The sequence below is a fragment of the Shewanella canadensis genome (assembly GCF_003966225.1).
GTDB lineage: Bacteria > Pseudomonadota > Gammaproteobacteria > Enterobacterales > Shewanellaceae > Shewanella > Shewanella canadensis.
Map to the genome: position 1 here is coordinate 57,672 of NZ_RXNU01000004.1, position 57,671 is coordinate 115,342.

Here is a 57,671-nt window from a genome sequence, read left to right on the forward strand (position 1 = left end):
ATGACGTTCAACAGAGACCAAGGTTGCGTCGATTAGCTGCTGTTGTCTGACGGCTTTCATTGGCGGGCGCGGCATAAAAGGTTAAATCCTGAGTGCTATTATTATTAGTATTTTTGTTAGTTCATTTGTTAATTGAACGTTCAATTAATAACAACTCTAATGGTTAGAGCTGTAACTATCAACCTTTATTCGGGATTGCGACTTGTGTCACAGATTTATTTCGCTGATTTATGTTTGGATGGTTTTTGTGACAAGTAACTGTTTTTTAATGAACAAAATGCATGGTTTAATCTTGTTTAAATTAGTTGGATTCGAGCAAAATAAATTTTCGTCAAAAATTAGTTTTAACCGTAATCTTTAATCTGGCGTGAACCGGAACGTGGAGATCTTCCCTATAACGATTGGTATTATATCTTTAAACTCGAAGTCTCGTTTCCCCTCTGGAGATTGCTGGTATGTCGGGAGTAAAGCTGCGCATACTTTACCTCTTCAAGTATCGAGGAATTTGCTAGCTGGAGCTTCTGCTCAAACGAACTGATTTGTTCTCTTTTTATTACAAGTTTGAGGACCTATCACACTCATTGGTTGATTCATCTCGTATATTAGTTATCTAGTAATCTTTAGTCAGCTTTAGTTTACTCGTTACTTGCATCGGCTTTCGTTAACCGCTTATCGGTGGTTAACCGGGACTGAGACAGACCGATTAAGATAAGCTGATATACTTTCTACTATTTCATTATCTAACTCCCTTGAGTCCTACGCTGGGAGATAAAGAGTGAAATAGGCCGATATCGGCATACCAGATAACAGGACGATAAATTCAATGACAAAAAAAATCATATTAGACACAGATCCGGGTATTGATGATGTAATGGCGATCCTGTTCGCAGAGGCACACCCTGAGATTGAGCTAAAGGCGATCACCACTATTTACGGTAATGTGACCATAGAGGGAGCCACCCATAACGCTCTTTATTTGAAACAGAAATATCAGCTACAGGCCGATGTAGCCCAGGGAGCGAGTAAACCTATCGTCAGGCCGCCGGTTGGCCCAACCGTTGTGGTACATGGAGAGAGTGGTTTTGGTGATGTCGAAGTCCCTGCCGAGGTCGAGGGGGAAGCGGATGCCAGGCCCGCGTATCAATATATTATCGATGCCGTTAAAGCTGAGCCCAAAGAGATCACTCTGGTGGCTATCGGTCCTTTGACTAATCTGGCGTTAGCGCTGCAAGCCGAGCCGGAAATTGTCAACCTGGTCAAGGAAGTGGTCATCATGGGCGGTGCATTCGGGGTGAATGATCATCGTGGTAATGTGACCCCTTATGCCGAGGCCAATATTCATGACGATCCTCATGCGGCCGATATCGTTTTTAGTGCTTCCTGGCCTGTGGTTATCATTGGACTGGATGTCACCGAGCAGAGTTTCTTCACCGGAGATTACCTTGACAAGCTTCGCGTTGATGCCGGTGAAGTTGGTCAATTTATCTGGGATGTCAGCCGTTTTTATCTTAAATTTTATAAAGAGAAGGTCGGTCTGGATGCCTGCCATGTACATGATCCGTCAGCCATCGCCTATGTGATTGAGCCTGAACTGTTTACCCTCAGGGAAGGGCCTGTGCGTGTGGTGACCGATGGGCCGGCAGAAGGTATGACTATTCAGAAGTTTGATGGCCGTAAGTATCTTCATGACGAATGGGAAAAGCATACGCCACAGCGTGTTGGGGTTGCCGTGAAGGATGCCGAACTGCTTGAGATATATCGTCAGAGCATCATAGATTATGGTCAGAAAATGAGTTGATGGCATGAATGACATCGATAACGATTCGATGTAATAAATATCTTAAAATGTCTGAGGCGTAGTGTTTTCCACTACGCCTTTTTATTGCCAGCCTTCGAATGAAGGCTGGTTACATTTTCTCTTTTGGTTCATTGTTTTTGGAGTGCGTGCTTGAAGGTCGTACCTTCAATAGGGACTTATAGCCTGCGGCTCGCCTAAAGTGTGGATACTTCTTCGGGACGCTGTGAAGCCATCCATGGCCGCTTAACGAAAACATCCATGTTTTCGATACCCTCAGACGCATCCACACCTGGATATTCAAAAGAAGAGTTTCTCTCTTCGGTTAGGCTTTATCCGTTATCTAGTAAATTCTTATGCAGGCCCGATAAAGACCCACGTATCTTTTCATCGGCAGCTTTTGAGTATTTTTCTTCACTAAATGAAAATAATCCTACTTGCAACAATGGGTTGTAGGTAGTAGCTTTCCCTAACAGAGCAAGAAGCTAACAGGGGGTATCGTGCTGCTGTTGAATAAGCTGTTAGGGCTCAAAGGATATGTATGAGAAATTTACCTGAAGAATTATTTAGAGAAATACAGAAAACGATATGCAGACCCGAAGGAACCTTCACCTTTAACTATGAATCTTCGGATCTGTTTGATAAAAGCAAGCTTGGCGGGGTAATTATAGAAATCCCTTCTGGACAACATGTATTCCGTTTGGAGCGTGACAATCATTGTTGCATCCATTTTTATCACTCCAGTCCTGGTACCGGAACCAGAGTTGCAACTATCGATTTAAATGAATTGCAGCCTGCATCAACTGTATTTATGGCGTTTTCTTGGAGTCCTACCGAAATCAAACTACACATGCAGCCGAAAGCTTCAGGAAGTCAGTTAACAAGTTCTACTGGAGTACTTTCGGAAAAGCAATTCCGTGTTGGTACAGATGGTAGTGTATTCCAACTCGGCGATGCCAATGTAGATGTTATGGGAGTGAGCTTATTTCAGGATGGCAATCCCGTGATATTACCTACTGCCAAAGAAGCGTGGGAAGAAACAACAAAGGCAATCAATATCCTATCGACGGGAGAGTCGAAAGAGGGTTATATATATGAGGTCGTAGTAGCTAACTTGACATTAGCTATATTGGTAACGGGTTACGAAGCGTACTCTAAAAAGCGTTTTCTTGAGCTCGAGCAAGAGGGTTTGATAGCTGATACTTGTGCACTAATACAAGCGTTTTACCCAAAAAAAGAAAAAGAGGCGGGGATTGCTGAGGTAATTGATTCCGAGGCAAAAGAGGCAGGAATTTCGGTGTTACAGCATATAGTATCTAGAGGCATTATTAACTTTCAAAACTACAACGTATGCAAGAGGGCTTTTAACAAAGCTTATGGAATTAAATTCGGTGAGTTAGGGCTTGCAGGTGACACACTCAAAGATTTGCAATCATATATTCGTTATAGGCATAAGATTGTTCATGTGTCTCCCTCTTTGGCGTTGTTAAACCAAGAAAGAGTTCCATCAGAAGACCCATTTTTCTCTAACAAGCAAGTGGCAGGGCAAGCAGAACAGTGTTTTTCTCAATTCATAGAGGCGCTGCATAGTGCCACGTTACTATTACGACTACGACCAAAAAAAGAGCCCGAACAAAGCATTTAAGAGGGATTCTCAACGTTTGGCATTTTCAGTTTTAATTGGCTTAAGTGTTTACAGCACAATGGCTTAGTTGGGGGGGCGTTGTTTACCCCTTAATGCGGCGTTAATGCATCCAGATTTCAATAGTTTATCTATCCAAGACCTCATGAGCTAGATTCAAATATCCAGCTCATTCTTGTCCAAAATAGTACAACAACCTGAGAATGTAAATCGAAGAGATAAACACTCAAGTGTAGATGCGGCTGAGGACGTTGGTGGCATGGATGCCACCGTCGAGCTTACATGGATGTACTTGCAGCGTGCCGAAGAAGTATCTGCACATTCAGCGAGCCGCAGGCTATAGGCTAATTTGAAGCCATGCCGTCCAATATCGAATTAAATACTCACCAAGTCAGAAGAATAAATGAGAGATATTTGAAACTTGTTATCGGACAAGTAACCAAGTCGCTGATGAGAGATCACAGTCGTGCCGCTACGAGGGCTGCATCGGGCATATTGGCTGCGCCTTCACGTTCGACGGCCAGAGAGGCGTATGCGTTGGCGTACTTAGCGGCGTCGTGCAAGGTTTCACCTTTGACGAGCCGGGCAACCAGAGCGCCGTTAAAGGCATCGCCCGCACCTGTGGTGTCGGTGACAGCACATTTTATGGCGGCAACCTCTATGAAGCGTTCATTTTCATACAGAAGAACGCCCTGAGAGCCACGAGTGATGACCACGGTATTAACGCCCATCTGGTTGATCTTCTCTGCCGCCAGTTTGGCGCTGCTGAGGTCGGTGACCTCGATACCCGTCATTAACGAGGCTTCGGTCTCGTTTGGCGTGATAACATCCACAAACTCTAACAGGTCTGGTGTCTCCTCATGATAAGGCGCCGGATTGAGCACCACTTTCACTCCATGGTTACGGGCTATCATCATGGACTGCCTGATGGCATCTATATTGTTCTCGAGTTGTGTCAGAAATAGATTTGCGCCGACGATATGTTGCTCGGCTTGTAAGATCTCCTCCTGAGTGATTCTGGTGTTGGCACCCGAATGCACCGCTATCATATTTTCGCCGGTCTGCTCACAGACATAGATAAGCGCATTCCCTGTCGGACAGGTCTCAGATTCGACGATAATCGTATTATCAATGCCTGTGCCGGCGAGATGTTCTTTGGCAAAGTGGCTGAATTGATCTTTGCCTATCTTCGTCATGAAGGTGACGTTAGCCCCGGATTTTGCCGCAGCATAGGCCTGGTTTGCTCCCTTACCGCCCGCGCCGATATTGTTACTCAGCGAATGCAGAGTCTCGCCCGGTTGTGGGAAACGTTCCAATTTGGCGACGATGTCGACGTTAAAGGAACCGAGTATAAAAATCTTATTTTTCATCTTATTGACCCCATCGTTTATGAGGCTCTGGGTCATCAAATTTGATAAAGAGCTGCTGGCAGTTAACTGAGACAGTAAGCTATCCAGACAATATTTATCGGCATCGAATTCAGCAGAGCCTTGTACACCGCCATGAGTCCTTATCACTTGCTTTTCCTGCTCCAGATGCACCAGATCACAACGAATTGTCTTTGGCGTCACCTGAAGCAACTTGGCTAATTGTGCATTTGATAAGGTTTTATGTTCGCTGAGCAGTTTTAAGATAACTGTCAGTCTTTCATTTCGGCTTAGTTTGTTCATAGGATCGAATATACGCGTAGCGTTTCGCTGGGGCTGTGATTAAGATGAAAGCTTAGCATGTAAAACGCACCACTTGGTTCGTTTTACATGCAATCCCAGTTTTTCTGTTTAGCGGTTTGCGTTCAGTGGGCTTATTTATTGATTTTCTACCGGCAAAAAAAGGCGCATCGTTCGATGCGCTAAAATCACAAGTAAAAGGGTTGTAGGATTAATATTCGATACTAAGCTCCGAAATTTAGCTTCGAAACTAATCTTCGAAATAGTTGAGTATGCCCAGTGCGGCATCGCGTCCTTCGGCGATGGCGGTAACCACGAGATCTGAACCCCTTACCATATCGCCGCCGGCAAAGATCTTTGGATTGGTGGTTTGAAATGGGTTATCTGTCGCTTTAGGTGCAATAACGCGCCCCCATTCATCCAAGTCGACATTATGGTCTTTAAGCCAATCCGCCGGGCTGGGTTGGAAGCCGAATGCGATGATGATGGCATCGGCGTCGAGTAGGGCTTCGCTGCCCTCGATAACTTCAGCACGGCGGCGTCCACTATCGTCAGCGGCGCCCATCTGTGTTTCTACGCACTCAATACCAATAACTTGACCGTCTTGAGTCGTAATCGCGACCGGCTGTCTGTTAAAGAGAAATTGAACACCTTCCTCTTTCGCATTTTGTACTTCACGGCGTGAACCGGGCATATTTTCTTCATCGCGGCGGTAGGCACAAGTGACCTCTTTAGCGCCTTGACGTATGGCTGTACGAACACAATCCATGGCGGTATCACCACCCCCTAGGACCACAACCTTCTTATCATTGAGGTTAAGATAGGGTGACTCTTCATCAGACGTCCCCATGATGTGGTGGGTATTGCCGATAAGGTAGGGCAGGGCCTGATAGACACCTTGAGCGTCTTCGCCGGGTAAGCGGGCCTTCATTGCGGTATAAGTCCCCATGCCGAGGAAGACGGCATCGTACTCACTAAGTAAGTCATCGAATGGGAGATCTTTACCTATCGTTGTTCCTAATCTGAACTCTATTCCCATCCCTTCGAGGACCGAACGACGAGTCGCCATTACCGACTTGTCGAGCTTAAATGAGGGGATACCATAGGTAAGCAGTCCACCTATTTGTGGATTTTTATCGAACACGACTGCGCTGACACCGTTGCGCGCTAATATATCGGCACAGCCAAGTCCGGCGGGGCCCGCGCCAACAATAGCGACACGCTCTTTTCGAGCTGTAACCTGGCTTAGGTCTGGTTTCCAACCTTGAGCGATGGCGGTATCGGTAATGTATTTCTCGACATTACCTATGGTGACGGCACCAAATTCATCGTTCAGGGTACAGGCGCCTTCGCAGAGGCGGTCCTGAGGACACACCCGGCCACAGATCTCCGGTAGGGTGTTAGTCTCATGTACCAGATCTGCAGCCTCTAAGATGCGTCCCTGCTCCGCGAGCTTTAACCAGTTTGGTATGTAGTTATGTAGCGGACACTTCCACTCACAGTACGGATTACCACAATCTAGACAACGGTCCGCTTGCTCATTCACCTGAGTCTGAGCAAAGGGTTGGTATATTTCAATAAACTGCGTGGCACGCTTCTTAGCTGGGTGCTTAACAGGATCTTTACGATCGACTTCGATAAATTGAAAATCATTACTCATCAGTACTTACCCCGCTATCACTTTGAGTTCTGGTTGTGATTGCTCGAGTCTTAGTAGATCTGAGACTGGAACATTTTTAGGTTTGACCAATACGAAACAGTCGAGCCAATATTCAAAATCGGTTAACAGCATCTTTGCATGCTCACTGCCGGTTTCGACAACATGCTCCTCGATCAAGGCTTTCAGGTGTTGCTGATGTATGGGGGACGCTAACTTCTGCGTATCCACCAGTTCATTATTGACCCTGCGATGGAATCGTCCGAATCGGTCAAATACATAGGCAAAACCACCCGTCATACCAGCACCAAAGTTAACACCGGTTTTACCCAGAACGACGACAATACCACCGGTCATATATTCACAACCGTTGTCGCCAAGTCCTTCGACAATTGCCGTAGCTCCGGAATTTCTCACTCCGAAGCGTTCACCGGCGATGCCGGCTGCAAACATCTTACCGCCCGATGCTCCATAGAGGCAGGTATTACCAATAATGGAGGACCGTTCGCTCTGGAAGGTGCTGCCTAATGGAGGATGAATGGTGATCTTACCGCCAGACATGCCTTTACCTACGTAGTCATTACCATCACCACAGAGAGTAAGGTCGAGACCGGGGCTGTTCCATACACCGAAACTTTGTCCGGCACTACCATTAAACTTCAAGCGGATCGGTGCCTTAGCACCTTCCTTGCCTACTGTCTTTGCAATAAAGCCTGAAAGTGCGGCGCCAACCGAGCGATCTGTGTTGTTGATATCGAACCTTGCATCAATAGAGATGCCCTGTTCTACAGCTTCTCTGGTTTTTTCAAGGAGCTTGATGTTTAACCTGCCAGGATCCGATGGCGGATTGGTTTCTTGCCAGGTACGAGCCGAACCCTCTCGGATCTTCGGAGTGTATAAGATCGGGCTGAGATCGAGTCCCTGTTGTTTTAGTGTGTCGCCATCGAGTGCCTTTAACCATTCACTTCGACCCACGAGGTCTTCAAATTTTGTCACCCCCAGTGCGGCCATCCACTCTCTGATCTCTTCGGCAACGAATTCGAAATAGGTCATGACGCGTTCGGGCAGACCATGATAGTGCTCATTTCTGAGCTTTTCATTTTGAGTTGCCACACCGGTTGCACAGTTGTTCAGGTGACAAATTCGCAAGTATTTACAACCCAGGGCTATCATTGGAACCGTACCGAAACCGAAGCTTTCCGCCCCTAATAGCGCGGCCTTGATCACGTCTCGACCGGTCTTTAATCCACCATCGACCTGCAGCCTGATCTTATGGCGAAGGCCGTTTTTAACCAGAGATTGATGAACTTCTGCAAGACCCAGCTCCCACGGGCTACCGGCATACTTAACGGATGTAATAGGGCTGGCACCTGTACCGCCATCATAACCTGAGATAGTTATCATATCGGCGTAAGCCTTAGCCACGCCTGTTGCGATGGTGCCGACACCGGGTTCTGATACCAGTTTGACCGAGATGAGTGCCTTGGGGTTTATCTGCTTGAGATCGAAGATAAGCTGTGCCAGATCTTCAATCGAGTAGATATCATGATGTGGAGGCGGCGAAATCAGCGTGACTCCGGGACGGGCATTACGCAGCGCAGCAATTTCAACGCTGACCTTATGTCCCGGAAGTTGTCCGCCCTCTCCGGGTTTGGCACCTTGCGCGACCTTAATCTGTAGTACTTCGGCGTTCATCAGGTAGTGAGCGGTAACTCCGAATCTTCCTGAGGCGATCTGTTTAATCGCCGAGTTACGTTCGGAATTGAAGCGGGCCGGATCTTCTCCACCTTCTCCGGAGTTGGAGCGACCACCCAGACGGTTCATGGCTACAGCCAAGGCTTCATGGGCTTCGGGGCTAAGTGCGCCAATACTCATGGCTGCGCTATCGAATCTAGGGTAGAGCGTGTCGGCAGACTCTACGGTATCAATTTCTACCGCGTCCAACTTGCCGTTTATCTCGATGAGATCCCGCAGTGTCGCAACGGGTCTGTTGTCAACCAGCTCAGTAAATCGCTTATAGGCTGGATAATCTCTCTCTTTCAAGCAAGCTTGCAGAGTATTGACGACATCAGGATTGAAGCAGTGGTACTCACCACCTTCAACATATTTCAGTAAACCGCCCTGACTCAGTGGTTGATGTGCCCTGAATGCATGTTTATGAAGCAGTACCTGATCTTGTTCAAGTAGCTCAAAATTTGCACCTTCGATACGGCTCACTACGCCATTGAAGCACAAGTCGACCACATTGGATGCCAGACCGATAGCCTCAAATTGTTGGCAGCATCGATAGGAGGCGATCGTGCTTATTCCCATCTTCGACATGATCTTTCTCAGACCCTTGTCGATACCATGGCGGAAGTTGAGCAAGAGCTGACTCGTGTCTGAGACATTATTCAGTTTAGCGAGTGCCGAGATGGACTCGTAGGCTAAATAAGGGTAGATCGCCGTGGCACCGAAGCCCAGTAACACCGCAAAATGATGAGGGTCACGAGCCGAAGCAGTTTCTACTATGATGTTGGTATCGCATCGCAGGCTCTTATTGACCAGAACATGCTGAACCGCGCCGACAGCCATGGCCGCTGGGACAACCTGCTTGGAGTCTGCCGTGGCTCTGTCTGATAAGATCAGAAGAGTCGTGCCGGTGCGCGCCAGTCTTTCCGCTTCATCACAGATGCGTTTTACTGCATTTTCAAGCCCTTCGCCTAAGTCGTAGTTAAGATCTACCGTATTTGCTCGATAGTAGGTCGAGTCCAGAGCCATAAGCTGATTGAAATCGCTAAAAAGCAATACCGGTGAGTTAAACATCACCCGATAAGCGTGACCCGTAGTCTCATTGAATAGATTTTGCTCGCGCCCGACACAGGTCGAGAGTGACATTACATGTTTCTCTCTGAGTGGATCGATAGGCGGGTTAGTGACTTGGGCGAATTTCTGTCTGAAATAGTCATAGATAGTACGTGATTTCTTAGACAGCACGGCCATAGGGGTATCGTCACCCATTGAGCCAGTTGCCTCTTCACCTTTTTGAGCGAGTACCCAGATAACCTGCTCGAGCTCTTCACGTGAGTAACCGAAATGCTTTTGATATTGCAGTAGCTGAGCGTCGGAGAATTCACATACTCCTAGCTCCTCTTTAGGCATCTCTTCGGCCGGGGTTAATGTCCGACTGTTTTTGGCCATCCACTCTTTGTATGGGTGACGGCGTTTGAGATCGTTATCAATCTCAAACGAAGAGTAAAGCTGGCCGTTTAAGGTATCGAGTACCAGAAGCTCTCCGGGGCCAACACGACCCTTCTCAACGACTTCATCGGGTGCATAATCCCAAATACCCACTTCGGAGGCCAAAGTGAGTATTCTGTCTTTGGTGATCACATAGCGCGATGGGCGTAAACCATTTCGATCGACGGCGCAGGCTGCATGCCTGCCGTTTGTCATAACGATACCGGCAGGTCCGTCCCAAGGCTCCATATGCATAGAGTTGAAATCGTAGAAGGCTTTGAGCTCTTCATCCATCTCCGGATTACTCTGCCACGCTGGTGGTATCAATAGGCGCATGGCTCGGTACAGATCCATGCCGCCGGCTAATAGCATCTCAAGCATGTTATCGAGTGATGAGGAGTCAGAGCCTGTTTCGTTGACGAAAGGCGCGGCTTGCTGCAGATCGGGTAGCAGAGGGGCGTTAAACTTATATGCACGAGCACGTGCCCATTGTCTGTTACCTGTAATTGTGTTTATTTCACCATTATGGGCCAGGTATCTGAAAGGTTGAGCTAGTGGCCATTTAGGTGATGTATTGGTAGAAAATCTTTGATGGAAAAGACAGATAGAGCTCTGCAGCCTGATATCGGCAAGATCGAGATAGAATTCGGGGAGGTCTACAGGCATCATTAGGCCTTTATAGACAATGACCTGTCCCGATAAACTAGCAACGTAGAAGTCTTCATCATGGGGCAGTTGTTGTTCTAAACGGCGTCTGGCCATATAGAGTCTACGTTCGAGATCTTTCTCTCGCCAGCCAATAGGCGCATTAATGAGTACCTGATAAATCTGTGGCTGACTCTTCTTTCCTATCGGTCCCAGCACATCTGGATTAACGGGTACCTTTCTCCATCCTGCAACGCTGAGGGTCTCTTTTTCTAATTCTCGTTCTAATAAGACTTTAGCTTCATCGGCGAGCTTCTCATCCTGATTGAGGAAAAACATGCCGACGGCAAATTTACGGCTCAGGTGCCAACCGTTTTCCGCTGCAATGGCTTCGAAGAATTTTATCGGAAGTTGCATAAGCAGACCGCAGCCGTCACCCGTACGTCCATCTGCGGCGATGCCACCACGATGCTTCATGCGATCCAGACCATGTATTGCCGTTCTTACAATCCGATGGCTTGGTTCACCGTCCATTTGGGCTATCAGACCAAAACCGCAATTATCCCGTTCGAAACTGGGGTGATATAAGCTCATACAAAAACTCCCTAAAACTTTAACTAAATACTACTCGGGGGTAATTAGTATAGATATTCACCCGAACGATCCAAATTACCGCCAGATTGGCAAAAGGTCAAACCAAAAGATTGCATAAAACCTGAGTGGTTTATGCCGTTTAATACGTCAGATTTAGTGTTTGACGTTTACGTAAACTGTAAAATTGATTGTATAACGTTATGAATAAAAAGAATTTTAGAAAGTTGATATGTTCCAGTTTACGAAGTTGTAACAAGTTTGAGGTTTAAATTATTATCAGGAAAGTGATTTTTTTTGCACGTACAGTGAATGTTTTTGTGATTTAGAGTATGAGTAGTTATGCGCTGTAAGTGAGTTTTGTTTGGTTTTTATTATAAGTTAGTACTGGGTCACGTTATTTTTGTCTGACCGGGTATAGGTGAGATAATCCACAATCTTTGATATGACTCGAAGTTTCCGAATGGTAAATAGATTAGAATAGTGTAATTAAATGGTGTGAGTGAGTGCTTTGTGGGTCTGGATCAGTACGTATATACATTTGGTGTTTTTTGTAAGAATCAATTTGGTGAAAGACTAAGAAAGTTAACCATAGATGCCAAGTTTACCTGTCCAAACAGAGATGGCACCTTGGGTAAGGGGGGGTGTACCTATTGTAATGTCGCCTCTTTTAACCACGAACATGGCTCAGAGCTATCAATTCAAGAGCAGCTTAATCAAGGTCGAGAGAGAGTAGCTGGACGCTCTTCTAAATATATCGCTTATTTTCAAGCGTATACCAGTACCTACGATGAATACCAAGTGTTGAAAACTAAATACGATGAAGCGATTGAAGATCCTGACATCGTAGGACTTTGTGTTGGCACCAGGCCGGACTGCGTTTCCGATGATGTGATTGAATTACTGGCATCGTATCAAGACAGAGGCATAGAGGTGTGGTTGGAGCTTGGTCTGCAATCTGCAAAAGATAAAACACTCAAACGTATCAATAGAGGTCATCTTATGGCTGATTATATTGATACCGTCACGCGAGCTCGCGCACGTGGTATTAAGGTTTGTACTCATCTTATTCTTGGCTTACCCGGCGAAGAACATCAAGATTACCTGAATAGTTTAAACGCCGTTTTGGCGGCTGGCGTAGATGGGTTAAAGCTACATCCGCTGCATATTGTCGAAGGCAGTACCATGGCAAAAGCATGGCGCAACGACAGGATGAAACTGCTAACGGTTGAAGAGTATGCCTACAGTGTTGGTGAGATGATCCGCAACACTCCTAAAGATATTATCTTTCATAGGGTAACAGCCTATGCAAAGAAACCTATGTTACTTGCTCCCGATTGGTGCGCGTATCGCTGGAATGGCCTTGTAGCCATAGTGAATGATTTGAAAGCCAAGGGCGAGCAAGGAAGCTATTTGATTTCTAAGCTAAAAGTTGAATAAGGTATTCAAATAGGCTAATTAAATAGCAGATTAGATTAAACATTCGTTAAAAGATGGTTAAAAAATGATGGTTTTCACCGACATATTGCTCAATTAGTTGCGCCAGCAATTATAGCGGGTATTATGTGGTAAATTAGTCTTTAAACAGTCAAAATTTTTGAGAGGTGCCTTAATATGGCCACAGCTGAGATTGAATCAATATTGGATCTTAATACACTAGAGCAGTACTGCAGTGCAATTGGTGCGGGCACTTTGCTAAAGAGTGTCGTCTTATTTGAGCAGCTAATGCCGGAATATGTAGGAAACTTAGTTAATGCTAAGGAAGCTCAAGACAAAGATACTTTATGCTCCGAGGCTCATAAGTTTAAAGGTGCTGCAGGTTCTGTTGGTCTGAAGCGAATCCAACAATTTGCTCAACTTCTTCAGCACGGTGAAGATGCTGCCTGGGCAAACGAGCATGATACTTGGTTACAAGCGATTGTTGATAATGCGAGTCAAGATCTAGCCGAACTTAAGCAATACCTTGAATCTAAAGTTTAAAGCCTGATCCCATATTCTCTTCTATTTTCTTGCTGGATTTTTTACAAGAGAAAGAGAAGTGATAAAGCGCTAATGAAATCGAGTTTCATTAGCGCTTTTTTATTGCCCCCTGTCCCATATATTGTCATACCAGTGCGCAATATTGTTCACTATTGCCTCCTATAAGACTGGCCAAGGACCATGTTTGATTATACCGATTGGTATTCGTTATTCTCACCATCATTAGAGTCGCTGTTTATTGTTTTATTTAGGCAAGTATCACATTATCAACCCTTAATCGAATCCTAAACTCTACGTTTTGTGGTAGAGTTAAATAGAATATTTTGATGACAATTACTGTTGGTAATCGATTTTATGAAACATTTGCCTAGTTTAAAAAACCTCTTTTATTTGGTTAACTTACATCACGAGCAGAACTTTAATCGGGCTGCAAAAATATGTCATGTAAGTCAATCGACACTCTCCAGTGGTATTCAAAATCTGGAAGAGCAGCTAGGGCACCAGTTAATTGAACGAGACCATAAGTCCTTCATTTTTACTGCGATTGGTGAAGAAGTTGTTCAAAGGTCGAGGAAATTACTCACCGACGTCGATGATCTTGTCGAGTTAGTGAAGCACCAGGGAGAGCCGATGACAGGGGATATCCGTCTGGGCTGTATTCCCACTATTGCTCCCTTTCTGTTGAGTCGAGTCGTCAAACATTGTCAAAAGAGCTATCCGGATCTGACTCTTTTTTTAAAAGAGGACACGACTGAACGCCTAATTGATGCCTTGGGGAAAGGTGAATTGGATCTGCTGCTTCTTGCCCTACCCGTCGACACGAGTGGTTATCACAGCATGAAGGTCGGTATCGATCCGTTTAAACTGGTGGTACATGAAGAGTTAGTGGATGAGCTCCATGAGCCTTTAGATTTCAAATCTTTTCCTGACGAGAGCATCTTTCTCCTTCAAGCCGAACATTGTATTACCGGTCATGCTATAACTGCCTGCCAGCTGAGTGATAGTGCCAAGGTTAATCCATTTGCCGCGACAAGCCTGCATACTTTAGTGCAGATGGTAAATAGCAAGTTGGGTACTACTTTTCTGCCACAGATGGCCATAGATGCCGGCATATTAAATGACACCGAATTAAGTGTCATGCAACCTCCGGGAGATGCACCATATAGAGATATTGGCCTGGTTTGGCGACAGACTTCCAGCCGTATTTTAACCTTTAGAACGTTAGGTTTAGCGATTCAAAACCTGTTGGAAGGTAGGGAAGAGTAACCTTGTCACAAGAAAGTTGCTGTCAGTATTTTTTGGACCAATGACAGCATTTTTATGCTCTCTTAGAGAAGGTTCTAAACAGAAGCAATTGGATTAAAACTGCTTTTGATAACCGTTATGCCAAACGCTTGCTAAGGGCTTTAAACGCATTTAGGAGAAACACCATAGACTTCAGTCGAATGTTGTTTCCCCTTCAATTTAATCGGGCCTAAGTTGTTTAGAACATACAGGCTGCTATCTTTCTCAATTCTGGATTCTAGTGCGCCAGAGATAAGCATTCTCTGCCCGAGAGGGTTGCATTGATCTTGTAATCTCGCCAACGTGTTGAGTACGTCACTGAAGAAACTAATCTCCTGTTTCTGAACTCCGACTACGGCGGCGACGACTTGACCACAATGAGCGGCGGCTTTGAACTTAGGAACAAAACCATATTGCTCTTCGAAATACTGACGTTGCCAACTGAGTTGCTGACTGAATTCATAGTAGATATTGAAACTTCTATCTTTAAGGATCCCGTCTTCGAGCGGCCAATGTATTAAGACTGCATCGCCCATATAACGATAAATTTCGGCTTCATTATTCGTTACTGTGTCGGCAAGAAGGCTGAAACTATCTTGTATTAAACGGCTGAACCGATAGTCGCCTAATGATTCTGCATGGGTCGTTGAGGCAACCATATCCAGATAGAGGAATAATCTCTGTTCGTATCTCGGTTTATGGTATTTTCCAAGGCCAATATTGAGTAATACACGAGGTCCTACTAACAGCGCCATCTGTTCGATGAAGGCTAAACCCACTCTAACTACAACTAGGTATATAATTAGCGCCTGAAATGACGGACTGTAAAGTATATGAGCCGTTAACATCTGCCTCAAAGTGGCCATGTGGTTTTCTATGGCCCACATATTCAGGAATTGGGTTATGTAGGCAAGAGTTGTCGCCCCAAGCAGAAGGAATAGGCCTTTGAAGATAACAGAGAATATATAGGGAAGTCGGTTTATCGCGCTAAAATCGGCAATCAGGTTAGACATCCAATGTAAACTACCGAAGATGATCCCCATATAGATAGCTAGTGTGGCGAGATCGACACTGCCGGTTGCCCATTGTGGAAGTTCGGGTGCTTGTGCATATCGAAAAAACACAAACGCCGCCATGGCAATTCCCCAAGCGAAAATCGCAAAAATTAGTTTTTTTGCTTGTATACGTGCTTTCACTGTATCAGGGGTATCCTAATGCTTCGTTCTTTATTCAGGATGCGGTAGTTTATAGAAAATCCCCCTATGATTTCCACTAGTATTTGTGATCTTTGTCAAATGAGAGTGAGTTATATACATAAACAAGCTTAATTTACAAAAATGTGAGCCATGTAGATGGCTAGATGAAGTGATTATTCGTTTTCTATCTACTTAGAGGTAAGTCAAAAACATATAAATGAGTCTTATTCAGTGAGCGGGATTGTTATCGTCGATCATTTTTCACCTAATGCCATTAACTATTATCAAAGGGGAGGGTAACCAAAAAAGCGTGTGAGAATAGCTTGTGTAAACTGGGTTTTCAGATAGAACCCCCTTGGATTAGTCATAGTCGTAGAGCCATCTTGAGCAATACTTTGTGTGACTGAGCGACTGTTTGCCCCCTTAGGTCTAAGTTGAAGAACTTCTCCATGTCTTGCGGTTAGCTGTTGAACTTGCCCCAGAGAGATAAATTCCATTATCTCTTCCCAGTCCTGCTTTAAAAGTGCGATCTCATCTGAATTCGGTGTCCAGAGTATTGGCGTACCAATTTTCCTGTCTGTCACTGGTATCTGTCTTTCACCTTGTACTGGAACCCAAAGAACAGTTTGGAGTTTATGGCACACCACGCTGTTTTCCCAAGTTAATCCTTGAATGTTGACTAAGGGAGCGACTGTCACATAGGTCGTCTCCATTGGCTTGCCCTTACTATCGACAGGAATTGTTTTAAGTTCGATGCCCAGGTGCAGGAAGTCCTGCTGGGGCTTTGAGCCGGCAATGGCGCCGAGTTCATGTTCGATAAGTTGGCCAACCCAACCTTTATCTCTTTTCAAATTGAGTGGGGTAGATAAACCGTGTGAGTCGGCGAGTTGGCCCAATGTCAGACCCGCCATGTTATTGGCTCGCAGCATTAGCTCTTCGATACTGTGGGGAGGTTTTGGTGTCGTTTTCATCAAACCAATTTTACCTGAGATTTTTGAGATATCAATTAGTGGTTAAAAAACGCTCGCATTCTCCATTGTTGATAACGGTCACGAAAAAGCTTGGTTTAAGTTATTGATAAAAAACATAAACCGCAATTCAATTTTCAATGTTTACGCGGTTTTTATTCCCTGTATTTTTTTACCCCCTGCTTTTCCACTATAGTTATCCACAGATTCGTTGGATAACTTACACTTATTCTTGCACTAACTCGAAAATATTGAGATGTCAAACAGAGAATTAACCAATTTATTTCTTGATTTACGTAAATTTAGACTTTGCCTGTGAATAACCTGCTTAAATAAATTTCTGAGTTATCCAAATAATACTTACTGGTCAAAAAACGCCCGCGTGATTAATGTTGTTTACCGGGGTAAATAAATGGTGCGCCTAAGCGTTTGTTCTGTATTGTTATATTTGGTTTTGGTTAGAAGGTATGACTCGATGCAAGCTACCAAAATAATATCATATCAACCACTATAAATAAGTTTCGAACAGAGATATCCACAGATTTTGTGGATATAATCGATTTTTGAATTTCAGTTCTGTTGATAAAAGTTGGTGTTTTAGTTTTTTATCCAAGGTTCTTGTGTTATTCGGCATTTGCCGCCGGGCGTGCTTTGTGAAACAATCGTTGGATTAAAATGGTTAATTGACGGAGTCCATGTGATTGATAGTGACGGCTTTCGCGCAAATGTGGGCATCATTATCTGTAATCGCTTTGGGCAGGTTATGTGGGCTAGAAGATTTGGTCAACATTCCTGGCAATTTCCTCAGGGTGGGGTCGATGAAGGCGAAACACCTGAAGAGGCGATGTTTAGAGAGTTGTATGAAGAGGTTGGATTAAGGCCTGAACATGTTCAGATATTAACTTCTACCCGCTCTTGGTTACGTTACAGATTACCCAAACGTTTAATAAGGCAAGATAGTAAGCCTGTGTGTATTGGGCAGAAGCAAAAGTGGTTTTTGTTACAGCTTAATAGTAGTGAGAGTGCGATTGATCTGAATGCTTGTGGTCATCCTGAGTTTGATGACTGGCGTTGGGTGAGTTATTGGTATCCGGTGCGACAGGTTGTGTCATTTAAAAGAGATGTTTATAGAAAGGTGATGAAGGAGTTCGCTCCTACGGCACTCCCATTTCAAACGAGGGAACATCACCATAGCAGGAGAGGCAGACGACGTTAGTCATCGAATATGAAGTCATAGATCCGCGAAGTCTATAATGGGTATATATTAATAATATGGAGGTTTAAGTCGGTGCTGAAAACACTAAGAGATATTACCCAGGCCGTTGCGGCGGCTCAAGACCTCCATTCTTCGCTCGAGTTACTCGTTTCTCAAACTAAATCAGCGATGGCGACTCAATGCTGCTCTATCTATCTATTAGAGGGGCAGGAACTCGTCTTATCAGCAACTGACGGTTTAGATCCTGATGCCGTTGGCCAGGTAAGAATGCCCCTTTCTGAAGGTTTGGTTGGTTTCGTGGCCGAGCGCGAGGAACCTATCAATCTGGCGGACGCTAACCAACACCCTAGATTTAAAAGATTTGTTGAAGCCGAAGAGGAGAGCTTTAGGGCTTTTCTGGCTGTACCGATAATATATCAAAAAAATGTTCTGGGGGTTTTAGTCGTTCAGCAAGCCGACACTCGTCAATTTGATGAAGGTGAAGAGGCTTTCCTTATGACTTTAGCGGCGCAGCTCGCTATGGCGATAAGGCATCTGAAGATTAAAGCCGAAGTGAAGTGTTCTCCCGACCTTCTTCACTTTACCGGTATATCGGCCGCTAACGGTGTTGCCATCGCGCACGCATTGGTACTCGGTGGCCAGATAGCACTGGAGCAACCACAAAATCGAACTTCTGATGTTGGCCATGAAGAGTCCAGATTGAAATCGGCGATTGAAGCTTGTAAAGATACTCTGACTTCATTGTCACAACGTTTCGATCAGGAGCAGGATAACGAAGTTGTTTCCATATTTTCTGCACTGCAACAGCTACTCGATAATGCCAGTCTTGGTGGCGAATACATTAAAGAGGTTCGCGAAGGCTGGTGTGCTGTATCGGCGGTGAGTCGAGTCTCACTAAGATACATTGAACAGTTTACCCAGATGCAGGATCTTTATCTAAAGGAGCGTGCGGGCGATATTCGTGATCTGGGATTGCGGGTGCTTAGGCTGCTGATTGAACCTCAGAGGATGGAGCTAGAGCCCGATGTGCCAGTTATTCTTGTTACCAAAGAAGCCGACGCGACGATGCTTGCCGAGTTTCCACGGCATAAGTTAGTCGGTATTGTCACCGAGCTCGGTGGCGTCAACTCTCATGCCGCTATTCTGGCCAGGGCGCTGGGTGTGCCGGCGATTATCGGCGTCGAAGGGGTGCTATCTGCCGGTATCGACAAGAAGTTACTGATCATTAATGCCAATCGTGGACAACTGCTGGTCTCGCCAACACCGCCACTGATTGCCGAATACCGAAACCTGATCTCGGCCGAAAAAGCCTTGCAGCATAAATACGCTCAAGAGTTAGAACTTCCGGCAGAAACTCTGGACGGTAAAAGAATTCACCTGTACCTCAATGCGGGTTTATTAAGTAGTTTGGCTTCAGAGATCGCCAATGGCGCGGATGGCGTCGGTCTATATCGCACCGAAATTCCTTTCATGTTGCATCAAAGGTTTCCCAGTGAATCTGAGCAGGTAAAAGTGTATCGTGAGGTGCTGGAAGCTGCGAATGACAGACCGGTAGTCATGCGCACCTTAGACGTTGGCGGTGACAAGCCCTTGTCTTATTTTCCTATTAATGAGGAAAACCCTTTTCTGGGCTGGCGTGGCATAAGACTCTCCCTGGATCATCCTGAGCTGTTTCTTGTACAGCTCAGGGCGATGATACAGGCTGGAGATGAAAAAGATCAGCTGCATATCTTGCTTCCTATGGTGAGTAATCTAGAGGAGATCGATCAGGCTATTGCCTATCTTGAGCAAGCTTATAATGAACTTAAAACTGATGTTAATAAGAATATCGTAAAACCAAAACTTGGGATTATGCTGGAAGTCCCCGCCCTTCTGTATCAACTAGCGGAGGTGGCAAGACGGGTTGATTTTGTCTCTGTAGGCTCTAACGATCTGACTCAATACTTGCTGGCGGTGGATAGAAATAATCCTCGAGTGAGCACCCTGTATGATTGCTACCATCCAGGAATATTAAGGGCACTGAAACGCGCTCGGTTTGATTGTTGGCAATATAATCTTCCCGTCAGTGTGTGTGGTGAGTTGGCTGGTGAGCCTATCGGTGTGATTTTACTCGTTGCTATGGGATACGATCAGTTGAGTATGAATCAGGGTAGTTTAGCCAGGATCAATTATTTGCTTAGAAGGGTGTCTCATTCCGATCTCAGTGAATTGCTCCAGATGGCCCTGACGCTAACCTCTGGGAAAGAGGTTAGGGAGTTGGTCAGGGAATATTTCGAATCTCGAGAGTTAGGAGCAATTCTGAACTAGAGCGATGCCTGTCAATTAAGCTATTAACTCGACGTTAACTTGGTCTTTTGTGGTTTAGTTTTTAGCTTGTCTTCTTTATGTACACCAATGTAGGTTAAAAGGTCTATTCGTGGATAATTTAATTTGGTTTTTTATTAGTTGCCTAGGTTTAGGGGCGTTTGTAGGCTTTATGGCAGGTCTGTTAGGCATAGGTGGCGGGATAATCGCCGTGCCTGTGCTTCTTTACCTGTTGCCGTCGGCTGGGTTTGAACTGGGAGTTTTACCCCATGTGGCCATTGCGACATCTCTTTCCGCGATTATTTTAACCTCCTGTTCTTCGGCTTTAGCGCACCATAGGCGCGGTAATATTCCATGGCCCCTGTTTAAACCTATGTTGCCTGGGTTGATTTTAGGCGCTTCTTGCTCCGGATTTATCTCACACACGATTAGCGCCGATACCTTGCAGCAGATTTTTGCTATATTCGTGATTTTAATGGCGGTACAGATGGTATTTCCGCTACGGGTAGCTGGTGAAGAAAAGCCGATGCCCGCCGCTTCAACACTGTTTGTCGCCTCTGCTGCTATAGCTTCATTTGCCGCCTTGATGGGGATCGGTGGCGGTATACTCTTGGTTCCATTTTTAAGCTGGTGTGGCCTTCAGATGCGCAATGCTATCGGTTTCTCAGCGGCATCGGGCGTGTTTATCGCACTGTTTGGTAGTGTCGGGTATGTGTTGGCGGGATGGAATGTGACAGATTTACCGCAAGGGACATTAGGCTACGTCTATCTTCCGGCGCTTTTGGGGATCATCATCACCTCAGTCACTATGGCGCCTGTTGGTGTCAGAGCCGCGACTCATTGGCCTACGCCTATCCTGAAAAAGATATTTGCCGTATTGCTTATTTTTACGGGGATCAAGTTAGCCTTAGCTTGATTTCATGATGAGGAGCGTTCAGTTAAGGTGAGGGAATCACCATAGTGATTTCATTGCTGCATCCAAGTGGGATTAGGTCTTAGAAAGTGGTCGAGATTGAGTTAGAATTGGCGGGTTTATTTTTACTTTAATTCTTCATGCTTAATTTGGACTCTTCATGGCATTAAATTTTCCAACTATTGACCCTATTATTGTGTCGATAGGTCCTTTCGATATCTTTGGACAAACTTTTGAACCCGCACTGCGCTGGTATGGTTTCATGTATCTGGTGGGCTTTGTCGCCGCACTTTGGTTACTGAACCGCAAGTCAGACAGTTCAAATGGCTTATGGTCCAGAGAGCAAGTGTCAGATCTGCTCTTTTATGGTTTTCTTGGTGTGATATTAGGCGGCCGTGTTGGCTATGTACTTTTTTATCACTTCGACCTGTTCGTGCAAAATCCGCTGTATCTTTTTAAGATCTCTGAAGGGGGAATGTCCTTCCATGGTGGTCTGATTGGGGTGATCAGCGCAATGTGTTACATCGCCTGGAAGCAGAAGCGAACCTTCTTTGCCGTAGCGGATATGGTGGCTCCGGTTGTACCTATTGGCTTAGGTATGGGTCGAATAGGGAATTTTATTAATGGTGAACTTTGGGGTCGTGTTAGCGATGTACCCTGGGCCATGGTCTTTCCGAGTGGTGGGCCACTGCCACGTCACCCATCTCAGCTTTATCAGTTTGCGCTGGAAGGGGTTGCCCTGTTTATTATTTTATATTGGTTTAGCCGTAAAACCGATAAGGTGGGAGCCGTCTCAGGTATGTTCCTGCTTGCTTACGGAATGTTCAGAGTGATAGTTGAAACCGTTCGTCAGCCTGATGCGCATCTGGGGTTATATTGGGGAGTGATGACCATGGGTCAGATCCTATCCATACCTATGGTGTTATTAGGTTTGTATCTTATATTTAGAAAAGCGCCGGCAGAGGGTAAGTTGTAATGAAACAGTATTTAGATCTATGTAATAGAATTATCGATGAGGGCACTTGGATTGAAAATGAGCGGACGGGTAAACGATGCCTGACGGTTATCAATGCTGACCTAACCTATAACGTGGGTAATAATGAGTTTCCTCTGATCACAACCCGAAAAAGTTTCTGGAAGAGTGCGATTGCTGAGATGCTCGGCTATATTCGCGGTTATGATAATGCGGCCGATTTCCGGGCTCTGGGCGCTAAGACCTGGGATGCCAACGCCAATGAAAACCGGGTGTGGTTAAACAATCCGCATCGTAAAGGCGTCGATGATATGGGGCGCGTCTATGGCGTGCAGGGCAGGGCATGGAGTAAGCCTGACGGCGGCACCATCGATCAATTAAAGAAGATTGTCGATAATCTCAAAGCTGGTATAGACGACCGCGGAGAGATCCTTAGTTTTTACAATCCGGGCGAGTTCCATATGGGATGTCTGCGTCCCTGTATGCATACCCATAACTTTTCGCTGCTTGGAGATACACTCTATCTCAATAGCTTTCAGCGCTCCTGTGATGTTCCACTTGGACTGAACTTTAATCAGGTTCAGGTGTTCACCTTGCTTGCTCTGATTGCACAAATTACCGGAAAGAAGCCGGGAATGGCGTATCATAAAATTGTTAATGCTCACATTTATGAGGATCAATTAGCGCTGATGCGGGATGTTCAGCTCAAGAGAGAGCCTTTTGAGCCAGCTTCTTTGTCGATCAACCCTGATATCAAATCACTAGAAGATCTGGAGACCTGGGTAACGATGGACGACTTTGAAGTGTCGGGTTACCAGCATCATGAAGCGATAAAATATCCGTTTTCTGTTTAATGGGCGATAATGACCTTATCGTTTAATTAGCTGAAAAATCAGAGGTAACGAACATCAGATTGTTATAATAATCGGTATTCGTTACCTGCTTTATATGAATAAAAAACTTTACTCATATTCCTACCGAATCTACACCCTCCTGTTTCTACTGCAAATTTAACATTGTTCGCAAAATGAACGTTGATATCTATTCATTCACTGGTTACACTTAATACCTCGGAAATACCGATGTTTTTAGCTGTTGCAATCGAATATTCACGTTTATCGTATTACGATACACTCGGGTCATTAAGATATATTGGAGCAAGTTATGGAAAGGGCTATTAAGAATTTTTTAAGCCAGGAATCGGCGGGCGGCATTCTGCTTATGATTGCAGTTGCACTCGCAATGATTATGGCAAATTCGCCGCTATCAGGAATGTATCAGGGCTTCCTGGATACGGAAATGCAGATACGCGTCGGTAGCTTAGATATCGACAAGACTCTGATACATTGGATTAACGATGGCCTGATGGCCCTGTTCTTCATGCTTATTGGCTTAGAGGTTAAGCGTGAGTTACTTGAGGGGGCGCTATCGAGTGCGGCTCAAGCCTCTTTACCCACTTTTGCGGCGATTGGTGGCATGGTATTCCCTGCGGGCATCTATCTGTTATTCAACTACGGTGATCCGGTGACTCAAGCTGGCTGGGCTATTCCTGCAGCAACTGATATCGCGTTCGCCTTAGGGGTCATGGCCCTGCTGGGGAGCCGCGTACCTGTATCACTCAAGGTCTTCTTGTTAGCCTTGGCAATTATTGATGATTTAGGTGTTGTAGTGATCATCGCCATGTTCTACAGCACAGATCTTTCTATGTTAAGTCTGATAGTGGCAGGTATTGCAATTTTAGGACTGGTCGGGCTTAACCGGAAAGGAGTGACGGCCTTAGGCCCCTATGGTGTAGTAGGGCTTATCCTCTGGATAGCGGTATTGAAATCGGGTGTTCATGCCACCTTAGCGGGTGTGATTATCGCCTTCTGTATTCCATTGCGGGCAAAAGATGGCTGTTCTCCCTCTGAGAGTCTGGAGCATAGTCTGCATCCCTGGAGTACCTTCATGATCTTACCGATATTTGCATTTGCAAATGCCGGGGTCGATTTGAGCCCAATGAGCTTCGGCGATCTGTTATCACCTGTGCCTGTCGGTATCGCCTTAGGTCTGCTGTTGGGTAAGCCATTAGGTGTGCTTGTATTCAGCTATATTGGCGTGAAGCTAAAACTGGCTGTACTGCCTGAGGGGATGGGGTGGAAACATATTGCACCGGTTGCTGTGATGTGTGGTATCGGTTTCACCATGTCGATGTTTATCTCTTCGCTGGCATTTGTTGGTGATGCAGAAGCATACGGTGATTTTGCAAGACTGGGTATTTTAGTGGGGTCGTTCGCGTCGGCGATTATTGGTTACTTCTGGTTGGCTAAGGTATTGCCCGAAGTTGATGTAGTTAAAGCAAGCAAGGAGAGATAGCATGAGACTAATACTATTAACACTTACCCTGTGTTTCGGTTTTATTTCCACAGCTCAAGCTGAACAGTTGAATGCCTGCAATACCGATATTAAGAGTGAAACCTGTCAGCACTACCTCGAAGGTGTGGTCGATGGTGCCCTGATGTATAAGCCCAATGCGACAGGAGCTCGTATCGAGACCGATAGCTATGAGTCCAGAGCCCTTAAATATCGAAGTGGTAAGCGTTTCCAAGAAGCTAACCGAACATACTGTGAAGGTCGGATCCCGGACAGAAATGTCTTAGTCACCGGGCTTGCCGAGGCGTTTAATGCGGGCAGTATACAGAATGTTGAGATGCTTAATAATGTGATGTACAGCCTGATGGACTGTCAGAGACTTAAGTAACGTATTGGTGCAATTAGAGTAAAAGCTTATATGTCTCATCTAAACTACAACCATCTCTATTATTTTTGGATGGTTCATAAAAAGGGCTCGGTAGCGAAAGCTGCCGAGGCTTTATGCTTAGCACCGCAGACCGTTACCGGACAGATTAGGGTGTTGGAAACTCGCCTGAAAGGCAGCTTATTTAAGCGTGTTGGCCGCACATTGGAGCCAACTGAGCTTGGTGAGCTGGTATTTCGTTATGCCGATAAGATGTTTAGCTTAAGCTATGAGATGCTGGATATTCTCAACTATCAAAAAGATGAGAATATTCTGTTTGAAGTCGGTATTGCCGATGCGTTATCGAAAGCCCTGGCGAGTCGGGTGTTACTCTCGGTGGTACCCAGTGACGGCTCTATGCATCTTGCCTGCTTCGAGGCAACCCATGAAAGTTTGATGGAGAGGTTACGCGAGCATAAGTTGGATATGATCTTATCTGACTGTGCCGGTGAGTCGTTGAAATACCCTGAGATATTGTCAAAAAAGTTGGGTGAGTGCGGTATCGCTTTCTTTTCCGCCGAGCAATACAGCAAGCCATTTCCGGAATGTCTGGAGGAGGGGAAGTTACTTATTCCGGGTAAACGCACCTCCCTGGGGCAACAGCTGCATCACTGGTTCGATGAAAATGGCCTCAATGTAACCATCTTAGGTGAGTTCGATGATGCCGCCATGATGAAAGCCTTCGGTTATTTCAAGCAAGGTATTTTCGTTGCGCCATCCATCTATAAGCAAGATATTCTCTCCCATGGCATGTACCTGATAGGTGAAACGAGTGATATCAAGGAGGTTTATCATGTGATGTTTGCCGAGCGGATGATCCAGCATCCGGCGGTTAAACGCTTGTTAGAAACCGATTTCACCGACCTCTTCGAGGGCAGAGATCCACAAGTTAAGTTACTGTAATACCAATCAGTATAAAGATGTGATCGCTCAGCGAGAGTTTAGCGCTTCAGAGGCAAGGCAACGGGTGAAGAACATAGTTGTTCTACGTTTAAGCTTGTTAACACAGCATCGGATGCGCTAAAACTCGCCTGTAAGGAGTGTTTTTGGCTGCCTACTTCTGCGTTGAATGAACTTACAAGGGAATAACCATTCCATCATCCATTCGCCTTGAATTAGTCTGCCAAAAAACACTCTGAGTAGATCACTTTCTTATACTGATTGGTATAACATCGACTCTGTGACTTACAAGCGGTACACTAGCCAAAAAAAGTTAGGGAGCATTTGCGTGTCTGAACCGATGAAGATTGCCAGAGTAAGATGGGCGTGCCGTAGAGGTATGCTTGAACTTGATGTCCTGTTTCAACCTTTTGTTGAATCCCAATATGAGCAGTTATCCACCAAGGATAAAAATGCCTTCGTTCGTCTATTAGAGGGTGAAGACCCGGAGTTATTCGCCTGGTTTATGGGTCACGAGCAGTGTCCGGATCCCGAGCTTGCCGAAATGGTTATTCGTGTCCGTGGCAGAGCGGCTCCATAGTTTCAGCTTACACGCCTCATTCGATCAGCGATTATCGCTGGTCGTCTTCTGCGGTGTATGCCTTACCTCTTTTCTTGCTTGGCCCGATATCGATAATTCTTATTACTCTTTCGCTAAATACCTCTTCTTTACGCTATTAGTCCTGTTCTTTTCTTATCAGTTTTGGTCGCTAAACCATTGGCGTTGCCGGTTTTCTCTCAATGCAAAAGGCGAGGGAAGCTTAGATGAGAGGAATAATAGTGAAAGAGAAAGCTTTGTGCTTTCAGGTAGGAGGTTTGTTACCCCATTTGTCTCTCTGTTTTATATTCAGACCGATAGTAGTAAACGATTAATCATTGTCTGGTCAGATATGCTCGACGACACAAGTTACCGTCACTTGTGTCGCCTGCTTCTGAGCAATAAAAGCTAATTTTGGCGGTTTATCGATGAGATACCCAATCAGCTTTAATCTTATACGCCGAGCTTAATCTGGCTGTAGAATTGTCGGTGTCGGATTTTCAACTTGCTGAGGGTGGTCTATGTTGTAATGCAAGCCACGACTCTCTTTTCTCTCCATCGCACAGCGAATGATCAGCTCCGCGACCTGAACTAAGTTTCTTAGCTCCAACAGGTTATTGCTGACGCGGAAGTTACTGTAATATTCCTGGATCTCTTGTTGCAGCATGATGCAACGTCTCAAGGCTCGTTCGAGACGTTTGTCTGAACGTACAATTCCGACGTAATCCCACATAAACAGGCGTAATTCGTGCCAGTTATGGGCGATGACGACCTCTTCATCTGAGTTAGATACCTTGCTCTCATCCCAAGCGGGTAAAGCGCCTGGCATGGGGATTTTATGAAGCTGACTTTCAATATCTTCACCGGCGGCTCTGGCGAATACTAAACATTCCAATAGCGAGTTACTCGCCAGGCGGTTTGCGCCATGTAAGCCGGTATAAGCCACCTCACCAATGGCATAGAGTCCATTGAGATCGGTTTGTCCATGAAGGTCTGTCATGATCCCGCCACAAGTATAGTGTGCGGCCGGTACTACAGGAATGGGGTCTGTGGTGATATCGATACCGAACTCGAGGCAACGTTTATGAATAGTGGGGAAGTGCTTGATAACAAAATCAGCGGGTTTATGGCTGATGTCCAGATAGACACAATCAGAGCCCAGACGTTTCATCTCGAAATCTATCGCGCGGGCAACAATATCTCTCGGTGCCAATTCGGCTCGCTCATCGAAGTCCGGCATAAAGCGGCTACCATCCGGGCGGCGCAGGTAAGCGCCTTCACCCCGAAGTGCTTCGGTAAGCAGAAAGTTTCTGGCATCGGCGTGATAAAGGCAAGTGGGGTGGAATTGATTGAACTCCATGTTTGCCACACGGCAACCAGAACGCCAGGCCATTGCAATACCATCACCCGAGGCGATATCCGGGTTCGATGTATATTGATAAACTTTAGAGCTGCCACCGGTGGCGAGGGCGACAAAACGTGCCCTAACAGTTTCGACCTGCTCGGCATCCCGGTTCCAGATATAAGCTCCAAGTACACGGTTTCCCGGTCTGTTTAGCTTACGGGAAGTGATAAGGTCGATGGCATTATAGCGTTCGAGCACTTGGATGTTAGGATGTGCTCTGGCTCTATCTTGTAGTGTGACCTGAACTTCCTTACCGGTTGCATCGGCAGCATGAAGAATTCGTCTGTGACTATGACCCCCTTCGCGGGTAAGATGATAGGGCGCATTCGTCGAGTCACCGTCGAGGGTTTCCTCTTTATCGAACGCCACACCACACTGTATGAGCCACTCCATAGAACGTTTGGCATTCTCTGCGGTGAAGGTAACCACGGACTCATCACAAAGTCCGGCTCCGGCAACCAAGGTGTCGGCAACATGGGACTCTACGGTATCGTCTTCATCGAAGACTGAGGCTATACCGCCCTGGGCATAATAAGTTGAACCTTCACTTAGAGGGCCCTTGGAAAGTAATGTAACTTGTGATTTTTCAGCAAGATGCAAGGCTAAAGTGAGTCCTGCAGCACCGCTGCCGATAACCAAAACGTCAGATTGGTGTTCAACTACTTGTTTCATCAGGTATCATAGTCTGTTCAGTGAGTGTTAACTATGGTAAACCAAGATAAGAATTTTGGATAGATTACCGGTTAACAGAAATTAAATTCATCTCTATGCAATTTTTTTAGAACTTTTCGGAAGTAAGCTAGTCTACATATGTGAATATGATTCGAGCGACTGAGAAATCAGCATTTTAGATTTAGGAGTAGTCGGCTCGGATGAGTGGACAAATAAGTGATCAACAATTAGTTGAACGTGTACAGCAGGGAGATAAAAACGCTTTTAACCTTTTGGTGCTGAAATATCAAAACAAGGTCATGAGTTTGATTGCTCGCTACGTGCGTAATCAGGCAGACGTTGCCGATGTAGCTCAGGAAGCCTTTATAAAAGCTTACCGAGCCTTGCCCAATTTTCGTGGTGAAAGTGCTTTTTATACCTGGTTATACCGAATTGCGGTTAACACAGCGAAGAATCATTTGGTTGCACAGGGGCGACGCGCACCTGCAAATGATATCGATGCAGAGGAAGCCGAATATTACGATGGCAGCGACGCCTTAAAGGAGTTTGCATCTCCGGAGCGTTTGATGCTGTCGGATGAGATCCAGAAGGTTGTCTTTGACACCTTGGATACATTGCCAGAAGAATTAAAGATGGCTATTTCGTTGCGAGAGCTCGATGGTATGAGTTACGAAGAGATAGCGAACGTCATGGATTGCCCCGTCGGCACAGTAAGATCTCGGATCTTCAGGGCTAGAGAGGCGATTGATAAAAAGCTTCAGCCTTTGCTGGAGCAGTAGCATCCTTTAAATGAATACAGGTGAAAAATGGATAAATTAGGTCAGGAATGGGTATCCGCTGCCGTCGATGGTGAAATCGATGAGCAGATGTTAGCTGAACTTGCAGCTGATAAGGATTCACATGAGCAGTGGCGTGATTATCATATGATAGGCGACGCGATGCGTGGAGAGTTACCTAAGACTATACACTTAGACCTTTCTGCTAACATTGCTGCGGCAATCGAAAATGAACCCACAATCATAGCCCCCGTTAAGCGTGAAACGCCTAATGAGGTAAAAGTTAAAACGACGGGACTGAGTAATGTCATTCCTATGTTTAAACAATTTGGTCAGTATGCTATCGCTGCAAGCGTTGCTTTAGTGGCGGTTGTCGGTGTTCAAAATTATAGCCAACAAGAGAATGCGATCGATGCATCCCCTCTACCCGTGCTTAACACTCGTCCACTCATTGGCAGTGTGACACCAGTGAGCCTGCAAACTGGCCCCGTTCAACAGAATCAAAGTTTCACCAACGATCAGGTTATGGAGCAGCGTCAGCGCATTAATGCTTATATTCAGGATCACATGCTGCAACAAAGATTGAATAATGGGGTGCAAATAGACGACAATAGCCATAGTGAACTAGATTCAATCCCTGTGAATCATTAGTCTTATACCCAAACGACCTCGAAATGCAGGATTCAGCATGTCGAGAAGTGACAGAGTTCAAGGCATGAAATAGCGGGATTAGTTATTCTAATTTTATTTTCATAACGCAGAAACATGTTGCTTCTCGGCTTGCCCTTCGGGAGTTTCCGTAGAATATCTGCACTGCGTTAGTGATATTGAAAAGGGACTCACCATTCTCTTCAATCACAGCCTTGTGCACCCATCCTACGGGAGCTCTGAAACGAGCATTTTGAAGTGGCTTGGGTATATACCTATTTCGTTTTACTCGTAAGGAGTTAGCTTGCGTCTTATCCTATTGGGTTTGTTGTTTCTGAATTTCCCTGTGATGGCACAGGAAGTTATATCGGCTAAGGCTTGGCTGGAAAATATGAGTCAAGCCTTGCGTGAGCAAGAGTTTAAGATCTCCCTGATACAGCTTCAAGCTGATCATATAAGGCCATTAGTTTATATTCACGGTAAAATTGAAAACCAAGAAGTGGCTTTTCTCGAGCACCTCAATGGCCCGCCAAAAAATGCAGTCAGAGTTGGCCAGACTGTTACCTTTATTGAACATGACCAACCCGCATACAGTGTCGCTGCAAAACGCATACAAGGGCTCTTTCCGCCAGCATTTGCCGGTGATTTTTCCGCGTTAGAGTCGGGTTATCAGTTCGTTCTCGGTGGACGAACTCGCTTAGCCGGTCGTCCTAGCCAGTTAGTGCGCATTATTCCCAATGACGACTATCGTTACGGATACCAAGTATGGTTGGATATGGAAACATCACTTCCACTGCGTTATGACATGCTGACACAAGACAAGCAACTGCTTGAACAGATACTTGTGGTCGAGCTATTAGTGCTCGATGATGTTCCAGCTATTCTCCATGAAGCCTATAAACAGGAGTGGCCGGCCGTTGTCTCTCAATCTAAACGTGATACAGGAGATAATTGGCAGTTTAAATGGTTACCCACAGGTTTTGAGGTGTTGGTTAAAGATAGCCACAGACTCATGGGCAGTCATGAAGCTGTCGAATATATCGCCTTAAGCGATGGGATTGCCAATATTTCAGTGTATGTTGCAAGGGCCGGTGACGCTAAGATGCCCGAGGAGTTAGTGACACGAAATGGATTGTCATTAGCGACAGAGAGAGTGGGGAATGCTGAAATTGTTGCTGTGGGTAAGGTTCCTACAGAGACCTTGGTTCGCGTAGCCAAAAGCATAACGATTGAGTAACTGTGTCTTCGGGAGGTTAATCTTATGATGGAAGAGATGGCGAAGGTTATCCGGTGCGATAATCAGGGCTGGGTGACGGTTGAAGTCCAGGTCAAGAATGCCTGTAACCATTGTGATAATTCTGAGTCATGTGGAACCTCCGCCGTTTCAAAGGCATTTTCACCTAAGGTACAAGAGTTTTCAATTCCATCCGATACTCATTATGAGCCTGGAGAGTTACTCAGGCTTGGTTTGCCCGAGAGTGTTATTTTGAAGGCGGCTGCGCTGGTTTACTTAATGCCTCTGCTCGGTCTCTTTATTGGTGCAATGCTTGCCTCGCTGATATCCTATCAAATGGGGTTAATTAGCAGTGATCTCTTTGTTATTCCATTTGCGTTAGTCGGTGCTTTTCTTTTTTGGCGATTAGCCAAGACGAAAGCCCGACAGATGGAGTCCTTAAGTCAACCGATCATTCTCTCTCACTTAGGTCACTCCATTTAATTTCTGTAAAGCCACTTTTTAGCCTTAAAAATGAGCTTTATCCGGGTATTCGATTGGTATTAGTCCGTCGATCGGGTACAATTCGGCACTTTTGATAATTTCAACTTCGAGTAGTAATCAATCCATAACATGAAGCACATTAGAAACTTTTCGATTATTGCCCATATCGACCACGGCAAATCAACTCTCTCCGATCGTTTGATTCAAGAATGCGACGGTCTTTCTGAGCGTGAAATGGCAGCCCAGGTACTGGACTCAATGGATATTGAGCGTGAACGCGGCATTACCATTAAGGCACAGAGTGTTACTCTCGATTATAAAGCTCAAGATGGTGAAACATACCAATTGAACTTTATTGATACACCTGGTCATGTCGATTTTTCCTATGAGGTCTCACGCTCTCTTGCAGCTTGTGAAGGTGCACTCTTAGTGGTGGATGCCGGACAGGGTGTAGAAGCTCAGACTCTGGCAAACTGTTATACCGCGTTAGAGATGGATATGGACGTTGTTCCGGTTTTGAACAAGATAGACTTACCTCAGGCCGATCCAGATCGTGTCGCCGATGAGATTGAAGATATCGTTGGTATCGAAGCGACTGACGCGGTGCGTTGCTCTGCAAAAACCGGCATCGGTATTAAAGACGTGCTTGAAGTTATCGTTGCGCAAATTCCACCACCTGAAGGTGATCCAGAAGGGCCTCTGCAAGCTCTGATCATCGACTCTTGGTTCGATAGTTACCAAGGGGTTGTGTCACTGGTTCGAATTAAAAATGGTGTATTGAGAAAAGGCGACAAGTTTAAGGTTATGTCTACAGGACAAAACTATAACGCTGATCGCGTGGGTATATTCACCCCTAAACAAACAGATACCACTGAGCTGAAAACCGGTGAAGTCGGTTTTGTTATTGCGGGCATTAAAGAGATCCACGGTGCTCCAGTGGGGGATACCTTGACTCATGCCAAGCATGGTGCAGAAAAGCCTCTTGCTGGTTTTAAAAAGGTTAAGCCTCAGGTTTATGCGGGCTTATTTCCTATCTCGACCGACGATTATGAGAGCTTCCGTGATGCATTGAACAAGCTTAGCTTGAATGATGCCTCTTTGTTCTTTGAGCCAGAAACATCGTCTGCGTTGGGCTTTGGTTTCCGTATTGGTTTCCTCGGACTACTGCACATGGAGATCATCCAGGAACGTTTAGAGCGTGAATATAATCTGGATTTGATCACTACGGCGCCTACGGTTGTCTATGAGATTGTAAAGACGACAGGTGAAACTATCTATGTCGATAATCCGTCGGATCTACCAGCGATAAACAATATAGAAGAGATGCGCGAACCGATAGTAGAGACCAATATATTGGTACCCAAGGAATATTTGGGTAACGTGATCACCCTGTGTGTAGAAAAACGTGGTGTGCAGAAGAACTTGGTTTACCACGGTAATCAAGTGGCGCTAACTTATGAGTTACCGATGGCTGAAGTGGTCATGGACTTCTTCGACCGTCTTAAGTCGACCAGCCGTGGTTATGCATCTCTTGAGTATAACTTTATCCGTTTTGAGCCAGCAGACATGGTACGTCTGGATATTCTTATCAATGGTGACAGAGTCGATGCCTTAGCAATGATCATCCACAAAGGCTTGATCCGCTCTAAAGGGCTGGCACTTGTGAATAAGATGAAAGAGCTTATTCCACGTCAGATGTTTGATATTGCGGTTCAAGCGGCGGTAGGCAGTCAGGTTATCGCTCGTTCATCGATTAAAGCGATGCGTAAAGACGTAACGGCTAAGTGTTATGGTGGTGATGTTTCTCGTAAGAAGAAGCTACTTAACAAGCAAAAAGAAGGTAAGAAGCGTATGAAGCAGGTGGGTAATGTGGAAGTCCCACAAGAAGCCTTCCTCGCCGTGCTTAAGCTCAATGATTAACGGCTAATTCGTTAAGAATTGTTAATAGTGAGCAAAAAAAGGCGCCGCAGTTTGCGGCGCTTTCGTTACTAACGTATAACTGACCTATTCGTCTGTGATACGCGATTATTTGACCGCGTATCTATTAGAAATAGCATTATTTGTTTTAAGGCAGGAGTTAATTATCTATGGCAGCCTATTTTTCCCTTATCTTGGTATTAGTGACTCTGAGTAGTGGCCTGGTTTGGATGGCCGACGCATTGTTACTTGCACCTAAGCGTCGTGCAAAGCTTGCGATGGCGCAAGCGGTGGACGCAGATATCAGTGAAGAAGTCGCCGAAAAAATCACTCGTGAACCCGCACTCGTTGAGACGTCTCGTTCTATTTTTCCTGTGATCGCATTTGTACTTATTTTACGTTCGTTTATTTATGAACCGTTTCAGATCCCATCGGGTTCTATGATGCCAACACTCTTAGTCGGCGATTTTATCTTGGTTGAGAAGTTCAGTTACGGGCTTAAAGATCCTGTGTGGCGCAACCAGTTGGTTGAGAATAATAAGCCTGAACGTGGTGATGTGACTGTATTTAAGTATCCGGTCGACCCTAGAATAGATTATATCAAGCGAGTAGTGGGTCTGCCTGGTGATAGAATTGTTTACCGTAATAAACAGCTCTATATACAGCCGGCGTGTGGTGAGGGTGTAGAGACTTGCCCTGAACTTAAGCAGGTATCTCGAGAGTCGGTTAATCAAGGTGAATTTGCTCAAAACGGGACACCGCTACTGCGTTATACAGAGCAATTAGGCGAAGTGAGTCATGATATTTTGATCAATCCGAGTCGCCCCGATCCTTTGGGATATTACTTCCGTGAAGGTAACCTTCCTGTTGGGGAGTTCATTGTCCCTGAAGGCCAATATTTTATGATGGGTGACAACCGTGATAACAGTACCGATAGTCGTTTCTGGGGATTCGTACCCGAAGAGAACCTGGTCGGTAAAGCGGTTGCTATCTGGATTAGTTTTGAATTTGAACGAACGGCAGCCGACTTCTTACCAGGCTGGATCCCAACGGGTGTACGTTTCGAGCGCGTAGGTGGAATTACTTAAGATGGAACCGATTAAAAACATGCCTAGATTATGTCGAACTTTAGGTTATGAGTTCAACGACCAATCGCTACTCGAGCATGCATTAACACACCGCAGTGCGTCCAGTAAACATAATGAAAGGCTAGAGTTCCTTGGCGACTCTATACTATCTATTATTATCTCTGATGCACTGTTTCATCAATTTCCTAAGGCCACTGAGGGCGATCTGAGTCGTATGCGTGCCACATTAGTTTGTGGAAAAATGCTGGCTGAGATCGGTTTCGAGTTTAAATTAGGTGATTACCTGAATTTAGGCCCGGGAGAGTTGAAAAGCGGTGGATTCAGAAGAGAGTCAATCATTGCCGATGCCGTTGAAGCCATTATAGGCGCTGTCTACATCGATTCAGGTGTCGAAAAGTGTCGCCGTTTAGTGCTGAGTTGGTATGAGTCACGTCTTGCGACTATCCAGCCGGTAAACCAGAAAGATCCTAAAACCTTGTTGCAGGAGTTGTTGCAAGGTTTTAAAAAGCCTCTTCCAGTCTATAAAGTCACAGACATTAAAGGTGAGGCGCACGCGCAAACCTTTACGGTGGAGTGTTATGTTGAAGAGTTAAGCAAGCCGGTTATCGGTATTGCAAGTTCCCGTAGAAAAGCGGAGCAGCTAGCGGCTGCCGACGCTTTGGAGTTAATGAAGAGATGACCAAGAAAAACGCGCCAGCAAAAAATGAAGCGGGTAAGCAGAACGAACCTAGCTTAGATGAACTGTTGGCACAGATGAACAATCCCTCATCGGATGCAAAATACGATGTGACGTATTGTGGCATGGTAGCGATTGTTGGTCGACCAAATGTGGGTAAATCTACGTTACTCAACAAACTGCTTGGTCAGAAGATCAGTATCACCTCTAAGAAGCCTCAGACAACACGTCATCGCATCATGGGTATTCATACCGATGGCGCACGTCAGGTGGTGTTTATCGATACGCCTGGCTTGCACATGGAAGAGAAACGAGCCATCAACCGCTTGATGAACCGTGCTGCGGCCAGTTCATTAGCCGAAGTTAGCCTGGTGATCTTTGTCGTCGACGGCATGACCTGGACCGAAGACGATGAGATGGTTTTGCGTAAGTTGCAAAGCCGTGATGATGGTCGTAAGACAGTATTGGCGATCAACAAGGTCGATAACATCAAAGATAAGGAAGCACTTTTCCCTTACCTCGAAGCGTTGTCGAAGAAGTTTGAGTTTGATGAAATACTGCCGATTTCAGCGACTCAGGGCACCAATGTTCAGCGTATCTTAGATATGTCAGTCGAATCCGTGCCAGAGTCTCAACATTTCTTCCCGGAAGACTATGTCACCGATCGCTCACAGAAGTTTATGGCATCTGAAATCGTCCGTGAGAAGCTGATGCGCTTCTTAGGGGATGAGCTACCTTACGATTGTACGGTTGAGATTGAGCAGTTTAAGATGATGGAAAATGGCGTCTATCAGATTAATGCCTTGGTCCTTGTCGAGCGTGAAACACAGAAGCGTATGGTGATCGGCAACAAGGGCGATCGCATCAAGAAGATTAGCTCGGCTGCCCGCGTCGATATGGAAGTCTTGTTCGACAACAAGGTGTTCCTCGAGATGTGGGTTAAGGTTAAATCCGGTTGGGCCGATGACGAACGTGCACTTCGCAGCTTAGGCTATGGCGAGGAGTAACTCTCTTCGCACAATAATGCCTCTTGACTCGGTAATGATTCATTGCCGGGTTGATGGGCATTTTTTTTGCGTTAAAACTGGCTTAACGCCAGTGCCATTGAGGTTTATACCAATTCCATTAAATATGTGCCCAATTCAGAGCTACCTCAGGGCTTTCAATTCAAGGCGTATTGATGAGGAAATGGTTGCTCCCTTTTGAGGCAATACAAAGAAGAAGTGGAAGCCATGAGAAGCTCACGTAGTGCGGGTTTTAAAGCACTTTATGTTACGTACGCGGCTTTCGAGATAGAATAACTATTAGCTTCAATCCACCTACTTGCCTACAGCACTTTAAATTCCCGCTGAATGAGCAACTACTTAATGGAATTGGTATTAATTAATGTTGCGTGGTTATGTGCTGCACACTCGTCCCTTTCGTGACTCGAGTGTATTAGTGAATATGTTGGTCGATGGACAGGGGAGAGTCGATTGCGTCGCTCGTTTAGGGAGTGGCAAGAGCTCAATCAAAAGTATTTTACAACCTTTTCAGCCCCTTCTTTTTGAACTTTCCGGCCGCACCAGCCTTAAAAACCTCACCCAAGTCGAAGCTGCGAGTCCGGCTATTCCTTTAAGTGGCGAGGTGAGCTTTTCGGGATTCTATCTCAATGAGTTACTCGTACGCTGCACCAGTGTCGATCATGGTGGTGAGGCACTCTTCTTTACCTACCACAGAACCTTGATGGCGATGGCTGCCGGTTTCTGCCAGAGTCAGCTAAGGTACTTTGAGCTCGAACTGCTCAAAGAGATAGGCTTGATGCCGACACTTATCGTCGACATCAGCCAAGACGCCATCGAAGCCGATTACTACTATCGATTGCTGCCCGATGAAGGTTTTATCAGCGCTCTGGGCCCTAAGAGATCTCACTATAGCGGAGAGATGTTGTTGGCTCTGAATGAGCATAAGTTACTGCCTGCACATTTCAAACAGGCCAAACATTTGATGCGCCTCATGTTAGCCCCCTGCTTGGGTGATAAACCTCTGAAGTCGAGGGGGCTATTTAAATACCGACCGACATCACCGATAGCTAAGTAGGTTTACACTGGTTTTCCCCCGCGACAGTCGTTTTTACACTGGTTTTTCCCCGCGACATTAGTACAATAGCTTCAATAATATTTTGACGGCGTGAATACTGAATAACGCCGCCCTATCCCCCTATTTTCTGAGGAATTTCCATGAGCCGTATTTTACTGGGTGTTAATATCGATCACATCGCGACCTTACGTCAGGCCCGTGGGACATCGTATCCGGATCCTGTTCATGCCGCTGCGGTTGCTGAACATGCCGGAGCCGAAGGGATCACGGTTCATTTGCGTGAAGACAGACGCCATATCATTGACCGTGATATCTACCTGTTAGCCAAAACATTAAAAACGCGCATGAATTTTGAGATGGCTGTAACAGATGAGATGCTCGATATCGCCTGTGAAGTTAAACCGACCTATGTATGCCTGGTACCTGAGAAACGTGAAGAGCTCACGACAGAAGGCGGTTTAGATGTCGCGGGTCAGATGGGGAAGGTCGGTGCGGCTGTGCAACGTCTCGATGAGGTCGGGATCAAGGTCTCTCTGTTTATCGATGCCGATAAAACTCAGATCGATGCCGCAGTCGAAGTTGGCGCACCTCTGATTGAAATTCACACAGGTTGTTACGCCGATGCCGAAAATGAAGCCGAAGAGGCCAAAGAGCTGGCACGTATCACCGAGATGGCCAAATACGCTCACTCTAAGGGCTTAATCGTGAATGCCGGCCATGGACTTCACTACCATAACGTTAAGCCTATCGCTGCAATCCCAGAGCTCTACGAGCTTAACATCGGCCATGCAATCATCGCCCGCGCTGCTATCGACGGTCTGGCAACAGCCGTTAAAGATATGAAGCAACTGATGAACGAAGGTCGCAGAGGCGAGTAGGTTATTAGGCTCGAGGTATGAGTTCCTAGGAACTTCTCAGCTTTAAGGAGTTTTCATGATTGTTGGTTTAGGCACCGATATTGCCGAGATAGAACGTATCGAGCAAAAAGTACCGCAAGCTGGCGATCATGAGTCTCTGGTTCAGTGTCGCCTGGCCAAGCGCGTGCTGACAGAGTCTGAAATGGTGATATTTGTTGCCTCATCAAAGCCCGGGCGTTACCTGGCCAAGCGCTTCGCAGCCAAAGAGGCTGCCGCCAAAGCTTTAGGCACAGGCATTGGCCGCGGTGTATCATTTCAACATATCGAAATATCCAATGATGCTAATGGTGCACCAATCGTTAGTTTCAGCGATGGAGCGGCAGAAAGGCTCGCCCTTTTAGGTGGCGTTCGCGGACATATCTCGATTGCCGATGAGAAGCACTATGCGACAGCAACAGTCATTCTTGAATCATAAAGAGTTGAGTCTTAGGGATAAGACTCGATTATCCCTTTAAATTGTCATTTGAGGGTTAATTGAAAGTCGCTCCTTCAATTTAATCTATCACCTGCGGTGAGTGCTGTGCATGGATGCACTAATGTCGTGAAGGTAGGATGCCTAGTAAAGACCTGATGTGTAGATGCTACTGCGAACCGCCGCAAGCACGTCCTTGTGGGCTCTACCAAAACTTCCATGTTTTGGAAGCTCGCAGTTGCATCTACACTAGGTTTTCTAAAGCATGTGATTTGTAGTGGTCAACCATGACGATTAGATTGTGCTCGCGGCTAGTCACTGAAGTGTTTAACGATGGAGAGGAAAAGGTGAGGAGCGCCGCATGGCGGTTAGTGGCTGATATATGGAGTTATAAGCTTTGGTCTATCAGTCCTGGTTTATAGAGTTAGTTTTCTAGGCTTGGCTTTATAGGCTTTCGATTCTGTTGCGGCCATTGCTTTTGGCTTGATATAGCGACTTGTCGATGCGCTGAAATAGAGCTTCTATAGTGTCCTTATCTGTGCATTCGGTGACTCCGAAACTACAGGTAATATATAGACCGGGTTCTATCTCAAATTGGCTGATTAACGTTCTTAGTTTCTCGGTCGCAATGAGTGCTTTTTTAACTGTTAGTTCCGGAAATATGAGGACAAACTCTTCACCTCCCCATCGAGCAAAGAAATCCAGCTCTCTGATATTAGCGGATACCAGCTTACACAATTTTTGCAGGATATCGTCGCCTATCTTATGGCCGTAGGTGTCGTTTACATTTTTGAATAGATCTATGTCAAAAATGGCTAAGGAGAGGGGATGGTTGTATCTCCTTGAGCGTAATACCTCTTTTTTTAACTCTTTTTCAAAGCTTCTGCGATTAGCGATGTTGGTGAGAAGGTCTATATTTGAAAGGAGATCGACCTCTCTAATTTTCTCTTCAAGCTCCTGGTTTTTATTTTCCAACTCTTTTGCATTAATCTTGATCAAATTATCCAGCGACATATTGTCTTGTTGCAGGAGTTTATTTAGCTTGCAGACCTCATCTTCAGCTAACTTTTTATTATGAATATTATGGTGTGCGCCAATCATTCTGGCGACGGTACCATCGGCCTTATAAGCCTGGATCTTGGCCCGGTCGATTATCCATAGGTAACTGCCATCAGACTTTTTACAGCGGTATTCGATAAGGTATTGAGTCGATTGTCCGGTTATATATTGCTCGAAGTGTGCCATCACTCTCTTGTAGTCATCTGGATGAATGATATTTTCCCAGGTAAAAACGTTCTCTTGAAAGATTCCTACTTCATGGCCAAGCATGCGATACCATCCCGGGCTGCGGGTTACATGGCCTGTCTCACCGTTCCAGTCCCATGTTCCCTCGACGATTAAATCCAGGATAGCATTTAGGGTGGTGTCTGACTCTGTGACTTCACTATGTTTATAGGTATCGTTCATCTGTTACTTATATGTTGATTTTATTTTGTTTTCTTTAATATAGTTGAGTTTGTATGCCTAAAACAAATTAATCTTTTTAGTTTGTTATCTGACCTCAATATTGCTTCTCTATTTGGGCTCGCTATTAGTAAAGAAATGTCTGAAAATTCAGGTTAAACGAGACCATAACGCTATTCCGTTGAATTTTTACTCTATTAATGAATTCAGAAATACATTAGGTTAGTGATAAATGAGACTGGCGTCACACTTAATGATAGAGGTGAAGAGATGAAATCCGCCGAAGAGCAGTTATCGACTTATAAGAGTGTTCATTTGAACCCGAAGAATATTAAGACTCATTTTGTCGGTATTCCGCTGATTATCTGGTCTCTGTTCTTACTGCTCAATCTTATTCCGGTGAAGTTTTTTGCTCTGGATGTGCCCGCCATCAGTATCAATGTCGCGACGGCCTTTGCTATTGGCGTTCTCATCTATTACATCAGGCTGCATACTCGCCTGGCCATAGGGTTAACCTTGTTTATCATTCCGGTACTTTATACCTCGCATCTTGTGGCTCAGCTACAGGGGGCGGTTTGGATAGCGCTAGCCGTGTTTGTTATTGGTTGGGTGTTTCAACTGATAGGTCATCAATATGAGAAGGCAAAGCCTGCATTTGTGGATGACTTGAATCAGTTGCTTATTGGTCCGTTCTTTTTAATGGCCGAAGTGTATTTTATGCTTGGGCTCGAGAAAGAGTTAGATAAGCGGATAACGCCGATGGCGATTGATAAGCGACGGGTACTTGAAACAGAGCGCCGCGCGGCACGTAGATGATGGGTCGATTGGTATTACTGAAGGTGTTCATTTTAAAGTCCTAAATATGTAGATACATTTAGGACAGGAGATCCATCTGAACGTAAAAGGCGCCTGAGGCGCCTTTATATTTTTGGTCACATTGAACTGTATTTCCGGTTTAGCGTTTCTTGAGTGTTTCATGTTTCTTGGGGGCTATATAATACTGCGGCATCACCCTGACAGTTTTGACCCTATTGTCGGCTACATCTATGACTTCCAGAGGGTAGCCCGCGATCCGCATGCTAGTATTTGGGGCCGGGATCTCTTCGAGATACTCCACGATAAGGCCGTTTAGTGTCTTAGGACCATCGATAGGAAAGTCCCATTGCATCTCTTTATTCATCTCACGAATATTAATGCTCGCTTCAATTAAGAAACTGCCATCTTGTTGCTTGTTGATATCTTCGCTGGGCGTGGTGACCATGGAGGTCGTAAAGTCACCGACAATCTCCTCGAGGATATCTTCGAGGGTCACTAAGCCCTGAATGTCACCATATTCATCGACCACTAGCCCTATACGTTCCTTATTCTGTTGAAAGTTACCCAGCTGTACGTTGAGCGGTGTGCCCTCAGGGATGAAGTAGAGCTCTTTTACGGCGCGCAGTAGTGAAGACTTACTGAACTGCTCTTTGGATTGCAATCTAAGTGCATCACGAAGGTGAACGAAGCCAACGGCATCGTCGATATTGTCTCTGTATAACAGTACGCGAGTATGCGGGCTCTGAATAACCTGCTTATTAATGCTCTTAAACTCGTCGTTGATATTGATGGCGTATAGGTCTGAACGCGGCACCATAATGTCTTCAACTGTCACTTTTTCAAGATCCATGATGGATAGCAGCATCTCTTGGTGACGTCTGGGGATCAATGCCCCAGCTTCATGAACGACGGTTCTCAGCTCCTCCTGACTCAGTGCATCTGATGCTTTTATTGAGTGAATCCCGAGCAGATGAAGGAAGCCTGAAGTAATTAAGTTTACGGCCTTTACCAATGGCGAGAGGATTACCAGCAGCCATTTAAGGATTAAGCTTGATGGGAAGGCGATGCGTTCAGGGTGAAGTGCTGCAACGGTTTTAGGGGTGACTTCGGCGAATACTAAGACAACTAAGGTTAACACTCCAGTGGCAATGGCGACCCCCACATCACCAAACAATCGGATTCCAATGATGGTCGCAATAGCGGAAGCCAGAATGTTGACCAGGTTGTTACCGATGAGAATAAGCCCTATGAGTCTGTCTGGCCTTTCAAGCATTTTTATTGCCCGTTGTGCGCCCTTATGGCCGCTGGAGGCTAAGTGCTTTAGACGATAGCGGTTGAGTGTCATCATGGCGGTTTCAGACCCGGAAAAATAGGCTGAAATAATGAGTAGCACAGCAAGGATGATCAGGAGTGCGCTTGTCGATATCGCGTCCAAAAAGGAGCTCCAGTGTTGGGTGAGATCATGTTATAAAAACATAAAATAAGCGTAAGAAACTAGTAATTACAGCTAATCGGGGAAAGTGTCAAGTTAGCCTTATTGGTTAGGGAAAATTCAAATTACTGAATATCTGAACAAATAAGGCTTACTCGGGCTATAGCTTGAGGTTTACTCACGCCATCATTAGGTAAGAATAAGCTCTTTGACTATTCGTGCGCCAAAATAGGCGAGCGATAGCAGGGTAGCGCCGGATAGAGTATAGAGCACGGCGGTTCTTATTTTGCAGCCCACCCAATATTGCTGTGCAAGCATCGCAATATAGGTAAACCAGGCGATGATAGAGAGTATCGCCTTGTGTCCTTTTCCTTCTGAGAACATATCATCGAGGAAAATAAAACCAGTCGCTAGCGAGAGGCTTAATAGAATAACGCCGACGATGACCAAATGATAAAGTTGCTTCTCAACTGTCATCAGAGGCGGCATAGCGGGACTCATGATGAGTTTCTTACTCTTTAACTTATGTTGAATAATGGCAAGCTGTATCGCGTATAGCGCCGCGATCATCAAGGCGCTGTAAGCCATGAGTGATAACACCACATGAGACAGCACATCCGGATGAAGTTCGAAATGAGTTATATACTCAGGTGGAACAAGCCATAGAAGCGCAACGGAGATGATTGAGCAGGCATAAATCACGGGCACGACTATTATCATTTTTAGTCTGAATAACAGTATCGTGAAGGTGAAAGCGATAATCCAGTTCACCATAGATATTACATTGGTCAGGCTAAAGTTTTGACCGTCGCCGGTAAAAATTGCCTGAGAGAGTGCAGCGGCATGAAGTACTACGGCTATTGCTGCAAAGGCGGCAACAATGCGTCGATTAGGGCCGTCGGCATGAAAGAGGCGACTAACCACTAGCACTAAGGCAATGCAGTAAAATAACATGGCTGAAGCGGAAAATATGACCATTGAGTATTAACCTATCGTTTGTGTTTGCAATGCACCGATTGTTGACGATACAGTCAAATGTATCGAACAGGAAAAGTTCACATGTAAATCTTATTCCTAGAATAACACGAGCGACAACCAATTGTGCAGTAGGTTAGCGTACAAAAATTAGTTCTTTCTGAGCGTTAGGCCTAAGTTTCACACATTTCTAAGCGTCAGGATGGGCTTTATACTTCACATATACACTTCCCTTGTACAACTAGCATATACATCTCACATTGCTTTAGTGATATTGGCGCTGCCTTAGCCGATGGCGTAACAGACCTTCGAGCATTGGAGCGTCGAGCCATTTTCAGAACAGCGCTCCAAAAATCCGAGTATGGGCTGAGTTCGGGGGGATTAATCACTCCCCCAGTTAAGGCTTTATATTTTAGACCCTCCCTGCTACGAGCAGCCTATTGGCCATTTAGTCTTATATTGAATATTTTGCTTATACAAAGGGGAGAAATTGGCAGTATTTAGGTTTGCCCCGTGTAACGGTATTCATAGAATATCAGCACTTCATGCTTGATAGCGGCGAGTGCCCCCTTATCATAATTACTCTTATCTGGGGGAGTTGAGGGGCCCCACGCTGGCATCTTAAGTTGGCTTGGGTATATAATACGCGCCATCAATGTAAATTCTAAACGGTAAAGAACTCGATAATGTTTGAGAACCTAACGGACAGACTGTCACGAACGCTGAAAAATATCAGTGGTCGTGGGCGCTTAACTGAAGATAATGTTAAGGATACCTTACGAGAAGTGCGCATGGCGCTACTTGAGGCTGATGTTGCTTTGCCTGTTGTACGAGCTTTCGTCAACGGTGTAAAAGAACGTGCTGTAGGCTTGGAGGTTTCAAAAAGTTTAAGTCCGGGTCAGGCATTTATTAAGATAGTCCAGAGCGAGTTAAAAAACGCGATGGGCGAGGCGAACGAAGGGTTAGACCTATCGGCTCAACCTCCAGCTGTCATTATGGTCGCGGGTCTGCAAGGTGCCGGTAAAACAACCAGTGTTGCCAAGTTATCTAAGTTCCTACGTGAAAGAGATAAAAAATCGGTTCTGGTTGTCAGTGCCGACGTTTATCGTCCTGCGGCGATTAAACAGCTTGAAACATTGGCCGCTGAGGTGGAAGTCGAATTTTTCCCGTCAGACGTTAGCCAGAAGCCTATCGATATCGTCAATGCGGCCATGGCTCACGCCAAGCTGAAGTTTATCGACGTGGTGATTGTCGATACTGCAGGTCGTTTACATGTCGATGAAGGCATGATGGATGAGATCAAGGCGCTACACGCCGCGGTTAATCCTGTCGAAACACTTTTTGTTGTCGATGCCATGACGGGGCAAGATGCGGCCAATACGGCTAAAGCCTTTAATGAAGCGCTGCCATTAACCGGTGTCGTATTGACCAAGGTCGATGGTGATGCTCGAGGCGGTGCTGCATTATCTATTCGTCACATTACCGGCAAACCGATTAAATTCTTAGGTGTGGGCGAGAAAACTGACGCACTTGAGCCATTCCATCCGGATCGTATTGCATCACGTATCTTAGGTATGGGTGATGTACTGTCACTGATTGAAGAAGTTGAACGCGGCGTCGATAAAGACAAGGCGATGAAACTTGCTTCTAAAGTGAAGAAAGGTGGCAGTTTCGATCTTGAAGATTTCCGTGAGCAACTTCAGCAGATGAAGAACATGGGTGGCATGATGGGCATGATTGAGAAGCTTCCCGGTGTTGGGCAATTGCCTCCCGAAGCCTTAGCCCAAGTACAAAATGGCAAGATGACTAATCAGATGGAAGCCATTATCAACTCTATGACCAAAGGTGAGCGCGCTCGTCCTGATGTGATAAAAGGTTCACGTAAGCGCCGTATCGCTCAAGGTTCAGGCACTCAGATACAAGACGTTAACCGTCTACTGAAGCAGTTCAGCCAGATGCAGAAGATGATGAAGAAGATGTCTGGTAAAGGTGGCATGAAGAAGATGATGCGCGGTATGGGTGGCATGTTGCCTCCGGGAATGAAGATGCCGGGTCGCTAGAACAAACCACATTTATAAATTAATGAGCCCACAGATGCTAATATTGATGTCTGTGGGCTTTCTATTTACGTCGGTCTCAGCTGTATAATTCAGCTGAATAGCCGTAAATAAAGGTTAAAAAACATTGTCACCAATTTCCATTTTATTGGATAGACTTTAATCAGAATTGGTATATTTGGTTGCATTCGCTGGCGAGTAAGGTAAACTCGTCCGGCTTTCTATCTGGGACTCTTCGCGAACACGGGATCCCAGTTTTTATTTTTGCTTCATTTTGGAAGCAAATCATTAGAGGATAAAAGACGCATGGTTACCATTCGTTTAGCTCGTGGCGGCGCAAAAAAGCGTCCATTTTACAACATCGTAGTTGCTGATAGCCGTAATGCTCGTGACGGTCGTTTCATCGAACGTGTTGGTTTCTTCAACCCAATGGCTCGTGGCCAGGAAGAAACTCTACGTTTAGACCTAGCTCGCGTTGAGCACTGGGTTGCTACTGGTGCTGCTACATCTGATCGTGTAGCAAAGCTAATCAAAGACGCACGTAAAGCTGCTGCTTAATAGCGTTAAGGTATAGATTGATGAGTAGTAAACAAGAACCTGTTGTGCTGGGGAAATTAGGATCCAGTCATGGCATTAAGGGTTGGTTGAAGATCACTACCTATACCGATTCTGTTGAAGGTATTTTTGACTATTCACCTTGGTTGATAAAAGAGCAAGGCGAATGGCGCGAGGTTAAAGTGCTCCAGTGGCGTTTTCAAGGTAAAGCGGTTGTCGCTTGTCTTGAGGGCGTAGAAACACGGGAACACGCGCAAATGCTCACTAATTGTGAGATAGCGGTGACTCCAGAGCAGATGGACACCTTGCCGGAAGATGAATTCTACTGGCGAGATCTTATCGGTTGTGAAGTGATGAATACCAAAGGCTACAACATGGGTAAAGTTCAGGAGATCGTGGAAACAGGATCGAATGATGTACTCCTTGTTAAAGCTAACGCAAAAGATGGCTTCGGCAAAGCGGAACGTATGATCCCCTTTGTCACCGAGCAGTTCATCATTGAGGTGAACTTAACGGAAAAACAGATCACAGTGGATTGGGATCCGGACTTTTAAGTCGAGGTAGAACATATGCGGTTAGGGGTAGTAACCCTGTTTCCTGAGATGTTTCGCGCCGTAACAGACTTTGGAGTAACGGGTCGGGCCGTTAAAAATGGCCTGCTGGAGTTGCAAACGTGGAATCCTCGTGATTTCACCCATGATAAACATAAGACAGTGGATGACCGACCTTATGGCGGTGGCCCTGGCATGTTAATGATGGTGCAGCCTTTACGCGACGCTATTCATGCGGCGAAAGCTGCGACTGGCGACAGTGCGAAGGTGATTTATCTATCTCCTCAAGGACGCAAGCTGACACAGCAAGGCGTCGAAGAGTTAGCTAAGTCAGAAAGTTTGATTTTAGTGTGCGGTCGATACGAAGGTGTTGATGAGCGCATTATTCAGACTGAAGTGGATGAAGAGTGGTCTATTGGAGATTACGTGCTTTCGGGCGGTGAACTTCCTGCAATGACTCTGATTGATTCAGTATCACGGCTGGTTCCTGGTGTACTAGGAAAGAAAGCCTCGGCAGAGCAGGATTCCTTCTCTGACGGATTATTGGATTGTCCCCACTATACTCGTCCTGAAACCTTGGATAGTTTAGATGTACCGGCAGTGTTGTTAAGTGGCAACCACGAACATATTAGACGCTGGCGTCTACAACAGAGTCTCGGTAGAACTTTGTTAAGACGACCAGATTTATTAGAAAATCTAGCTCTGACTGACGAACAAACGAAGCTGTTAAATGAGTTTGTTGAATAAACGAACCCAAGTGGATAGTTACGATCGGTTATTTCTAGTATGGAGTTTATTTCATGAATAACATCATTAAAATGCTCAACGAAGAGCAAATGAAGCAAGATGTACCAGAGTTTGGTGCAGGTGACACAGTAGTTGTTAAAGTACGTGTTGTAGAAGGCGGTAAAGAGCGTCTACAGGCGTTCGAAGGCGTTGTAATCGCTAAGCGTAACCGCGGCGTTCACTCTGCATTCACAGTACGTAAAATCTCTAATGGTGAAGGTGTTGAGCGTGCGTTCCAGATTCACAGCCCAATCATCTCTAGCATCGAAGTTAAGCGTCGCGGCCGTGTTCGTCGTGCTAAGCTTTACTACTTACGTGAGCGTTCAGGTAAGTCTGCACGTATCCGTGAGAAGCTAGCTACTAAGTAATTTAGTAGTACGCAGTAAAAAAAGATGCAGTGTTCGCACAACAACCCGCCTTATGGCGGGTTTTTGTGTTTTAAGGGGGCAGCTTATGTAGGACCGGCTTCAGCCGGGAAGCTATTTTCATTTGAGTCCTATCGCGTATAACCTAAAACCTAGGTCCTTTCCCCTTCATTCCATGAATTTTCCTCTTGTTAGCAGTTCGCTCTTGATCTTATCTGAAAGCACAGGCATAGTTAGTTTTAACTTGTAATGGTGTAGCAGTACGCCTTTACGGTTTTAAGGTTGAACACAGGCTAGTAATGTAGCGAAGCTCAGTTTTTCAGAAGTCATCAGGTGGTAAGCATGCAACAAGATACAATTAATAATGTTCATATCAGTTCAGAGAAAGTATTAGTGACCCCGCAGGAGTTAAAACTTGAGCTCCCTCTATCTGAGCATGCCTATCATTATGTGTTAAATGCACGTAAGACCGTTGCCGATATCGTCCATAAGCGTGATAACCGCGTGCTTATAGTCACCGGTCCCTGCTCAATCCATGATATTGCTTCGGCGAAAGAGTACGCACTTAAACTCAAGAAACTTCATGATGAGCTGAGCGATGAGTTCTACATTCTTATGCGGGTATACTTCGAAAAGCCTCGTACAACGGTTGGTTGGAAAGGCATGATCAATGACCCGGATATGGATGAGTCATTCGACGTCGAAAAGGGGTTACGTCAGGCCAGAGAGTTGATGATCTGGTTAGCTGAGCTTGGCTTGCCGGTGGCTACCGAAGCCTTAGACCCTATCAGTCCGCAGTACATGTCAGAGTTGGTGACTTGGTCTGCAATTGGGGCTCGTACCACCGAGTCACAAACCCACAGAGAGATGGCGTCGGGTTTATCTATGCCTGTTGGGTTTAAAAATGGTACCGATGGCAAGTTAGGAGTCGCAATTAATGCTCTGGAATCTGCCGCCAGTGGTCACCGTTTCATGGGGATTAACCAGAAAGGACAAGTTGCCCTGTTGCAAACCGCGGGTAATCCAGACGGTCATGTGATCTTACGCGGTGGAAAAAAACCTAACTATGATTCTGTCAGTGTCGCCGAGTGTGAGCGTCAGCTGCACAGTGCAAATCTTAATGCGCGTTTAATCGTCGATTGTAGCCACGGAAATTCATCGAAGGATCATCGCAAGCAGAAGGGCGTATGTGAAGATGTGTTTGGCCAGATTTCAGCCGGCAATCAATCCATCATAGGCGTCATGTTAGAGAGTCACCTAAATGAGGGAAATCAGAGTAGCAATAAGCCCATGGACGAGCTCGCTTACGGGGTCTCAGTGACCGATGCCTGCATCGATTGGGAAACCACTGAACAGATATTGCGTGAAGGTTCGGCCTTATTATCTTCAGTTTTACCTACTCGATTTGATATGCTTAAGGTTGCCAATGCCTGATTTGGTTAGCTCATAGCTGCTTTGAATAGATATATTCTCTATATCTGATGACTTTTTTGTGATGGATAGATGATCGATGAATGAAAAAACAACGGCTGAACTGGAAAACTTAAGAGGCTTGATAGATGGTGTCGATCAACAATTGATCCATCTCTTAAGGAAACGATTGGATTTAGTCGCTCAGGTTGGCGCGGTTAAACACGGGGCTGGTCTTCCTATCTATGCGCCACAACGTGAAGCGTCAATGTTGGCTAAGCGTCGGGGCGAAGCGCAGAAGATGGATGTCTCTCCTCAACTGATTGAGGATATATTGAGACGCTTGATGCGTGAGTCCTACCTCAATGAGAAGGATGTTGGCTTTAAACAAGTGAATCCGGATCTTGGTCATGTCGTCTTGGTTGGAGGGGAGGGTAAGCTAGGTGGTTTATTCGCTCAAATGCTGACGTTATCCGGATATCAGGTCAAAGTGCTGGATAAAGATGACTGGTGCAGAGCGACAGCAATTTTCGATGGAGCCGGGTTAGTGATAGTCACTGTCCCTATCGCTATAACATGCTCTCTGATAAAAGAGAAACTTACCGAGCTACCACAAGATTGTATTCTTGCCGACCTTACCTCTATTAAGGGAGAGCCTGTTAATGCAATGCTCGAGGCGCATAAAGGTCCTGTAGTCGGTTTACACCCAATGTTTGGACCCGATGTCGGTAGCTTAGCCAAACAGGTGGTCGTGGTATGTCATGGTCGTGGGAGTCAAGATTATCAATGGCTGCTCGAACAGATACAGATCTGGGGAGCCCGTCTCGTAGAAGCCGAGCCTGAGCGTCATGATAAGGCGATGCAACTGGTTCAGGCTATGCGCCACTTCTCCTCCTTCGTCTATGGGTTTAACCTCTACAAAGAGGAGGCAGACATTGAGTCTCTGTTGCAGTTTAGCTCACCCATCTATCGACTCGAGCTGGCGATGGTGGGTCGACTCTTTGCGCAAAGTCCGGAGCTGTATGCGGATATTATCTTTGCCCAAAAAGAGAGTCTTAAAGCAATCGGGGATTATTTAGATAATTATTCTCAGGCTCTGTCACTGCTGCAATCGGGTGATCGCGAGGCGTTTGTGTCTCAGTTCAAAGAGGTCGCGCAATGGTTTGGAGATTTTGCTCCTCAATTCCAACGCGAGAGCCGGGCCATGTTGCAGTCGGTTAATGATATGAAGACTGACTAACTTACTTAAATTTAAATACTTTTATGTGTTTTTGAGAATTGGGAGCTAATGCTCCCTTTTTGTTTTACACCACCGCTATATTTCTAATGTTTAGAATATTCATACCAGTTGCATTAAATAATTAACCAATTCAGAGCCCCTCAGGATTTTCAATTCAAGACGCATTGATGAGGAAATGGTTACTCCCTTTTAAGTCAATGCAAAGCAGAAGTGGGAAGCCTGAGGGGCTCACTTAGTGCGACTGATGTTTAAAGCAAAGGGCAAAGCCCTTTATGCTGCACTGGATGCTTTCGATATACGACTGCATGGTCTATTTTTGTTCCATACAAAATATGACATTTCCTCCCTCCGTGGAGGTCAGATGCAGGAGGTAGAGCAACGCAGGAGCTTGTTGCCGAGAATAACTATTAGCTTCAATCATCTTATAGCCACATGGAAGTGGCGTATGTCTATATTGCAGGAGCAAATATAGCCCTTGCCTACAGGGCTTTGAATTCTCGCTGAATGGTCAGGTACTTAATGCAATTGGTATTATAATTTCCCTATCTTTATTAGGGGATTGTGAAGTTGATCTACTTCATAGTTTTCATCATTAAAACAAATATTGCTTCGAAGCTGACACTAATAGATTTATAATCAGCTAAAACATGCAAATAAAAAGCATGATTAAAACCAGGAGCAGTCGTAATGTTTTGTATTCAGTGTGAACAAACAATTAGAACCCCAGCAGGAAATGGTTGTAGCTATTCTCAAGGAATGTGCGGAAAGCTTGCCGAAACTTCCGATCTACAAGATCTACTTATCTATGTACTTCAAGGTGTATCTGCCTACGCGGTAAAGGCTCGTGAGTTCGATATTATCGACCATGAAATCGACACCTTCGTTCCTAAAGCCTTCTTTGCTACCTTGACCAACGTTAACTTCGATGACGCCAGACTCGTCGAGTATGTTGAGCAAGCTAACGCTTACCGTGGACGTCTGCAAGATGCCTATGAGACCGCATGTGCTGCTAAAGGCGTTACTCCTGCAGAGTTGAGTGCTCCAGCGCAATTAATTTTAGCTACTTCAAAGCCAGAGATGATCACTCAGGCTGCACTAGCTGCTCCGAATCGTGGCGACGTTCACGAAGACATTTTGGGCCTTCGCCTTTTATGTCTATACGGCCTTAAAGGTGCGGCTGCTTATATGGAGCATGCGCGCGTTCTTAGCCAGACTAATGATGAGGTTGCAGGTCAATTCCATGAGATCATGGCTTTCCTTGGTGAAGATTCTGTCGATGCCGATAAGCTTTTCGCTACATCAATGGATATTGGTCAGTTAAACTACAAAGTGATGGCAATGCTTGATGAAGGTGAGACAGAATCCTTCGGTCACCCAGAGCCTACTCAAGTGAACACAGTTGCGGTAAAAGGTAAGGCTATCTTGGTTTCTGGCCATGATATGGTCGACCTTGAACTTATCCTTAAGCAAACTGAAGGTAAAGGCATCAACGTCTTTACTCACGGTGAGATGCTACCTGCATTGGCTTACCCTGAGTTTAAAAAGTATCCACACCTGGTGGGTAACTATGGCAGTGCTTGGCAGAACCAACAGAAAGAGTTTGCTAACTTCCCTGGTGCGGTAGTGATGACCTCTAACTGTATTGTCGATCCGAACGTAGGCAGCTACGCTGATCGTATCTACACTCGCAGTATCGTTGGCTGGCCGGGAGTGACTCACTTAGTGGGTGATGACTTTACTCCGGTTATTGAAAAAGCATTAGAGCTTGACGGCTTCATTTATGATGAGATCCCCCATCTTATCACCATAGGTTTTGCCCGAAATGCACTGATGGCCGCTGCTCCTGCAGTGATTGATAACGTGAAGAATGGTTCTATCAAGCACTTCTTCCTCGTCGGTGGTTGTGATGGTGATAAGGCTGAGCGTAGCTACTTCACCGATATTGCGACTCAGGCGCCAGATGATTCAGTAATTCTAACTCTGGGTTGTGGTAAGTATAAGTTTAACAAACTTGAGTTTGGTGATATCAACGGTATCCCGCGTCTTCTCGATATTGGCCAATGTAATGACTCCTACTCGGCTATTCAGCTGGCTATCGCTCTGTCTGAAGCATTTGAGTGTGAGATCAATGAGCTGCCATTGAGCATAGTGCTTTCATGGTTTGAGCAAAAGGCGATAGTTGTGTTGCTGACACTCTTGTCATTAGGCGTTAAGAATATTCGTACCGGTCCAACTCCTCCGGCATTCTTAACCGATAATCTGCTTAAAATATTGGAAGATAAGTTTGGTCTTCGTAATACAACGACCGTTGAAGATGATCTTAAGACAATTTTAAACGTCGCTTAATCTGCAAGTAAATTAGCTGACCATGCTTGTATTTTGTCATTGAGACAGATGCAAGATGGTCAGTTAACTTTTCAATTTTTAGCCCTCAATTTCGATATTTATAAATTTATGGGAACGTCATGACTACCGATACGATTTCAAAACCATATTCTGATGAGTTGCAGCTAACCTCTCCCAGTTGGCAACATGGGGACGTTGAACTTTTATGTGTAGAAAAATGGCACGAAACCCATGATGTGATTAGCTTTCGCTTTCAAGGTGCTCAACCGGTAAAGTTTCAGTTTAAGCCCGGCCAATTTTTAACGTTCAAGACCGAAATAGATGGCCAGCTAACTTACCGTAGCTATACGATCTCTTCATCGCCCTCTCGTCCTTACTCTATCGTTGTGACGATTAAACGTATCGAAGGCGGAGTTGTATCTAATCATTTAGCCGATTCACTCAATGTGGGTGATACCATCACAGCAACCGGGCCGGATGGCGTATTTAACCTGGTTGATATTAAAGCCGACAAGTTTTTGTTCTTGAGTGCCGGCAGCGGTATTACGCCTATGTATTCGATGTCTCGTTGGTTAACCGATACTCAGGTTGGAGCCGATATCGCTTTCCTGCATTGTGCTAAGAGTCCAGAAGATCTGATCTTTAAGTCAGATTTAGAAAGAATTAATCACAATAATCCAGCCTTCAAGCTAAGTTTGATTCTTGAGTCCGGTGCAGAATTGATAGAGAGTAGGTTAGCCTGTGAGTCAGGTCGTATCAATGCCGATAACCTCAAGAGCATGGTCGAAGATTTTCACCAGCGAACAATTTTTGTCTGTGGACCCGAGCCTTTTATGAAAGGGGTTAAGTCTCTTTTAGAAGAGATTGGTTTCGATATGTCTATGTACCACCAGGAGAGTTTCGGTGGTGTCGCTGTGACCTCTGAGATGGACAATGGTACTGACTTGGGTGCAGTGACAGAGCAAACTGCTTTTATGCTCAGCATAGGCGAGCGTCGCAGAAGTATGAGCCAAGAGCAGAGCCTACTCGAAGGGATTGAAGCCGAAGGATTACCCATCATTGCAGCTTGCCGTTCCGGTGTTTGTGGGGCATGTAAGTGTCAGGTATTAGAGGGCGAGACCGAATCCAGTAGCCAAATGACACTGACCGCTGATGAAATTGCACAAGGTTATGTGCTTGCTTGCTCTACAAAAATGAAGTCTGACATTTCGTTAGCCTTGTAAAGCATTAAGTAATTTATATCTGCAGATTTGCGCTATGGCCAGTGACAACGTATTGTTAAAGATGAGTGTTATCTGATTTTTTGCATACCTTGTCACTTTGGAGCTTATCTATGATATCGACAACCTCTCAGAGACTAGCCATAGACGATCCAAGCTTAGCGCATCTATTGTATGCGTTGATGACCGCTTTTCCGCTTCTTTTCCTTCCAACCCTATTGGGGCTTATCATTAACCTTGGCCAGAAGTCTTCCTCTGCAGGCGCATTAGTTAGCTCTCACCTTCGCTGGCAGAGACGTTCGACAATCGGTTTTATGGTGTTGGGAGGGGTGGGCTTCTCTTTATCACAAATTTGGCTGAGTGCGATCATCTATCTGATTGCTACACTCTGGTTCTGCCATCGAATATTGAAAGGTTGGTTGAATTTAACCGATGGTGTTGCCATATAGCGCCCTAAAAATCAGATGCAAAAAAAGAGGACGTTGCAGTCCTCTTTTTTATTACCATTTTTTACTGATAGAGGCTTCTGAGGAGCTCACCATTGGCCGCCAGCTCATCTGTAAAGCTATTGGTGGCCGATGAGAAGTTGAGTATTAATCCATCGGCACTAAGCTGTTTTGCCGCATGAGCATGTGAGGCTAGTGTATTGGAGGTCGATGCATAACTTGGGTTAACGAGTATCGGCAAGTGGCTTATCGCTTTGATGTCCACTAAGGCGGCTAAATCCAGCGATGGCATAACCGAATCATTAAAGGTTCTGACACCCGACTCACATAGGATCACTTGTTGATTCCCTTCTGCCAAGATACTCTCGGCAGCCCCTAAGAACTCTTCGACGCTTGCCATGGTGTTTCGCTCTAAAATCACGGGAATATGTAAGGATCCGATACGTTTAAGCAGTGCTTGATTATTCATCTGCTTTCCCGTCACAAGTAAAATGTTGCCATGCTCAGTCGCAAGTTTTAATTCGGCCTCATGTTCGATAGAGAGTATGCATTCGAGGTCAAATTGATGTAATGCTCTTTTGAACTCGAGAACATTGGCCGTTGCATCTTGTTGTCGTGATAAACCTTCCAGCACAACAGCCTGAAATCCAGCCTCTTTTATTGATTTGGCCTTCTGGCTATAGAGGGCACTATCTTGTGGTAATGAGATTAACGCGATTGCGCCAAACTGCTTATCCCCGACTTGCAATTGGCCGCTGGTAATACGCGTGGCATCCTGTTTATACTTTTTGCAATATCTCATCAGCTCGTTTGTAGCGATAGGGGATTGCTCTGTTGGATCGCTGGCATGTTCGGCGCGGCTGGTATCGGGTTCTATCATCAGCTGACTATTTGAAAGCTGAGTAGGGTTAACTGTTTCGCAAGGGTAACAACCTAATACTTTGATAAAGCGGGTGATACGTTCAAGCTCTTTTAATGCGGACTGCATCGATTCACTGGAAAGGTTAGCATCGAGATCCAGGTAAAACATCTCTTCCCATGGAGTACCGGGAATAGGACGAGACTCGAGTTTACTCATATTAAGGTTATGGGCTTTCAGGACTAATAAGGCTTCCACCAAGGCACCGGGTTTCTGGCCGGTAGCCATAATAAGTGTTGATTTTGCAGGAAGCTGCTCGGGTACAGCGATGGCTTTTCTGGCGACTACGATGAAACGGCTTTGGTTGATCTTTTGGTTAGCTAAGTCCTGGGCAATCGCTTCTAATTGATAGAGTGCCCCGCCTTCTGTGCTGCCAATGGCTGCTATGGTCGGATCATCACTTTCTATGACCTTTTCCATCGCCTCTGCACTGCTGGAGCAATACTCAAGTTTAAACTCCGGGTGCAGGCTTAGGTAGCGGCTACATTGACTAATGGGTTGAGGGTGAGCATATACTGTTTTGATTTTACTGACATTGCCACTCGCTTTGGCCAGAAGGCAGTGACCAACTTCAATGGTGGTCTCACCAACGATAGCTAAACTCGTATGCTGAAGTACATCATAAACTTCATTGATCGATCCCGATGATGTGTTTTCTATAGGCAGAAAACCATAGTCGGCGTGGCCGGACTCTACCGCCTGTACAATCTCATCGAAGCTCTTACAGCCTAGGTCTTGCATGTCAACCTGACGGCGATCGCAATAACGATTCGCAGCTAGGTATGAATAGGAACCTCTGGCGCCAAGGTAAGCCACACAGTATTGCTGTTTTTGAGTGTCCGGGTTTGCACGGCCCTGAAGATAAGCTTGTTGGTTAAGCACTGAGTCTTCGATAATACTCTGATAGAGAGAGATGACATAGTGTGCATCTAACCCCTGCTCACGCCCTTGTTTGACGAGTCTGGCCAGCAACTCTTTCTCTCTTTGAGTATCTCTTATTGGCCGAATATCGACCTCTTTACTGCGAGCAACATCGAGGCTTAATTCGCGCCGCTTAGCCAGAAGAGCCAACAGATCTTTGTCTAATGCGGTTATCTGCTCACGTGTATGGTTCAAAGGCTGTGGTTTGTTCATGCGGTCCTCAATATCTTAACCAAATTTTGTTACAAAAAAGCCTCCCTAGTGGGAGGCTTTGGAATTTTTACTTTCGTTTTTACACCGAAATTCCGCCTCCCGAGATGGGTGGAATAAAAAAGAAAGTAAAAAAGTGAACGTTATATAATGTCATCACTATCAAAGTAAAGCCCGAGCTCTTTGGTGTCAATAGTATCTTGATAACTTTTACAGATAATTAAAAATCAAGTTTGATGGGGATTTAAAGGTGAGGTTTAAAAAGCGAGTTAAAGGCATAAAAAAGCGCACCAGAGGTGCGCTTTGGGTGGAACAAAATAAAAAAATCAAACTGCTAAATCCTCCTTTTAGTGCTTGAAACCCAGATCATATGCTTCATTAACTCTTAAAAAGTGAAGCTGGATATCAGGTTCCTGTCAATTAAACGCTTTAATTCAGGCGGAGTTGCTGTTGTCAGCTAATGTCCGGTTGCATCGCTTATTATAAGCTGCGTATCGGTCTCTAGTCCGCCTGTGTACAAGTTTACGTCTATCATCTTACGTCTAACATCTTACGTCTAACATCTTGCGTCTAACATCTTACGTCTAACATCTTGCGTCTAACATCTTGCGTCTAACATCTTGCGTCTAACATCTTGCGTCTAACATCTTGCGTCTAACATCTTGCGTCTAACATCTTGCGTCTAACATCTTGCGTCTAACATCTTGCGTCTAACATCTTGCGTCTAACATCTTGCGTCTAACATCTTGCGTCTAACATCTTGCGTCTAACATCTAACATCTAACATCTAACATCTAACATCTAACATCTAACATCTAACATCTAACATCTAGCATCTAACATCTTACGTCTAACATCTTGCGTCTATCATCTTACGTCTAACGTCTAACGTCTTACGTCTAACATCTAACATCTAACATCTAACATCTAACATCTAACATCTTACGTCTAACATCTATCTTCAAAGATATTTTACAAAGGGTGAAACTAAAACGACTACTTGGTACCGCTCCTTTTAGTTTTCGAAACCTATATCTGTTACTTCTGACCTCTTGATAAGGGAAGTGAGATCTCTAGGCTTGTACTCGGTCCTGCGTTATATGTTCAGGCGCGACTGCTGTTGTCAGCTTAGTGTCCATATGCCTCACTTATAAAAGTGGCATGCATGGTTTTCATGTTCGCCTGTATAAAAACTTAAAACTGCTCAGGGCTCCTTTAGCGTAATGAATCTTTAAAACTTCACCCTTATATAAGCGTAGCATGGTGAAGCATTTCCTGTTTGATTTCTGACATCTTCAGTTGGCAGAACATTGAGCCCTGCCGCTAGAGATAATAATTCAAAATATTA

General features: G+C 45.3%; 50 protein-coding genes and 1 other annotated feature (2 of these 51 cut by a window edge). Of the genes, 37 read left to right on the top strand and 13 right to left on the bottom strand.

Annotated features, from left to right (window positions below; all coding sequences use genetic code 11):
- On the bottom strand, positions 1-75 hold the start of the coding sequence (gene betI, locus EKG38_RS08755; RefSeq protein WP_126519891.1) for a transcriptional regulator BetI. Its footprint begins 531 nt before the window's first position; the window shows 75 of its 606 coding nt (coding positions 1-75); it begins with the start codon at positions 73-75; the stop codon falls past the left edge of the window.
- A gap of 748 nt (positions 76-823) precedes the next feature.
- On the opposite strand from betI, the gene EKG38_RS08760 reads away from it, so the two are divergent.
- Positions 824-1,798, top strand: a complete 975-nt coding sequence (locus EKG38_RS08760; RefSeq protein WP_126519892.1) for a nucleoside hydrolase — start codon at positions 824-826, stop codon at positions 1,796-1,798.
- 538 nt (positions 1,799-2,336) lie between these two features.
- On the top strand, positions 2,337-3,440 hold the full coding sequence (locus EKG38_RS08765; protein WP_126519893.1) for a hypothetical protein: 1,104 nt from the start codon (positions 2,337-2,339) through the stop codon (positions 3,438-3,440).
- 455 nt (positions 3,441-3,895) lie between these two features.
- Here EKG38_RS08765 and rbsK read toward each other — a convergent pair whose 3' ends face one another.
- The 3 genes from rbsK to gltB all read right to left on the bottom strand — a co-directional run bounded on the left by rbsK (position 3,896) and on the right by gltB (position 11,219).
- The gene (rbsK, locus tag EKG38_RS08770; protein WP_126519894.1) at positions 3,896-5,107 is read right to left on the bottom strand and encodes a ribokinase; all 1,212 of its coding nucleotides are present in this window, start codon (positions 5,105-5,107) and stop codon (positions 3,896-3,898) included.
- A 247-nt stretch (positions 5,108-5,354) separates the two neighbouring features.
- The gene (locus EKG38_RS08775; protein ID WP_126519895.1) at positions 5,355-6,764 is read right to left on the bottom strand and encodes an FAD-dependent oxidoreductase; all 1,410 of its coding nucleotides are present in this window, start codon (positions 6,762-6,764) and stop codon (positions 5,355-5,357) included.
- 6 nt (positions 6,765-6,770) lie between these two features.
- A complete protein-coding gene (gene gltB / locus EKG38_RS08780) occupies positions 6,771-11,219 on the bottom strand; it encodes a glutamate synthase large subunit (RefSeq protein WP_126519896.1) in 4,449 nt (1,482 codons plus the stop codon).
- Between the two features lie 510 nt (positions 11,220-11,729).
- Between gltB and mnmL the strand changes: the two genes are divergently transcribed.
- The 3 genes from mnmL to oxyR all read left to right on the top strand — a co-directional run bounded on the left by mnmL (position 11,730) and on the right by oxyR (position 14,462).
- The gene (mnmL, locus tag EKG38_RS08785) at positions 11,730-12,656 is read left to right on the top strand and encodes a tRNA modification radical SAM protein MnmL/YtqA (RefSeq protein ID WP_126519897.1); all 927 of its coding nucleotides are present in this window, start codon (positions 11,730-11,732) and stop codon (positions 12,654-12,656) included.
- A gap of 174 nt (positions 12,657-12,830) precedes the next feature.
- Positions 12,831-13,196 (top strand): Hpt domain-containing protein, encoded by a 366-nt coding sequence (locus tag EKG38_RS08790; protein ID WP_126519898.1) that lies wholly within the window; start codon positions 12,831-12,833, stop codon positions 13,194-13,196.
- Between the two features lie 354 nt (positions 13,197-13,550).
- Positions 13,551-14,462 (top strand): hydrogen peroxide-inducible genes transcriptional activator OxyR, encoded by a 912-nt coding sequence (oxyR, locus tag EKG38_RS08795; RefSeq protein WP_126519899.1) that lies wholly within the window; start codon positions 13,551-13,553, stop codon positions 14,460-14,462.
- 140 nt (positions 14,463-14,602) lie between these two features.
- On the opposite strand, the gene EKG38_RS08800 is transcribed toward oxyR, so the two are convergent.
- The gene (locus tag EKG38_RS08800) at positions 14,603-15,676 is read right to left on the bottom strand and encodes an adenylate/guanylate cyclase domain-containing protein (protein ID WP_126519900.1); all 1,074 of its coding nucleotides are present in this window, start codon (positions 15,674-15,676) and stop codon (positions 14,603-14,605) included.
- A gap of 284 nt (positions 15,677-15,960) precedes the next feature.
- Positions 15,961-16,647 (bottom strand): DNA mismatch repair endonuclease MutH, encoded by a 687-nt coding sequence (gene mutH / locus EKG38_RS08805; protein WP_126519901.1) that lies wholly within the window; start codon positions 16,645-16,647, stop codon positions 15,961-15,963.
- A gap of 694 nt (positions 16,648-17,341) precedes the next feature.
- On the opposite strand from mutH, the gene rppH reads away from it, so the two are divergent.
- From rppH to EKG38_RS25200, 10 genes are all read left to right on the top strand, one after another.
- Entirely contained in the window at positions 17,342-17,860 is a 519-nt protein-coding gene (gene rppH, locus EKG38_RS08810; RefSeq protein ID WP_126519902.1) for an RNA pyrophosphohydrolase, read from the top strand.
- A 72-nt stretch (positions 17,861-17,932) separates the two neighbouring features.
- Positions 17,933-20,167 carry a phosphoenolpyruvate--protein phosphotransferase gene (gene ptsP / locus EKG38_RS08815; protein WP_126519903.1) on the top strand — a complete coding sequence of 745 codons (2,235 nt, stop codon included), beginning with the start codon at positions 17,933-17,935 and terminating at the stop codon, positions 20,165-20,167.
- A 109-nt stretch (positions 20,168-20,276) separates the two neighbouring features.
- Positions 20,277-21,080: a sulfite exporter TauE/SafE family protein gene (locus tag EKG38_RS08820; protein WP_126519904.1), complete on the top strand. Its 804-nt coding sequence runs from the start codon at positions 20,277-20,279 to the stop codon at positions 21,078-21,080.
- Between the two features lie 157 nt (positions 21,081-21,237).
- Positions 21,238-22,053: a prolipoprotein diacylglyceryl transferase gene (gene lgt / locus EKG38_RS08825; protein WP_126519905.1), complete on the top strand. Its 816-nt coding sequence runs from the start codon at positions 21,238-21,240 to the stop codon at positions 22,051-22,053.
- Positions 22,053-22,904 carry a thymidylate synthase gene (locus tag EKG38_RS08830; protein ID WP_126519906.1) on the top strand — a complete coding sequence of 284 codons (852 nt, stop codon included), beginning with the start codon at positions 22,053-22,055 and terminating at the stop codon, positions 22,902-22,904. Before lgt ends, EKG38_RS08830 begins: the two co-directional genes overlap by 1 nt.
- Positions 22,905-23,214: 310 nt before the next feature.
- Positions 23,215-24,405 carry a Na+/H+ antiporter NhaA gene (nhaA, locus tag EKG38_RS08835; RefSeq protein WP_126519907.1) on the top strand — a complete coding sequence of 397 codons (1,191 nt, stop codon included), beginning with the start codon at positions 23,215-23,217 and terminating at the stop codon, positions 24,403-24,405.
- Position 24,406: 1 nt separating this feature from the next.
- Entirely contained in the window at positions 24,407-24,790 is a 384-nt protein-coding gene (locus tag EKG38_RS08840) for a hypothetical protein (protein ID WP_126519908.1), read from the top strand.
- A gap of 30 nt (positions 24,791-24,820) precedes the next feature.
- Positions 24,821-25,729: a transcriptional activator NhaR gene (nhaR, locus tag EKG38_RS08845; RefSeq protein WP_126519909.1), complete on the top strand. Its 909-nt coding sequence runs from the start codon at positions 24,821-24,823 to the stop codon at positions 25,727-25,729.
- Positions 25,730-26,066: 337 nt separating this feature from the next.
- Positions 26,067-26,306: an FAD assembly factor SdhE gene (locus EKG38_RS08855; RefSeq protein WP_126520231.1), complete on the top strand. Its 240-nt coding sequence runs from the start codon at positions 26,067-26,069 to the stop codon at positions 26,304-26,306.
- On the top strand, positions 26,287-26,715 hold the full coding sequence (locus EKG38_RS25200; RefSeq protein WP_126519910.1) for a protein YgfX: 429 nt from the start codon (positions 26,287-26,289) through the stop codon (positions 26,713-26,715). Before EKG38_RS08855 ends, EKG38_RS25200 begins: the two co-directional genes overlap by 20 nt.
- 54 nt (positions 26,716-26,769) lie before the next feature.
- On the opposite strand, the gene nadB is transcribed toward EKG38_RS25200, so the two are convergent.
- On the bottom strand, positions 26,770-28,380 hold the full coding sequence (gene nadB, locus EKG38_RS08865) for an L-aspartate oxidase (RefSeq protein ID WP_126519911.1): 1,611 nt from the start codon (positions 28,378-28,380) through the stop codon (positions 26,770-26,772).
- A gap of 200 nt (positions 28,381-28,580) precedes the next feature.
- On the opposite strand from nadB, the gene rpoE reads away from it, so the two are divergent.
- From rpoE to acpS, 11 genes are all read left to right on the top strand, one after another.
- A complete protein-coding gene (gene rpoE, locus EKG38_RS08870; protein WP_126519912.1) occupies positions 28,581-29,159 on the top strand; it encodes an RNA polymerase sigma factor RpoE in 579 nt (192 codons plus the stop codon).
- 27 nt (positions 29,160-29,186) lie between these two features.
- Positions 29,187-29,807, top strand: coding sequence for a sigma-E factor negative regulatory protein (locus tag EKG38_RS08875; RefSeq protein WP_126519913.1), 621 nt, complete (start codon positions 29,187-29,189; stop codon positions 29,805-29,807).
- A 301-nt stretch (positions 29,808-30,108) separates the two neighbouring features.
- Positions 30,109-31,041 (top strand): MucB/RseB C-terminal domain-containing protein, encoded by a 933-nt coding sequence (locus tag EKG38_RS08880; RefSeq protein ID WP_126519914.1) that lies wholly within the window; start codon positions 30,109-30,111, stop codon positions 31,039-31,041.
- 24 nt (positions 31,042-31,065) lie between these two features.
- On the top strand, positions 31,066-31,521 hold the full coding sequence (locus EKG38_RS08885) for a SoxR reducing system RseC family protein (protein WP_126519915.1): 456 nt from the start codon (positions 31,066-31,068) through the stop codon (positions 31,519-31,521).
- Between the two features lie 129 nt (positions 31,522-31,650).
- Positions 31,651-33,441, top strand: a complete 1,791-nt coding sequence (lepA, locus tag EKG38_RS08890; protein ID WP_126519916.1) for a translation elongation factor 4 — start codon at positions 31,651-31,653, stop codon at positions 33,439-33,441.
- Between the two features lie 167 nt (positions 33,442-33,608).
- Complete coding sequence (lepB, locus tag EKG38_RS08895) at positions 33,609-34,526, top strand: signal peptidase I (protein WP_126519917.1); 918 nt, start codon at positions 33,609-33,611, stop codon at positions 34,524-34,526.
- A 1-nt stretch (position 34,527) separates the two neighbouring features.
- Positions 34,528-35,205: a ribonuclease III gene (gene rnc, locus EKG38_RS08900; RefSeq protein ID WP_126519918.1), complete on the top strand. Its 678-nt coding sequence runs from the start codon at positions 34,528-34,530 to the stop codon at positions 35,203-35,205.
- Positions 35,202-36,209, top strand: coding sequence for a GTPase Era (gene era / locus EKG38_RS08905; RefSeq protein ID WP_126519919.1), 1,008 nt, complete (start codon positions 35,202-35,204; stop codon positions 36,207-36,209). The genes rnc and era overlap by 4 nt, the downstream gene beginning before the upstream one ends.
- A gap of 379 nt (positions 36,210-36,588) precedes the next feature.
- Positions 36,589-37,281 (top strand): DNA repair protein RecO, encoded by a 693-nt coding sequence (recO, locus tag EKG38_RS08910; protein WP_126519920.1) that lies wholly within the window; start codon positions 36,589-36,591, stop codon positions 37,279-37,281.
- 140 nt (positions 37,282-37,421) lie between these two features.
- A complete protein-coding gene (gene pdxJ / locus EKG38_RS08915; protein ID WP_126519921.1) occupies positions 37,422-38,159 on the top strand; it encodes a pyridoxine 5'-phosphate synthase in 738 nt (245 codons plus the stop codon).
- Positions 38,160-38,214: 55 nt separating this feature from the next.
- Entirely contained in the window at positions 38,215-38,613 is a 399-nt protein-coding gene (gene acpS / locus EKG38_RS08920; RefSeq protein WP_126519922.1) for a holo-ACP synthase, read from the top strand.
- Between the two features lie 441 nt (positions 38,614-39,054).
- Here acpS and EKG38_RS08925 read toward each other — a convergent pair whose 3' ends face one another.
- Positions 39,055-40,077 carry a sensor domain-containing diguanylate cyclase gene (locus tag EKG38_RS08925; RefSeq protein ID WP_126519923.1) on the bottom strand — a complete coding sequence of 341 codons (1,023 nt, stop codon included), beginning with the start codon at positions 40,075-40,077 and terminating at the stop codon, positions 39,055-39,057.
- 267 nt (positions 40,078-40,344) lie between these two features.
- On the opposite strand from EKG38_RS08925, the gene EKG38_RS08930 reads away from it, so the two are divergent.
- Positions 40,345-40,890 carry an Mpo1 family 2-hydroxy fatty acid dioxygenase gene (locus EKG38_RS08930; protein WP_126519924.1) on the top strand — a complete coding sequence of 182 codons (546 nt, stop codon included), beginning with the start codon at positions 40,345-40,347 and terminating at the stop codon, positions 40,888-40,890.
- Positions 40,891-41,029: 139 nt separating this feature from the next.
- Here EKG38_RS08930 and EKG38_RS08935 read toward each other — a convergent pair whose 3' ends face one another.
- From EKG38_RS08935 to EKG38_RS24920, 3 genes are all read right to left on the bottom strand, one after another.
- Complete coding sequence (locus EKG38_RS08935) at positions 41,030-42,325, bottom strand: HlyC/CorC family transporter (protein ID WP_126519925.1); 1,296 nt, start codon at positions 42,323-42,325, stop codon at positions 41,030-41,032.
- 186 nt (positions 42,326-42,511) lie between these two features.
- Entirely contained in the window at positions 42,512-43,300 is a 789-nt protein-coding gene (locus EKG38_RS08940) for a cytochrome C assembly family protein (RefSeq protein ID WP_126519926.1), read from the bottom strand.
- A gap of 497 nt (positions 43,301-43,797) precedes the next feature.
- On the bottom strand, positions 43,798-43,950 hold the full coding sequence (locus EKG38_RS24920) for a hypothetical protein (protein WP_185826820.1): 153 nt from the start codon (positions 43,948-43,950) through the stop codon (positions 43,798-43,800).
- Positions 43,951-43,983: 33 nt separating this feature from the next.
- On the opposite strand from EKG38_RS24920, the gene ffh reads away from it, so the two are divergent.
- From ffh to EKG38_RS08990, 10 genes are all read left to right on the top strand, one after another.
- Positions 43,984-45,357, top strand: a complete 1,374-nt coding sequence (gene ffh / locus EKG38_RS08945) for a signal recognition particle protein (protein ID WP_126519927.1) — start codon at positions 43,984-43,986, stop codon at positions 45,355-45,357.
- A gap of 303 nt (positions 45,358-45,660) precedes the next feature.
- Positions 45,661-45,912 (top strand): 30S ribosomal protein S16, encoded by a 252-nt coding sequence (rpsP, locus tag EKG38_RS08950; protein ID WP_012141506.1) that lies wholly within the window; start codon positions 45,661-45,663, stop codon positions 45,910-45,912.
- 20 nt (positions 45,913-45,932) lie between these two features.
- Positions 45,933-46,463 carry a ribosome maturation factor RimM gene (gene rimM / locus EKG38_RS08955; RefSeq protein ID WP_012141507.1) on the top strand — a complete coding sequence of 177 codons (531 nt, stop codon included), beginning with the start codon at positions 45,933-45,935 and terminating at the stop codon, positions 46,461-46,463.
- Between the two features lie 15 nt (positions 46,464-46,478).
- The gene (gene trmD / locus EKG38_RS08960) at positions 46,479-47,207 is read left to right on the top strand and encodes a tRNA (guanosine(37)-N1)-methyltransferase TrmD (protein WP_126519928.1); all 729 of its coding nucleotides are present in this window, start codon (positions 46,479-46,481) and stop codon (positions 47,205-47,207) included.
- Positions 47,208-47,260: 53 nt separating this feature from the next.
- Positions 47,261-47,614 carry a 50S ribosomal protein L19 gene (gene rplS, locus EKG38_RS08965; protein ID WP_012141509.1) on the top strand — a complete coding sequence of 118 codons (354 nt, stop codon included), beginning with the start codon at positions 47,261-47,263 and terminating at the stop codon, positions 47,612-47,614.
- Between the two features lie 339 nt (positions 47,615-47,953).
- Positions 47,954-49,045: a 3-deoxy-7-phosphoheptulonate synthase gene (locus tag EKG38_RS08970; RefSeq protein ID WP_126519929.1), complete on the top strand. Its 1,092-nt coding sequence runs from the start codon at positions 47,954-47,956 to the stop codon at positions 49,043-49,045.
- Between the two features lie 76 nt (positions 49,046-49,121).
- Entirely contained in the window at positions 49,122-50,261 is a 1,140-nt protein-coding gene (gene tyrA / locus EKG38_RS08975) for a bifunctional chorismate mutase/prephenate dehydrogenase (RefSeq protein ID WP_126519930.1), read from the top strand.
- Positions 50,262-50,948: 687 nt separating this feature from the next.
- Complete coding sequence (gene hcp / locus EKG38_RS08980) at positions 50,949-52,607, top strand: hydroxylamine reductase (RefSeq protein ID WP_126519931.1); 1,659 nt, start codon at positions 50,949-50,951, stop codon at positions 52,605-52,607.
- Positions 52,608-52,726: 119 nt separating this feature from the next.
- Complete coding sequence (locus EKG38_RS08985; protein ID WP_126519932.1) at positions 52,727-53,830, top strand: FAD-binding oxidoreductase; 1,104 nt, start codon at positions 52,727-52,729, stop codon at positions 53,828-53,830.
- 110 nt (positions 53,831-53,940) lie between these two features.
- Positions 53,941-54,276 carry a hypothetical protein gene (locus EKG38_RS08990; protein ID WP_012141514.1) on the top strand — a complete coding sequence of 112 codons (336 nt, stop codon included), beginning with the start codon at positions 53,941-53,943 and terminating at the stop codon, positions 54,274-54,276.
- 61 nt (positions 54,277-54,337) lie between these two features.
- Here EKG38_RS08990 and EKG38_RS08995 read toward each other — a convergent pair whose 3' ends face one another.
- Together EKG38_RS08995 and hpf are read right to left on the bottom strand one after the other, a co-directional pair.
- A complete protein-coding gene (locus tag EKG38_RS08995; RefSeq protein ID WP_126519933.1) occupies positions 54,338-56,326 on the bottom strand; it encodes a chorismate mutase in 1,989 nt (662 codons plus the stop codon).
- 30 nt (positions 56,327-56,356) lie between these two features.
- Positions 56,357-56,478, bottom strand: a sequence feature (Phe leader region).
- A 1,190-nt stretch (positions 56,479-57,668) separates the two neighbouring features.
- Positions 57,669-57,671, bottom strand: the final stretch of a protein-coding gene (gene hpf / locus EKG38_RS09000; RefSeq protein WP_126519934.1) for a ribosome hibernation-promoting factor, HPF/YfiA family. The gene runs 360 nt beyond the window's last position; the window shows 3 of its 363 coding nt (coding positions 361-363); its start codon lies off the right edge, out of view; its stop codon occupies positions 57,669-57,671.

Excerpts from the sequence above, each read along its gene's own strand:
- EKG38_RS08760 (WP_126519892.1), top strand. The coding sequence starts at position 824 with ATGACAAAAAAAATCATATTAGACACAGATCCGGGTATTGATGATGTA.
- EKG38_RS08765 (WP_126519893.1), top strand. The coding sequence starts at position 2,337 with ATGAGAAATTTACCTGAAGAATTATTTAGAGAAATACAGAAAACGATA.
- rbsK (WP_126519894.1), bottom strand. The coding sequence starts at position 5,107 with ATGAACAAACTAAGCCGAAATGAAAGACTGACAGTTATCTTAAAACTG.
- EKG38_RS08775 (WP_126519895.1), bottom strand. The coding sequence starts at position 6,764 with ATGAGTAATGATTTTCAATTTATCGAAGTCGATCGTAAAGATCCTGTT.
- gltB (WP_126519896.1), bottom strand. The coding sequence starts at position 11,219 with ATGAGCTTATATCACCCCAGTTTCGAACGGGATAATTGCGGTTTTGGT.
- EKG38_RS08790 (WP_126519898.1), top strand. The coding sequence starts at position 12,831 with ATGGCCACAGCTGAGATTGAATCAATATTGGATCTTAATACACTAGAG.
- oxyR (WP_126519899.1), top strand. The coding sequence starts at position 13,551 with ATGAAACATTTGCCTAGTTTAAAAAACCTCTTTTATTTGGTTAACTTA.
- mutH (WP_126519901.1), bottom strand. The coding sequence starts at position 16,647 with ATGAAAACGACACCAAAACCTCCCCACAGTATCGAAGAGCTAATGCTG.
- lgt (WP_126519905.1), top strand. The coding sequence starts at position 21,238 with ATGGCATTAAATTTTCCAACTATTGACCCTATTATTGTGTCGATAGGT.
- EKG38_RS08830 (WP_126519906.1), top strand. The coding sequence starts at position 22,053 with ATGAAACAGTATTTAGATCTATGTAATAGAATTATCGATGAGGGCACT.
- nhaA (WP_126519907.1), top strand. The coding sequence starts at position 23,215 with ATGGAAAGGGCTATTAAGAATTTTTTAAGCCAGGAATCGGCGGGCGGC.
- EKG38_RS08840 (WP_126519908.1), top strand. The coding sequence starts at position 24,407 with ATGAGACTAATACTATTAACACTTACCCTGTGTTTCGGTTTTATTTCC.
- nhaR (WP_126519909.1), top strand. The coding sequence starts at position 24,821 with ATGTCTCATCTAAACTACAACCATCTCTATTATTTTTGGATGGTTCAT.
- EKG38_RS08855 (WP_126520231.1), top strand. The coding sequence starts at position 26,067 with ATGAAGATTGCCAGAGTAAGATGGGCGTGCCGTAGAGGTATGCTTGAA.
- nadB (WP_126519911.1), bottom strand. The coding sequence starts at position 28,380 with ATGAAACAAGTAGTTGAACACCAATCTGACGTTTTGGTTATCGGCAGC.
- rpoE (WP_126519912.1), top strand. The coding sequence starts at position 28,581 with ATGAGTGGACAAATAAGTGATCAACAATTAGTTGAACGTGTACAGCAG.
- EKG38_RS08875 (WP_126519913.1), top strand. The coding sequence starts at position 29,187 with ATGGATAAATTAGGTCAGGAATGGGTATCCGCTGCCGTCGATGGTGAA.
- EKG38_RS08885 (WP_126519915.1), top strand. The coding sequence starts at position 31,066 with ATGATGGAAGAGATGGCGAAGGTTATCCGGTGCGATAATCAGGGCTGG.
- lepA (WP_126519916.1), top strand. The coding sequence starts at position 31,651 with ATGAAGCACATTAGAAACTTTTCGATTATTGCCCATATCGACCACGGC.
- lepB (WP_126519917.1), top strand. The coding sequence starts at position 33,609 with ATGGCAGCCTATTTTTCCCTTATCTTGGTATTAGTGACTCTGAGTAGT.
- rnc (WP_126519918.1), top strand. The coding sequence starts at position 34,528 with ATGGAACCGATTAAAAACATGCCTAGATTATGTCGAACTTTAGGTTAT.
- era (WP_126519919.1), top strand. The coding sequence starts at position 35,202 with ATGACCAAGAAAAACGCGCCAGCAAAAAATGAAGCGGGTAAGCAGAAC.
- recO (WP_126519920.1), top strand. The coding sequence starts at position 36,589 with ATGTTGCGTGGTTATGTGCTGCACACTCGTCCCTTTCGTGACTCGAGT.
- pdxJ (WP_126519921.1), top strand. The coding sequence starts at position 37,422 with ATGAGCCGTATTTTACTGGGTGTTAATATCGATCACATCGCGACCTTA.
- acpS (WP_126519922.1), top strand. The coding sequence starts at position 38,215 with ATGATTGTTGGTTTAGGCACCGATATTGCCGAGATAGAACGTATCGAG.
- EKG38_RS08925 (WP_126519923.1), bottom strand. The coding sequence starts at position 40,077 with ATGAACGATACCTATAAACATAGTGAAGTCACAGAGTCAGACACCACC.
- EKG38_RS08930 (WP_126519924.1), top strand. The coding sequence starts at position 40,345 with ATGAAATCCGCCGAAGAGCAGTTATCGACTTATAAGAGTGTTCATTTG.
- EKG38_RS08940 (WP_126519926.1), bottom strand. The coding sequence starts at position 43,300 with ATGGTCATATTTTCCGCTTCAGCCATGTTATTTTACTGCATTGCCTTA.
- EKG38_RS24920 (WP_185826820.1), bottom strand. The coding sequence starts at position 43,950 with ATGGCGCGTATTATATACCCAAGCCAACTTAAGATGCCAGCGTGGGGC.
- ffh (WP_126519927.1), top strand. The coding sequence starts at position 43,984 with ATGTTTGAGAACCTAACGGACAGACTGTCACGAACGCTGAAAAATATC.
- rpsP (WP_012141506.1), top strand. The coding sequence starts at position 45,661 with ATGGTTACCATTCGTTTAGCTCGTGGCGGCGCAAAAAAGCGTCCATTT.
- rimM (WP_012141507.1), top strand. The coding sequence starts at position 45,933 with ATGAGTAGTAAACAAGAACCTGTTGTGCTGGGGAAATTAGGATCCAGT.
- trmD (WP_126519928.1), top strand. The coding sequence starts at position 46,479 with ATGCGGTTAGGGGTAGTAACCCTGTTTCCTGAGATGTTTCGCGCCGTA.
- rplS (WP_012141509.1), top strand. The coding sequence starts at position 47,261 with ATGAATAACATCATTAAAATGCTCAACGAAGAGCAAATGAAGCAAGAT.
- EKG38_RS08970 (WP_126519929.1), top strand. The coding sequence starts at position 47,954 with ATGCAACAAGATACAATTAATAATGTTCATATCAGTTCAGAGAAAGTA.
- tyrA (WP_126519930.1), top strand. The coding sequence starts at position 49,122 with ATGAATGAAAAAACAACGGCTGAACTGGAAAACTTAAGAGGCTTGATA.
- hcp (WP_126519931.1), top strand. The coding sequence starts at position 50,949 with ATGTTTTGTATTCAGTGTGAACAAACAATTAGAACCCCAGCAGGAAAT.
- EKG38_RS08985 (WP_126519932.1), top strand. The coding sequence starts at position 52,727 with ATGACTACCGATACGATTTCAAAACCATATTCTGATGAGTTGCAGCTA.
- EKG38_RS08990 (WP_012141514.1), top strand. The coding sequence starts at position 53,941 with ATGATATCGACAACCTCTCAGAGACTAGCCATAGACGATCCAAGCTTA.
- EKG38_RS08995 (WP_126519933.1), bottom strand. The coding sequence starts at position 56,326 with ATGAACAAACCACAGCCTTTGAACCATACACGTGAGCAGATAACCGCA.